Consider the following 57671-nt stretch of genomic DNA (forward strand, 5'->3'; position numbering starts at 1 on the left):
CGCCGCGCAGCGGGCCGTCGGCCGTCTGCTGTTCGGCAACCGGGGTGACCCGGCCGCCGCGCTGTCCCTGCTCGGCCAGCGCCTGGAGTCGTCGGCCGACCCGACGCGGCTGCTCGACCGCGCGGCCGAGACGGTGGCGCACACGCTGCGGCTGCCCGCGGTCGCCGTGCTCGCCGCCGACGGCACGCCGGTGTGCGCCGAGGGCGGCGTCCCCGGCGACGGCGTACGGCTGCCGCTCGTGGTGGGCGGGCGTGTGGAGGGGGAGCTGCGCGCGGCTCCCCGTTCGCCGGGCGAAGCCCTGTCGGCGGCCGACCTGGCCGTGCTCGACGATCTCGCCCGCCAGCTCGCCGTCGCCCTCGCCGCCGTGCGGCTCGCCAGGGAGGTGCAGACGTCGCGGGAGCGGCTGGTCATCGCCAGGGAGGAGGAACGGCGCAGGCTCCGCCGTGACCTCCACGACGGTCTCGGTCCCGGCCTGGCCGCCATCGGCGTACGGCTCGACGTGATCGAGGCCACCGCCGCGGGCGTGTCGCCGGCCGTGCGGTCGTCGCTGTCGGAGGTCGGGCAGCTCGTCCAGGGCCTCGTCGGCGACGTGCGGAGGATCGTCCACGACCTGCGCCCGCCGGCGCTGGACGAGCTCGGGCTGGCCGCGGCCCTTGAGGACCTGGCCCTGGACACGGGGGAGACCGCGGAGGGCGGCCCCGCGGTCACGGTCCGGGTGCCGGAGCCGCTGCCCGAACTGCCCGCCGCCGTCGAGGTGGCGGCCTACCGCATCGCCCAGGAGGCGCTGGCCAACGCGCTGCGCCACGCGGGGGCCCGGAGCATCGAGATCGTCGTCCGGATCGAACGGGACGGGCTGGTCCTGCGGGTCCGCGACGACGGCCGGGGGCTGCCCGAGCCGCTCGTCGAGGGCGTGGGATCGGGCAGCATGAGGGAGCGTGCCGCCGAGCTCGGCGGCGTGTTGCGCAGGACGTCCGCCTCCGGGGCGGGCACGACGGTGGAGGCGGTGCTGCCGCTGTGACGGAGACCGAGCCGGTGCGGGTGTTGCTGGTGGACGATCACCCGCTGCTGCGGCACGGCCTGCGGGCGCTGCTCGAACAGGTCGGCGGGGCCGAGGTGGTGGGCGAGGCGGGAGACGGGGAGGAGGCCGTCGCCCTCGCCCTGTCGCTGCGGCCCGACGTGGTCGTGATGGACCTGGTGATGCCGGGCACCTCGGGCCTCGATGCCACCCGCCGGCTGGTCGACCGCGATCCCGGCCTCGGCGTGCTCGTGCTGACGATGAGCGAGGACGACGCGTCGGTGTTCGCCGCCCTGCGCGCGGGCGCGCGCGGCTACGTGCTCAAGGGCACGGGCGGGGCGGAGTTCATCGCCGCCGTGCATGCGGTCGCCAGGGGCGAGGCCGTGTACGGCCCCGCCGTGGCCCGGCGCATCCGCAGGTTCCTGGCGTCGGGCCCGGACGTCACGCCGTTCCCCGAGCTGACCGCCAGGGAGCGGGAGATCCTCGACCTGCTCGCGTCCGGCAAGTCGAACGCGGAGATCGCCCGCGCCCTGTTCCTCAGCCAGAAGACCGTGAAGAACCACCTGACGTCCGTCTTCGCCAAGCTCCAGGTGGCCGACCGGGCGCAGGCCGTCGTACGTGCCCGCAGGGCCGGTCTCGGCGAGTGAGCCCGCGCCGGCGCGCACGGACGCCCCGGCTCAGTGCTCGGCGAGAACGATCACGGCGTCGTCCGGGGCGAACGCCACGGTACGCGACCGGTCGGGGTTGAGCACGATGCCGTAGTGGGGCGGCTCGCCGACGTTCGCCGCCAGGCGGTAGCCGATCGCGGTCTCGCCGCGCCGCAGGGCCGACTCCACGATCGTGCGGAAGGCGACGGGCACGCCGGTGGTCACGTAGTCCCGCACGGGCCGCGGGTAGACCTCCGAGCCCGCGGAGTCGAACAGCTGCCCGAAGACCTCGGCGAGGTGCGGATTCTCGGCGAGTTGCGCGAGCAGCAGGCCGATCACCGTGTCGCTGATCACGATGTCGTCGGCCTCGGTGACCTCGGCGAGCGAGCGGTTGTTCTCGTCGTGCATCTCGCTCACGATCGAGTACTTCTCGCCGAGGGTCGCCTGCATGTCGCGGAGCTGCAGCAGCGTCATCAGCGTGCGGGTGTCGGCGTGATGCGGGTCGTGCCGGTCGTCGGAGAGCACGATGACGTGCTGGTAGACGCCGACGCCGAGGGACTCCAGGGCGTACCTGTCGGTGGCGTCGCACTCCTTGACGTTCACCGTGAGGTTGGCGAGGCCCGCCAGACCGGCCCTGGCGCCGGGATGGTCGCTCGCGACGTCGAGCACCGAGCCGGGGGTCACGTAGCCGTCCAGGTAGCGGATGATCCGTGCGGCGCGGCCGTTCCAGCCGAGCATCAGCGTCCGCTCCGCGGCCCTCTCCGGGGCGCGAGGAGGCACGATGTGCCGTTCGTCGGCGGGCGCGGTGCCGTTCGCCAGGCGGATGAGCGAGTCGTCCTGGGCGAGCACGACGAGCTCGTCGGAGGTCCCGATCGCCGTGTGCCGCGGCGGGTTCAGCGCCACGCCGGCGGACGTGCGCAGGCCGAGGACGGTCGCGGTCGCGTACGCGTCGAGGGCCTGCGCGTACGACCGGCCGGCGAGGGAGGGGTCGCGGCGCAGGTAGATCTCGCCGCCGTCGAAGTTCAGCAGGTCCATGCAGACGACGGACATGCCGGACTGGCGGGACGACTGCACGATCAGCCGGGCGGCGATGTCGTCGCTGTCGACCAGGTGGACGCCCGGCCCGCCGGCCAGCCGGGCGGCGGCCATGTTGCGCGAGGAGGCGATGGCGGCGACCACGGGAGGGTGGTCGCCGGCCCGCTTCGCCAGCGCGAGCAGGGTCTTGATGACGTGCGCGTCCGGGTCGTCCTTCTCGGGGGACAGCACCACGATCGTGCGCGCCGTGTTAAGGCTCAGCAGGTCGAGGTCGGTCGGCTCGGTGGGCCGGCCGGTGCGGCAGACCAGCCGCGTCCTGCCGGTGTCGCCCACCCGCGCCCGGATGGCGTCCTCCATGGCCGGCTTGTCCTTGTCGGCCAGGATCGCGATGACCGAGCCGTGCTGGCTGGAGTGCGCCTTCACCAGCTCGGAGACGATCGTGTAGAGCTGCTCGGACCAGCCGAGGATGACGGTGTGGCCGCTCTCGATGACGCGCGAGCGGCCCTTGCGCAGCTCCTCGATCTTGCCGCGCAGGCCGGCGGAGAGCACGCCCACGAGGATGCTGACGATGAAGATGCCCCCCAGGGACGCACCCAGCATGATGGCGAGGAAGGGCGCCGTCCCGGCGTCCCCGGCGATCTTCCCCGGGCTCAGCGCGTGCATGAGCGCGAGCCACAGCACGCCCGGCCAGCCGTGGTACTTGAGCGCCTCGTCGGGGGTCAGCCACATCGTCAGCGCGCCGACCACCACGATGAGCCCCAGCGACACCATGGCCAGCCAGCCGATCAGGGCGGCCGTGCCCCTGGCCATCGTGTTGTCGAACCAGTAGCTCAGGCGCTCCTTGACCGTGGGTTTTGACACCGGCTCCCCCGTCTTTGATAGGCAAACGCCAGACATAGTAGAAGCGACTAGGCTTCACCGTGTGACGGATCTGATACTCGCCTCCGCTTCGCCCGCCCGCCTCGGCGTGCTGCGGGCGGCCGGGCTCGATCCGAAAGTGATCGTCAGCGGGGTCGACGAGGACGCGATCACGGCCGGGACGCCCGAGGAGCTGTGCCTGAAACTGGCCGTGGCCAAGGCGGACGCGGTCGCCGGGACGCTCGGCGACGGCATCGTGATCGGCTGCGACTCGGTGCTCGAACTCGACGGCGTCGCGTACGGCAAGCCGGGGACGCCCGAGGAGGCGGTGCGCCGCTGGCACATGATGCGGGGCAGGACCGGCCGGCTGCTGACCGGGCACAGCGTGGTCGACGTGGCCGGGGGCCGCGGGGTGTCCGAGGTGGCGGCGACCGTGGTGCGGTTCGGCACGCCGTCCGACGAGGAGATCGAGACGTACGTCGCCAGCGGGGAGCCGCTGCGCGTGGCGGGGGCGTTCACGCTCGACGGCCTGGGCGGCTGGTTCGTGGAGGGCATCGAGGGCGACCACGGCAACGTGCTCGGCATCTCGCTGCCCCTGCTTCGCCGCCTTTTCGCCGATCTGGACGTGCCGGTGACGACCTTGTGGCGCTAGCCTGCCCGCCATGAGTGGCATCGGGCGGCCCGCCGGACGGCGCGGCGTCGGCGGTTTCGCCGAGGGAATCGGGTTCTGCTTCCGGGGTCTCGGGTGGGTCGCCCGGCATCCCCGCTGGTGGTTGTTCGGGTTGATCCCGGCTCTGATCGCGTTGGTGCTCTACGCCCTGGCGCTGGTCTGGCTGGGCACGCACGCCACCGACGTGGCGGCCTGGGCGACGCCCTTCGCGGACGACTGGGGCTGGCGCGACACGTTCCGCACGCTGGTCGGCGTGATGATCTTCGTGGTGGGTCTCGCGCTCGCCGTGCTGACGTTCACCGCCGTCACGCTCGTCATCGGCGACCCGTTCTACGAGAAGCTGTCGGAGAAGGTCGAGGAGGATTGCGGCGGTCTTCCCGGCGGCGACCAGCCCTTCTGGTCGTCCCTGTTCCGGTCGATCCGCGACAGTCTCGTCACGCTCTGGTACGTCCTGCTGTTCACGGTGCCGTTGTTCGTGCTCGGTTTCGTGCCGGTCGTCGGGCAGACCGTGGTGCCCGTGGTGGGGGCGTTAGTCTCCGGGTTCTTCCTCACGGTCGAGCTGACCGCCCTGGCGATGGAACGGCGGGGCCTGCGGCGCAAGGAGCGCTTCGCCCTGCTCAGGTCGAACATGTCCGCCACGCTCGGGTTCGGCGTGCCGCTCTTCCTCGCGTTCATGGTGCCGCTCGTCAGCGTCGTCGCGATGCCCGGCGCGGTCGCCGGCGCCGCCATGCTCGTCCGCATGCGTATGGCGCCGGCGGCCGTACCGGAAGGTCAGGCCAAGGACACGAGACCGGCGTAGCCGGCGTTCCACATGTCCTCGACCCCGTCGGGCAGCAGCAGGACGCGGTCGGGGCGCAGGGCGTCCACGGCGGCCTCGTCGTGGGTGACCATCACGACGGTGCCCTGGTAGGAGGCGACCGCGGCCAGCACCTCGTCCCGCGACGCCGGGTCGAGATTGTTGGTCGGCTCGTCGAGCAGCAGGACGTTGGCCCGCGAGCTGACCAGGGTGGCCAGCGCCAGGCGGGTCTTCTCGCCGCCCGACAGCACACCGGCGGGCTTGGCCGCGTCGTCCCCGCCGAACAGGAACGAGCCGAGGATGCGGCGCGCCTCGCCGTCGCCCAGGTGCGGCGCGGCGGCGGCGAGATTCTGGGCGACGGTGCGCGCCGGGTCGAGCGTGTCGTGCTCCTGCGCGAAGTAGCCCAGGCGCAGACCGGGCCCGTGCACCACGCGGCCCGAGTCGGGGCGTTCCCGCCCGGCGAGGATCCGCAGCAGGGTGGTCTTGCCCGCGCCGTTGAGACCGAGGACGACGAGCCGGCTGCCCCGGTCCACCGCCAGGTCGACACCGGCGAGCACCCGCAGGTCGCCGTACGCCTTGGTGAGGCTGATCGCGCCCAGCGGGGTACGGCCGCAGGGGGCGGGCTCGGGCAGCCGGATGCGGGCGACCTTCTCGGCGCGGCGGGCCGGCGCCGCCTCGGCCAGCATGCGGTCGGCCCGCCGCGCCATCTCCTTGGCCCGCGCGGCCGTCGACTTGCCGGCGCGCATCCTGTCGGCCTGCGCGTGCAGCGCGGCGGCCTTGCGCTCGGCGACCGCCCGCTGCCGGGCGCGCCCGCGCTCGGCGGCGTCGCGGTCGGCCAGATAGGTGCGCCAGCCGGTGTTGTGCACCTCCAGCGCGGCCCGGCCGGGGTCGAGATGCCAGATCCTGTTCACGGTGTCGTCCAGGAGTCCGGTGTCGTGGCTGATCAGGACCAGCCCGCCGGTGCGGCCGGCGAGGAACGACCGCAGCCAGGCGACCGAGTCGGCGTCGAGGTGGTTGGTGGGCTCGTCGAGCAGCAGCGTGCCGTGCCCGGCGAACAGGATGCGGGCGAGTTCGACCCGGCGGCGCTGCCCGCCGGACAGGGTGCCGACCGGCTGGGTCATGACCCGTTCGGGCAGGCCGAGCCCGGCGGCGATGCGGGCGGCCTCGGCCTGCGCGGCGTACCCGCCGCGGGCCTCGAACTCCGCCTCGGCCCGGACGTACCGCCGCATCGCCTGCTCTCGCAGGGCGGGGTCGGCCATGGCCGCTTCTGCGGACCGCAGCGCGCGCTCGGCCTCGTCGAGGCCCCGGGCCGACAGGATGCGGGCGGCGACGGTGAGGGACGGATCGGCCGCCGCGGGATCCTGCGGGAGATAGCCGACCGGGCCGGTGCGGGTGACGGTGCCCGCGGCCGGTCGCAGTTCGCCGGCCAGGGTCTTCAGCAGGGTGGTCTTGCCCGCGCCGTTGCGGCCGACCAGGCCGACGCGGTCGCCGGGAGAGACGTGGGCGGTGACGTCGGACAGCAGGAGACGGGCGCCGACGCGCACGTCGACACCGCGAAGGGTGATCATAGGATGACGCTCCGGAGAAGCTCAAGGACACACGGGTGGCGTGAAAGCGGGTGTCCGAGCTAGGAGATCCGGGGCAGAGACATGGTGCCGAGTGTAGGCCGGGCGCTCTGTCCGGTGCCAACGGTTTTCCGGCTGCCCGGTTTTCCGGCTGCCGGGCTGCCGGGCAGCCGGGCAGCCCGGTCGTCCGGTTGTCCACAGGAGGACGGCTGTCCCCAGAACGCGCTTCGGTCCTCCTGGGGGCGCGGTCGTCCGGCGAGGCTTGCGGCCATGACGATTCCGAAGCTCGTGCTCTCCTCGCCGGCGGACATTCTCGCCGCCGTGCCCTATCTCGTCGGGTTCCATCCCGCCGACAGCCTCGTCGTGACCGGCTTCGCCGGTTCCGAGGTGCGGCTGACGACGCGCTGGGACCTGCCGGCCGCCGCCGAGGACCTCGACCGGCTGGTCTCGCTGCTGCGCCGCGAGGCGGTGACGGCCGTGTTCGTCATCGGATACGGCCCCGGCGCCACGGTGACCCCTGCCGTCGACACGGTGACGCGGCTGCTGCGTGCCGAGGGCATCGGGGTGACCGAGAGTCTCCGGGCCGAAGGCGGGCGCTACTGGTCCTACTCCTGCGGCAGCGCGACCTGCTGTCCCGCGGAGGGCACGCCGTACGACACCGAGCGCAGCCGTGTCACCGCGGAGGCCGTGATGCACGGGCTGGTCGCCCTGCCCGACCGGGGCAGCCTGCGGCGATCGGTCCAGCGGTGCGGTGGTGTGGTGATGCGGGAGGCCACCCTCCGCGTGATGGCCGATCTGCGGGCGTTGCCGGAGCCCGGGGAACCCGCCGCGGACGAACTGGCGGCGCGGTTCGTGGCCGAAGGGCTGGCACGGGTGCGCACCGCCCTCGGCCTGTACGACTCCGGGGGCCGGCTGGACGACGACGGCGCCGCCCGGCTGGGGCTCGACCTCGCCGTGGTCAGGGTGCGGGACGAGGCGTGGGCGTTGGTCGACGACCGTGACGCGCACATCGCGTTGTGGCGCGACCTCACCCGCCGCCTGGAACCGGGCCACGCCGCGCCCGCGGCCTCACTGCTGGCGGCCGCCGCGTGGCATCGGGGGGAGTGCGCACTCGCCGGGATGGCGCTGGAGCGGGCGCTCGCCGCCGACCCCGGCTACTCGATGGCGCTCCTGCTCCGGCAGGCCCTGACGTACATGATGTCTCCCGCCATGCTCCGCGACCGCATGCCGACGCCGGAGGAACTCGACGACGAGATGGGCCGTCCCCGGGCGATCTGGCTCGCGCCGCTGCGCGCACTGCTGGCCCGGGATTTGCCCGGGCCGGCACCGGCGGCGGTGCGGCGCGGCCGTCAGACCGGGTCGCCGTCCTGAGCCCGGCGGCGCTCGTTGTAGGCACGCATCCGGGCGGGGTAACCGGTGAGCTGCACGTCGTAGACCGGGAGAGCGAGGTCCCTGGCGACCTTCGCGATCACCGTGGGAGACCCGACACGGCGACGGGTCCACTCCCCGTCGTGCGCGACGGCCACCGCGGTGGTGTCGGTCGCGAAGGTCTCGGGCTCGACGTAGAACTCGACGCCGCGCCGCGTCTTGGCGAACTCGATGAGGGTCTCGATGTCGGCGTCGGTCGCCTCGCGGTCGAACTTGGCCACGCGGGCGCCCCGTCGCCGCCGGAGCCCATAGCGATCTCGCCATCTCATAGTGCTTGTATACATCGCCGGGGATCACGATGACGTTAAGGGAACGGTCTCGGGGCGATGTCGGGGATGTCCCTGATGCCGCCGGGCACGTAACCGGCACAAGATGGAGGCAGACTCGAAGAGAGCCGAGCAGCCGACGTGACGGAAGGCGATGAGTGATGCCCACGGCAGTGACACCACCCTGGCAGGGCCGTGCCCCCATGCCACATCCTCAGTTGCGCGTCACCAACCAGGATCGGGAACAGGTGGTCGAGCACGTCAAGGCGGCCTACGCCGAGGGCAGGCTCGACAAGCACGAGATGGACGAGCGCCTGCATCTGGCGATGACCGCGCGCACGCACGCCGACCTCGTGCCCATCATGAACGACCTGTACGGGACCCGACCGGCCTACGTCCCCCGGCCGCCGTCGTACCGCGCGGCCGCGGCCCCTGACGGGGGAGACCGGGTCGGGGCGGCGGCCTCGCACGTGTTCGGGCTGCTGGGGTTGTTCATCATCGGCCCGCTGCTGATGATGGTGACCGCGGGACGGACGTCCCCCTACGTCAGGAGGCACGCGGTGGAGTCGCTGAACTTCCACCTCACCGTGCTGGGGGCGACCGTGCTGCTGCCGCTCACCGTCGTCGGGCTCGTCCTGGTGCCGGTCGTCTGGGTCGTCGGACTGGCCCTGTGCGTCGTCGGCGGGGTGTCGGCACTCGCCGGCACCGAGTTCCGCTACCCGCTGACCATCCGTCTCGTGAAGTGACGTCCGGAGCGGGGCGTCCGGTCAGGGCATGAGCGCGCGGACCGCGGTCACGGTGTCGGCCTCCTCGGGCCGCTTGTCGGGCCGGTAGCGCAGCACCCGCGCGAACCGCAGCGCCATGCCGCCGGGGTAGCGGCTCGACCGCTGCACGCCGTCGAAGGCGATCTCCACGACCAGCGCGGGCCTGAGCGTGACGACGTAGTCGTCCGCCGGCCCCTCCGCCAGTCGCAGGAACTGCTCGGTCTGCCAGGTCAGCAGCTCGTCGGTGAGGCCCTTGAACGTCTTGCCGAGCATCACGAAGCCGCCGGTCTCCGGGTCAAAGGCGCCGAGATGCAGGTTGGACAGCCAGCCTCGGCGCCGCCCGCTGCCCCACTCGGCGGCCAGCACGACCAGGTCGAGCGTGTGCCGCGGTTTGACCTTGATCCAGCCCGCCCCCCGCCGGCCGGCGGCGTACGGCGTGCGCAGCGACTTCACCACGACGCCCTCGTGGCCCCGCCGCACGGCGTCGCCGAAGAACGCCTCGGCCTCGTCGGCGTCGGCGGTGACGAGCCGAGGCGTGATCAGCCCGGCCGGGACCGCGGCCTCCAGCGCGGCGTGCCGCTCCTCGTCGGGCAGGTCGAGCAGGTCGGCGCCGCCCACGCGCAGGGCGTCGAAGAAGAAGACGGTCAGTGGCACGGTCGCGCGCAGCGACGCCACGTCGGTCCTGCTGGCCACCCGGCCCGAGGTGACCTGGAACGGCTCGGGGCGGCCGTCCGGGCGCAGGGCGATGACCTCGCCGTCGAGCACGAGATCGGTCCCGGGCAGGCCGAGCACGGCCTCCACCAGTTCGGGGACCTGGGCGGTGATGTCGTCGAGCGTGCGGGTGAAGACGGCGACCCGGTCGCCCGACCGGTGGGCCTGGACCCGCACGCCGTCGAGCTTCCACTCCACCGCGGCAGGGACGCCGGCCTTCTCCAGAGCGGCGGTCACGCTGGGCGCGCTCTGCGCGAGCATCGGCGCCACCGCACGCCCGACCTCCAGATGGAACGCCTTCAGCTCCGCGACGCCGCCGCGCAGCGCTGCCGCGCCGACGGCGGGCAGCGAGCCGCGCAGGGTCAGGGCCCGGCGCACCTCGGCCGCGGGCACGTTCGCGGCCATGGCGATCGCCTCGATCATCACGCCGTTGAGCGCTCCCTGGCGCAGCTCGCCCGTCAGCAGCCGGTGCATGAACGACTGCTCCTGGCGGGTGAGGGCGCCGAACAGCTCGCCCAGCAGCTCACGCCGCGCGGCCTGCGAACCGGCGCCGGACCGGGACTTGATGCGTTCGAGCAGCTCGTCGACCCGGGTCAGGGTCGCCGTGGCGACCTGACGCGGCTCGGGGAGGTCGGACAGGCTCCGCCACCCCACCCCGATCTGCCGCTGCGGCAGCTCACCCGACAGGTACGCGATGGCGATCCCGGCCTCGTCCGCTCCCACCCTGCCGAGCAGCTCGGCGAGATGCCTGATCTTGGCGAGCCGCGCCGAGTCCGCGGCGACGGCCGCGGAGGTCCTGGCAAGGTCGATCAGCAACACACCGTAATCCTGCCTCACCGCAGCGGCAGATGCCCAGGCCGGGGGTCGGGCATCAGCTGTAGTGACGCGCGCTCGGCCACAGCTCGCGCCACGGGCGGACGGGATCGCGGCAGACCGTGATCGGCACGCCCTGCTCCTCGCCCGGCATTCCGCTCAGCCTGCCCGCCGGGACGCAGCGGGTGAAGACGGTGGCGAGGTCGGCGGGCGGGTAGCCGACGGACACGACCACCCGGGTCCCCTCCGGCGGCGGCCCCCACCACCACAGCTCGTTGTGGCCGCTGTACACCGGGGGCAATCCGAACTCACCCGCCCAGCGGCGCAGCGCGCCGGCCTCGCCGTAGTTGGCCGCGAGCAGCACCGCTCCGGCGCGCTCGGCGGCGGGCAGGCCGTCCACCACCCGGGCCGTCTGCGCCGCCACGTCGCGCATGCCCACCGACTCGCGGGCCACCTCGTTCACGGCGGCCACCGGCGTTCCCCCGAGCGACGCGGCCGGGACGACCGGCAGCGCCAGCACCACCGCGACCACGGCGCCGACCGCCAGTGCCGCGGTCAGCGCCGTCCGCCATCGCCACCCCGCCGCCGTGACGCACCCGGCCGCGAACAGGTAGAGCAGGAACGCGCCGGTGTAGTCGGGGCGGCCGCCCGAAATCAGGATCAGCGCGCAGGCCACGGGATAGGCGATGGCGAGCGAGCGGACCCGCCGGTTCCGCCACAGGCGCAGCCACCCGGCCGCGCACACCACCGCCTGCACGGGCCCGAGCAGCACGATCTGAAGGGGGACGAAGGACGCGCGGTTGTCCGCGCCCTCGTCGATCCGCAACGCCTCGGCCATCTGGAACTGCGGCCAGTCGTGCGTGGCCTGGTAGACCAGGTTGGGCGAGGCGATGGCCAGGGCCAGGAGGGCGCCCGCCCACAGCCGCCTGTCCCGCAGCACCTCGCGCGGACCGGCCACGAGGATGCCCAGGCCGACGCCGCCCAGCAGCACCACGATCAGATCGCGGTTGTACGCCGCGATCCCGCACAGTGCTCCCGTCCAGAGCCAGTAACGCCCGTCCCCCCTGAGCAGCACCCGCAGCAGGCACAGCGTGACCGCGCTCCACAGCACGAGGTCGGGGGTGAGGGTCAGCAGCGCGTGCCCGGCCACGAGAGGCAGCACGGAGGTCGCGGTCCCGGCCGCGGCGAGGATCTGGGCCGCGCGGCCGCCGCCCAGCTCGCGGGCGGCCAGCGCGACGAGCACGACCAGAGCCCCGGTGCACAGGGCGGGGACGATCCGCAGCGCGACGACCGTGTCCCCGAAGAGCGTCGTGGACAACCGGGCGATCATCGGCGTCAGCGGCGGAGTGTCGAAGTATCCGAGCCGCGGCCGTTCACCCAGCATGCGGAAGTACAGCTCGTCGCGGTGGTACCCGTACCACGGGCTCACCGCGAGGAGCACGGCCACGGTCACGGCCGCGATCCCGGCCACGGCCCGGGGCGGCGCGGCGAGCGGGCCGCCCGCCCGGACACCTCTGCCGGCCGCCGGTGTGCCGGCGATCGCCTGCCCGTCCGCGGTCACGCCGGCCTCCCGGAAGCCGGCGTTCGCATGGGGCCGCCTCTGGAGCCGTGCTTCGGGAGGGCATCGTCCACGCGGCCATCATCCTCGAAGCGCTCCGGCTCGCCTACCCCCGGACAGGCGCCTTCCGGTGTCGGGTCAGCCGACGCCGAGCAGGTCGACGACGAAGATGAGCGTCTCGCCGGGCTTGATGAGGGCGCCCGCGCCGCGGTTGCCGTACCCGAGGTGCGGGGGGATCGTCAGGCGGCGCCGCCCGCCGACCTTCATGCCGGCCACGCCGCGGTCCCAGCCGGCGATGACCCGGCCGCCGCCGAGCGGGAACTGGAACGGCTGGCCGCGGTTCCAGGAGGCGTCGAACTCCTCACCCGTGGAGAACGCCACCCCGACGTAGTGGACGGTCACGTTCTGCCCGGGCTTGGCCTCCGGCCCGTCCCCCTCGACGAGGTCGACGATCTCCAGGTCCGCGGGCGGCGCGCCCTCGGGGAAGTCGATTTCGGGCTTCTCCAGTGCCACGTGGGCCTCCTGTTCTTCCAGTGCCGGAAGTTCCGACCGGCTGACGACTCTACCGGTGACGGCCGACACGACGACGCCTTCCCCACACGGCGTGGGGAAGGCGTCGCGGCTTGCGTGGACGACGGGAGAGGGTTACCGGCGAAGGCCCCTGGACGCGCCCGCCCGGTCGTCGGCGCGCTCCTCCTCGGCGCGCTCCTCCTCGGCCGGCGCCTCCTGAGGCGCGGTGTCGCCCGTGGTGACCGGAGACGTGGTGGCCGGAGACGCGGTGACCGGCGACGTGGTGGCCGGCGACGTGGTGACGGGCCCGGCCGACGGCGGACGCTGGACGACGACGGTGTCGGCCGGCTGCACGCCGCCCTGCAGCAGCGCCTGGGCCTGGTCGAGCATGGGGGAGGCCACCAGCACGTCGTAGCGTCCGGCGACGATCGAGCTTCTGGACGAGAAGTCGCGCGTGCCGCCGGTGAAGGCGTGGCTCGTGAAGCCGAAGGCGGCGCCGGCGATGGCGCCCCAGAGGATCGACCACAGCACCAGCCCGATGAACGAGGTCGTGGTCGAGGTGAACAGCCCGAGGAACAGGCCGACGACGAGTCCGAACACCGCACCGGTGATCAGGCCCGACAGCGCGGCCCTGCCGTTGGTGAGCCGCCCGGTGACCGTCTCCTCCAGGCGCAGGTCGCTGCCGACGATCGCGGTGTTCTCCACCGGGAATCCGGCGTCGGACAGGGTGTCGACGGCTCGCTGCGCCGCCGTGTAGTTGTCGTAACTGACCAGCAGTCGTCTGTCGACCGCCGGACTGACCGGCCCTCCGGCCGGGGAGTACTGCATGATCGCCTCCGCGGGGTAGTGCGGTCGGTACACGAACGCACTACCCCGACAGAGCCCGATATTCCTGTGCGGAATAGAAGGAGTCACCAACTCTGGTGGAGCGGCATGCCCTCGCTGTACCCGGAGGCGCTCTGCACGCCGACCACGGCCCGCTCGTGGAACTCCTCCAGCGTCGTGGCGCCCGCGTACGTGCAGGAGGAACGCAGACCGGCCACGATGGCGTCGATCTGGTCCTCCACACTGGGCCGCGCCGGGTCGAGGTACATCCGCGACGTCGAGATGCCCTCCTCGAACAGCGCCTTGCGGGCCCTCTCGAACGGCGAGTCCTCGGCGGTGCGCAGCCGTACGGCGCGGGCCGAGGCCATGCCGAAGTTCTCCTTGTACTTCCGCCCGTCGGGGGCGGTGCGGGTGTCGCCGGGCGACTCGTACGTGCCGGCGAACCAGGAGCCGATCATGACGTTGGAGGCTCCCGCGGCGAGCGCGAGCGCGACGTCGCGGGGGTGGCGCACGCCGCCGTCGGCCCACACGTGCCGGCCGAGGCGGCGGGCCTCGGCCGCGCACTCCAGCACGGCGGAGAACTGCGGCCGTCCCACGCCGGTCATCATCCGGGTCGTGCACATCGCGCCCGGGCCCACGCCGACCTTCACGATGTCGGCGCCGGCGTCGACGAGGTCGCGTACGCCCTCCGCGGTGACGACGTTGCCGGCCGCGACCGGCACGGAGGGATCGAGCGCGCGTACGGCCCGCAGCGCCGAGATCATCTTCTCCTGGTGGCCGTGCGCCGTGTCGACCACGAGCACGTCGACGCCGGCGTCGAGCAGCTCCTTGGACTTGGCGGCCACGTCGCCGTTCACCCCGACCGCCGCCGCGACGCGCAGCCGGCCGTGCGGGTCGAGGGCGGGCTGGTAGAGGGTGGAACGCAGCGCCCCGGTGCGGGTGAGGATGCCGACCAGGCGGCCGTCCTCGTCCACCACGGGCGCCAGCCGGTGGCGGCCCTCGTGCAGCGCGTCGAACGCGGCCTGCGGGTCGACGCCGCGCGGCAGCGTCTGCGGTGAGGCGGTCATGACCTGGGAGAGCTGCGTGAACATGTCGACGCCGTGGCAGTCGGCCTCGGTCACCACGCCGACCGGGCGGTTCTCCCAGTCCACGACGATGACCGCGCCGTGCGCGCGCTTGGGCAGCAGGGTGAGCGCCTCGCCCACCGTGTCGTGGGCCGTGAGCGTGATGGCCGTGTCGTGGACGAGGTCGCGGCTCTTCACCCAGTCGATGACGTCGGCCACCACGTCGATCGGGATGTCCTGGGGGATGACGGCGATGCCGCCGCGCCTGGCGACGGTCTCGGCCATGCGGCGGCCCGCGACGGCCGTCATGTTGGCGACGACGACGGGGATCGTGGTGCCGGTGCCGTCGCCGGTGGACAGGTCCACCGCGAGGCGCGACCCGACGGAGGAACGGGACGGCACCATGAACACATCGCTGTACGTGAGATCGTAGGGCGGCGTCACATCATTGAGGAATCGCACGTTTGTCCAGCCTACGTTGTGAGCGGGTCATACCCGGCATTCCCGGCCGCCGCCGGACCAGACCCGGACACGGGATACATTGACCTCGCCTGAAAGGAGAGCTTGTGATCATCGTTGACCGTCCGGAGACGCTCGTCGTCGGCTTCGCCGTGCGGACGACCAACGCGGCGGAGGCGGACCCGGCCCGCGCCCAGTTGCCGGGCCTGTGGGCCCGCGCCGGTGCGCCCGGCGCCTTCGCGCACGTGCCCGGCCGGGTCGACGAGAACCTGTACGCGGTCCTGACGGACTACGAGAGCGACCACAACGGCGCCTACACCCAGATCGTCGGCGTGGCCGTGCGCACGGCCGCGCGGCTGCCCGAGGGCATGGTCGCCGTACGGGTGCCCGGCGTGCCCGCGCTGCTGTTCGAGGCGCGAGGGCCGATGCCGGGGGCGCTCGTCGAGGCCTGGCAGCAGGTGTGGAAGCACTCGGAGTCGGGCCTCACCCCGGCCCGCGCCTTCACCACCGACCTGGAGATCCACCATCCCGGGGGCGTCGACCTCTTCGTGGCCACGCTGCCGTCGTTCGGGGATCCGACCGGGCCCATTCCGCCGGTTCAGGCCACGCCCGCCTGACCGCCGGTCCGGTCGTCGTCCAGGCCGTCGTCGTGGTCGTCGTGGTCGTCGTCGTGGTCGTCGTCCGGCGGCGGGTCGGGCAGCCGCCACCCGGCGACCAGCAGCGGCAGCAGGATGTGCGTCCACAACAGGGCGAAGACGCCGAGGAAGACGGCCGCGCCGGGGATCTGGGCCTTCTCGCCCGCGTCCCAGGTCGCGACCACGACGAACACCGCCAGGCCGCCCAGGACGAGCCGCATCACCCTGTTCGCGTACGTGTGGGCCCGGAACCTTTCGCCGACCTGCCGTTCGTCGAGACGGCTCTCCGGCAGCGAGGCGAGCCCGCGGGTGGCGCTGTTGAGGGCGGTCACGACCGGGATGTAGATCGCCAGCATGACGACCAGCAGCACGAGGTTGACCCGGACGGCGGTGTCACTCGGGGCGATCGCCCACGACACCGCCGCGTCCGCCCACAGCAGCAGCACGCTGGCGGCGCCCGCCACGACGAGCAGGCGACGCCGCCGCCGGGTGCGGTGCAGCGCGGGAAGGTGTTCCTGCTCCATCGCCCGGGCGATGTGGTGGTCCCAGCGGTCGCGCAGGCTCATGACGCGCTCCCCAGCCTGGGAAACGGCTTGAGGGAGAAGACGACCTCCACCGGCACCTCGAAGAACTCGGCGATCCGCAGGGCCAGGTGGAGGCTGGGGCTGTACTCGCCGCGCTCCAGGTAGCCCACCGTCTGGTAGTGCACCCCGAGCGCGGCGGCCAGGTCCCGGCGCGAGACGCCGCGATCGGCCCTCAGCACCGCGATGCGGTTGAACACCGGCTCCTCGGCCACGTCTCACCTCCGTCGGGCCCACGGGACCGCTCATCTTCCGCGGACCCGGCGCAGCAACCAGGGGGCTAGAACCATACCGCCGACCGCCCACGCGCCCAGCACGGTGGCCGCCTGGCCCAGCCGCCACGCGTGCGCGACCTCGGTCGCGAGGACCGAGTCGGGCAGGAGCGCCGCGCGCAGCCCGAGCGCCTGCCAGTAGAGCGGGAACACCTCGGCGATGCGGCGCACCAGGTCGGGCAGCGTGTCCAGCGGCAGCATCACCCCGGAGACGACCATCAGGAGCATCGCCGGCAGGGCGAGCATGGCGCCCGCCTTCGGGCCGGGCAGCACGCTGCCGATGACCGCGCCCACCGGCACGACGGCCAGCGTGCCGAGCACGACGACCCAGGCGAGGGTGAACCAGCGCGCGGGCGTCGCAGGCGCCGGGACCCCGGCGAGCGGGATCGCGAACGCCAGGACCAGGGTGATGTTGACGAGGATCGTCAGCAGCACCGTGGTGGCGCGGCCGACCAGGTAGACCCGGATGCCCCGGGGCAGCGTGCGCGCCCGCAGCAGCGTCCCCTCCTCCCGGTCCGCGGCGATCAGCATGGGCAGCGCCGTCAGCCCGGTCGTGAAGATCGCGAACGCGATGAAGCCCGGCGTCATGAACGTCCCCACGGTGACGGTCGTGCCCTCGACCGGTGTGTCGCCGATCCAGAGGATGAGCAGCCCGTAGGTGACGACGCTCCCCGCGACGGCGTTGAACAGCTCCTTGCGGTCGCTCCACTGGTTGAGCTGCTCGATCCAGCCTCGCCGCAGTCCCAGCATCGTCGCGTTCATCGGGTCCTCGCCTCCTCGATGAGGTCCAGGTAGCTCTCCTCCAGCGTCGGCCGCCGGATCTCCAGCCCGGGGACCGGGCCGCCGTACCGCTGATGCAGTTCCCAGGCCACCCCGGACGGGTCGGCGGTCTCCAGTTCGCCCTCCGCCCAGCGCACCCGCGACGGCGCCTGCACGGCTCGCGCGAGCTCGGTCGGGCTGCCGCAGGTGAGCACCCGCCCGGCCACCAGCACGGCGATCCGCCCGGACAGCCGTTCGGCCTCGGCCAGGTCGTGGGTGGTGAGCAGCACGGTCAGCCCCTCCTCGACCGCCAGCCGCTCGATCAGCAGGTGGAACTCGCGCCGGGCCTCGGGATCGAACCCGGTCGTCGGCTCGTCCAGGAACAGCACCTCCGGCCGCCCGACGATGCCGAGCGCCACGTCGAGCCGCCGCCGCCGGCCCCCGGACAGCACGGCGGCCCGGACGCCCGCCGACTCGGTGAGGCCGAGCACGGCCAGCAGGTCGTCGACGTCGCGGGGGTCGTCGTAGTGCGCGGCGACGTGGCGAAGCAGGTCGCCTACCCGCCAGCGCGGGTGGTCGCGCCACGACTGGAGCACCACCCCGAGCCGCGCCCGCCAGGCGTCGCCGGCCCGCGCCGGGTTCTCCCCGAGCACGCTCACCTCGCCGGTCCAGCCGGTCCTGAACCCCTCCAGGATCTCGACGAGGGTGGTCTTGCCGGCGCCGTTGGGCCCGAGGAGCGTGAACACCTCGCCGCGCCGCAGGTCCAGGTCGACCCCCTCCAGCACCCGGACGGGCCCGTACGCCATGCGTAGCCCGCGTACGCGGATGACGACGTCGTCCATGCATCCTCCTATGCAGCAGCCTTGCTCTCGAATGTAGTAGGTGTACTACATTCGACACAAGAGCTGCTGCATCAGAGGGCGTATGGGTGATCGCTCAGGGCGTCCAGAGAGGCTCGGGGATCTCGAAGCCGACCGGCTCGCCCCAGCGGTTGCGGTAGGCGACCTCGTGGGCGGGCCGGCGCGGGGCCACCCCCCAGCGGCCGGTCGGGTAGCCGAAGGTGACCATGCACGCCACCTGCCAGCCCTTGCCCTCGGGCACGCCGAGGATCCGCATCGTCTCCGCGCCGTGGAACAGCCCCAGCACGGACGTCAGCGCGCTGCCCACGCCGAAGGCCCGGGCGGCGAGCTGGGCGCTCCAGACCGAGGGGTAGATGGAGCCGCCGCCGGGGTCGTTGCGGGTGAAGGCGAACATGAGCAGGGGATAGGACTCGAAGTTGTCGGCCAGATGCTGGGCCGAGCGCAGCACGTTGAGCGTGCCGGTGTCGCCGGTCGCCTCGGCCCGCTCGCGCATCGGCTTGTAGTGCCCCTCGAACAGCCTGCCGAGCGCGTCCCGGTACAACGGCCCCAGCTGGGACTTGACCTCCGGGTCGTCCACCAGCAGGAACCGCCAGCCCTGGGTGTTGCCGGCGCTGGGGGCGCGGACCGCGGCGTCCAGGATGCGTTCCTGGACCTCCGCGGGGATCGGGTCGGGCTTGACCCGCCGCATGGCGCGGGTCGTGTAGAGGGCTTCGAAAACGTCCATGTGCGGGGGGACTCCTCGTTCTGTCGGCAGGGTGAAGCAGGGACGGTCAGGCCAGCACGCCGGCGGCGCGCAGGGCCTTCGCCTCGTCGTCGGGCAGGCCCCAGGAGCTCAGGTCCCGCAGCCGGGTGGCGGGGGACAGGTCGCCGCGCGGCGCGCCGAGCAGCCGGGGCGCGGGCGCCGCCTGCGGCAGCCCGCCGACCTCCACGAACGTGCCGCGCGCCCGGTTGTGCGGGTGCCGGGCGGCCTCGCGCGGGTCGAGCACCGGGGACACGCAGGCGTCGGAGCCGTCGAAGACCGCCTCCCACTCGGCCCGCGTACGCGACCCGAACGCCTCCGTCAGCCGCTCCCTGATGGCCGGCCAGTTCGCCCGGTCGTCGCGGTCGGGCATGTCGTCGATGCCCATCCGGGCGAGCATCTCCGCCCAGAACTGCGGCTCCAGCGCGCCCACGGCGAGGAAACCGCCGTCGGCCGTCTCGTAGGTGTCGTACATGGGGGCGCCGGTGTCGAGGAGGTTGGTGCCGCGCGGACCCCAGTGGCCGCCGTGCACCGCGCCGTAGAACATCGACAGCAGCAGCGCCGCGCCGTCGACCATCGCCGCGTCCACCACCCGGCCCCGGCCGGTGCGCTCCCGCTCCAGCAGGGCCAGCAGCACGCCGTAGGCCAGCATGAGCCCGCCGCCGGCGAAGTCGCCCAGGATGTTGATCGGCGGAGTGGGCTTGCCGCCCTCGCGACCCAGCATCGACAGGGCCCCCGCGATCGCGATGTAGTCGATGTCGTGCCCGGCCGTGGAGGCGAGCGGGCCGTCCTGGCCCCAGCCGGTCATCCGGCCGTAGACCAGCCGCTCGTTCACCGCGTGGAGGTCGGCGGGCCCGATCCCGAGCCGTTCGGCGACGCCGGGCCGGAACACCTCGATCACCACGTCGGCCCGCTCGGCCAGCCGCCTGAACGCGGCGACGCCCTCGGGCGACTTCAGGTCGAGGCCGATCGTGCGCTTGCCGCGGTCCATCACGTCGCGGCGCGGGGTGTCGCTCACGGCCTTCACGCGGTCGATCCGCAGCACCTCGGCGCCGTGGTCGGCGAGCATCATCCCGGCGAACGGCCCGGGCGCGAGACCGGCCAGCTCCAGCACGCGGACGCCCGCCAGCGGTCCCCGCGACTCGTCCATCCGAACCCTCCTCAACGCGGCATCACTCAACGCGACAGTAGAACATGTTTCTGGAGACGTGCGAGACTGCGCCCGTGACGTGGAATGTTCTCGCGCTGCCGCCGCTCCCCGAGGACGCGGTGCGCGGCCTGCTCGCCGACCTCGACGGGCGCGCCGAGGTGCGCGTCCCCGCCCGCCACGACCGCGAATCGCTGCTGGAGGCCCTGCCGGACGCCGAGATCGTCGTCGGCGACTGGAGCGGCGCCCTGGCGCTCGACGCGCGGGCCGTACGGCTGGCGCCGCGCCTGGCGTTCGTGCAGCAGCCGTCCGTCGGCGTGGACGGGCACGACCTGGACGCGCTGGCCCGGGCCGGGGTGCCCCTCGCGAACACCGCCGGGGTGAACGCCGCCGCGGTCGCCGAATGGTGCCTGGCCGCCGCGCTGGCGCTGCTGCGCCATCTCGCGGACGGCGACAGGGACATGCGGGCGGGGGAGTGGCCGCAGTTCGCCTACCAGCGCCGCGAGCTCGCCGGATGCCGCGTGGGCGTGGCCGGCTTCGGACCGATCGGCGCGGCCTGCGCCCGCCTGTTCGGCGCGCTCGGCTGCCGGGTCTCCTACTGGTCGCGCACGCCAAAGCCCGAGTCGTACGGCGCGGCCTACCTGGACCTCGACGCGCTGGCCGCGGGCAGCGACGTGCTGGTCCTGGCCGTGCCGCTCGCGCCGGAGACCCGCGGGCTGATCGACGCCGCCAGGATCGGGCGCATGCCCAGGGGGTCGGTGCTGGTCAACGCGGCCCGCGGCGGGGTGGTGGACCAGGCGGCGCTGCTGGCCGCGCTGGAGTCCGGCCACCTCGCCGGCGCGGCGCTCGACGTGTACGACAGCGAGCCCCCGCCGCCGGACGACCCGCTGCGCTCCTGCCCGCGGGTCCTGCTGTCGCCGCACGCGGCCGGGGTCACGCCCGAGGCGACGACGCGGCTGATCCGGTGCGTGCTGGACAATCTCGCCGCGGCGATGGAGGGCCGTCCCGTCGTCAACGTGGTCAACGGCGCCGACCCGCTCGTCCGCCGGCGTCCGCCCACGTCCTGACGGTTTCCACAGTTACACCAGGGGCGGCGGAGGCGATGAAAAGAGGCGAGATACGATCTACGCCGGTGGGCCGTCGTGAGAACAACCGGATAGTTTTCGCGGGCGTAACGTGTCTACTCTGGTCTGCGTTCCCCTCCGGGGATAGCGTGCCAAGAAGGCGATCTCTACGATCCATGGGGGTGGTGTCATGCCAGAGCGCACGGCCAGTATGACCGCCCATAGCAAGGCCGTCGAGCAGATCAGGGACTCCTACGCCGCCATTCCCGCGGACGCGGCTCCCCGGCTGGCCAAGGCGACGACGAACCTGTTCCGCTTCCGTACGCCGGCGAAGACGGCATCGCTGTCCGCCCGCGATCTGGACCAGGTCATCCAGGTGGACCCGGCGACCATGACGGCCGAGGTCCAGGGCATGACCACGTACGAGAACCTCGTGGACGCGACGCTGCCGTACGGGCTCATGCCGTACGTCGTGCCGCAGCTCAAGACGATCACGCTGGGCGGCGCGGTCACCGGCCTCGGCATCGAGTCGACGAGCTTCAAGGACGGCCTGCCGCACGAGTCGGTCGAGGAACTGGAGATCCTCACCGGCGACGGGCGGATCGTGGTGGCCCGGGCCGACAACGAGCACGCGGACCTGTTCCGGGCGTTTCCCAACTCCTACGGCACGCTCGGCTACGCCCTGCGGATCCGCATCAAGCTGGCCCGGGTGAAGCCGTACGTCAAGCTGACGCACATCCGCTTCAGCGACGCCGACAAGTGCATGCTCGCTATGCAGGAGATCTGCGAGAGCCGCGAGCACGACGGCGAGCAGGTCGACTTCGTCGACGGCACGTTCTTCGGCCCGGACGAGCTGTACATCACGGTGGGCTCGTTCTCCGACCGGGCGCCCTACACGTCCGACTACACCGGCATGCGGATCTACTACCAGTCGATCCGCAGCCGCGTGCGCGACTGGCTGACCGTGCGCGACTACCTGTGGCGCTGGGACACCGACTGGTTCTGGTGCTCGCGCGCCTTCGGCGTGCAGCAGCCGCTGGTCCGCTCGCTCCTGCCGCGCCGCTACCTGCGCTCGGACGTCTACCGCAAGCTCGTCGGCCTCGACCAGAGGTACGGCGTGACCGCCCGCGTCGACCGCTGGCGGAACAATCCGGTGCACGAGTCGGTGATCCAGGACGTCGAGGTGCCGGTCGAGCGCGGCGCCGAGTTCCTGGAGGTCTTCCACGACAGGGTCGGCATGACCCCGGTGTGGATGTGCCCGCTCAAGGCGACCGGCCAGTGGTCGCTCTACCCCCTGGAGCCCGGCCGTCTGTACGTGAACTTCGGCTTCTGGGGCATGGTGCCGCTGCCGCGCGGTCAGTACGACGGGTACCACAACCGGCTGATCGAGCGGGCGGTGCACTCGCTCGACGGCCACAAGTCGCTGTACTCCACCTCTTTCTACGAGCGTGAGGAGTTCTGGCGGCTCTACAACGGTGACGCCTACTGGCCGGTCAAACGCGCCTACGACCCGGGCGGCCGGCTTCTTGACCTCTATGACAAGTGCGTCAGGGGCAGGTAGGCGTCGAAACGTCGGGAGAGGTGCAATGACTCTTGCGGAGATCTTTGAGAAGATCGTCGGTCCTGACGCAGGCGTCGAATTCGTCGCCTACGACGGCAGCAAGGCCGGATCTTCGGGCGCGGACGTCCGCATCGAGGTGAAGTCGCCGGCGGCGGTGGCCTACCTCGCGCAGGCGCCGGGGGAACTCGGCCTCGCCCGCGCGTACATCTCCGGGCACATCGATGTGCACGGTGACATGTACACCCTGCTCGACCGGATGTGGTCGCTGACGCTCAACGACCTGCCGCTGAGCGAGAAGATCGCCGCGGTCCGCTCGCTCGGGATCAAGCCGCTGCTGATGCGCGTTCCGCCGCCGCCGCAGGAGGCGCGGCAGAGCACCCTGGCCAAGCTGGGCAGCAGGCACGCCAAGCAGCGCGACGCCGAGGTGATCCATCACCACTACGACGTCTCCAACCGCTTCTACGAGTGGGTGCTCGGCCCCTCCATGGCGTACACGTGCGCGGTCTTCCCCCGGCCGGACGCGACGCTGGAGGAGGCGCAGTACACGAAGTTCGACCTGGTCGCCAAGAAGCTCGACCTCAAGCCCGGCATGCGCCTGCTCGACGTGGGCTGCGGCTGGGGCGGCATGGTCATGCACGCGGCCAAGGAGTACGGCGTCAAGGGCCTCGGCGTCACACTGTCGCGCCAGCAGGCCGAGTGGGCGCAGAAGGCCATCGCGGAGGCCGGGCTGTCGGAGCTCGCCGAGGTCCGTCACATGGACTACCGCGACGTCGCCGAAACCGGTTTCGACCGGGTCAGCTCGATCGGCCTCACCGAGCACATCGGCAAGGACAACCTGCCGTCCTACTTCTCCTTCCTGTACGGCAAGCTCAAGCCGGGCGGGCGCCTGCTCAACCACTGCATCACCCGTCCGACCAGCACGGAGAAGACCCTGAACAAGGGCGGCTTCATCAACCGCTACGTCTTCCCGGACGGCGAGCTGGAGTCGGTGGGCCACCTCATCCGCCAGATGGAGGACACCGGGTTCGAGGTCCGCCACGAGGAGAACCTGCGCGAGCACTACGCGCTGACGCTGCGCGAATGGTGCAAGAACCTCGACGCCCACTGGGACGAGGCGGTCGAGGAGGTCGGCCAGGGCACCGCCCGGGTCTGGCGCCTCTACATGGCCGGCTGCGTCGTCGGGTTCGAGCGCAACAAGGTGCAGCTGCACCAGGTGCTCGGCGTCCGGCTCGACGAGGGACGGTCGCACGTCGCGCTGCGCCCGTCCCTCGACTGGCCGTAGAGCACTACCGCAGCTCGCGCTTGAGGATCTTGCCGGTGGCGGTCATCGGCAGGGACTCGCGGAACTCCACGATCCGCGGGTACTTGTAGGCCGCCATCGTCTCCTTGCACCAGGCCACCAGTTCCTCCTCGGTGGTCGTGGCGCCGGGCTTGCGGATCACGTATGCCTTGATCTCCTCGCCGTGGGAGTCGTGGGGCACCCCGACGACCGCGGCGAGCGAGACGGCCGGGTGGGTCATGAGGACCTCCTCGATCTCCCGGGGGTACACGTTGAACCCACCTCGGATGATCATGTCCTTGGCCCGGTCGACGATGAAGTAGTAGCCGTCCTCGTCGCGGCGGGCCACGTCGCCGGTGCGGAACCAGCCGTCCTTCATCACCTCGGCCGTCGCCTCGGGCCGGTTGTAGTAGCCCTTCATGATGTTGTGCCCGCGGATGGCGATCTCGCCGACGTCGTCGGCCGTGTTCCAGCCGGCGTCGACCAGCTTCATCTCCACGCCCCAGACCGGGGTGCCGATCGAGCCGGCTTTGGCGGGCCTGCCGGGCTGGTTGAACGACGCCACCGGCGAGGTCTCCGACAGGCCGTAGCCCTCCAGGATGTCCACGCCGAACGCCGCGTTGAAGTCCTTGAGCACCTCCACCGGCAGCGCGGCGCCGCCGGAGACCGCCGTGACCAGCGACGACGGCACCTCGGCCGCCTCGGTCTGCACGGCGGTGAGCATCGCCCAGTACATCGTCGGCACTCCGGCGAACAGCGTGACCTCCTCCCGCTTCATCAGCGCGAGGGCCTCGGCCGGCTCGAAGCGCGGCATCAGCACGAGCGTGCCGCGGCGCCGGAAGCCGGCGTTCAGCAACACGGTCTGGCCGAAGGAGTGGAAGAGCGGCAGCGTGACGAGATAGGTGTTCCGGGGCTGCCGGGGGAACATCTCGTCGCTGACGACGGCGTTCATGACCATGTTCTGGTGGGTGAGCTCGGCGCCCTTCGGCTGGCCGGTGGTGCCGCTGGTGTAGAGGATCACCGCCGTGTCCTCGGCGGAGGTCTGCACGGTCTCGAACTCGCCGGACACCCCGTCGAGAGCGGCCCAGAGCGTCTCGCCCAGCTCGGACTCGGTCGCGAACGGCGTGGCCGGCAGGACGAAGAAGTGCTCGGTGACCTCGGTCTCGGCGAAACCGGCCCGGCCCCGCTCGCCCAGCGGCAGCTCCGGCGAGCCCTCGAAGCAGAAGAAGGCCTTGGCGTCGGAGTCGTTCAGGTGATAGGCGATCTCCCTGCTCTGCAGCAGCACGTTCAGCGGGACGACGGTCGCGCCCGCCTTGAGGATCCCGAAGTAGACGAACGGGAAGTACGGCAGGTTGGGACAGGCCAGCGCCACCTTGTCGCCCCTGCCGATGCCGCGCGAGACGAGCAGGTTGGCGACCTGGTTGGCGATGGTGTTCACGAGTGAGTACGGCAGGCGGAGGTCTCCGAAGACGACCGCTGTGGCGTCGGGGGTGTCTCGTGCGGTGTCGTCCAGCACGACGGCCAGGTTGAGCATCTGCCGCTCCCTCTTCTGTCGGACCCTCGGTCCATACCAACCGGTAGGTACCTCAGCGTAACGGCTCGGAGGGGCGTATTTCGGGGGGCCGGTTACTCGGATCGCTCCGGCCCTCAATGGGCGTACTCGTCGCGGCGCCGCAGCATGGCCGCCAGCATCAGCGGGAACATCGCGACGTGGGCCGCGACCATCAGGGCCATGCCGTCGATCAGGCCCAGCCACAGCAGCGGGAACAGCGGCACGACCGGGGCGAACATCGCGCCGCACATCTCCAGAGTCGGGGCCCAGGCATGGCCGCGCACGCGCATCCAGACCGCCATGCCGGCCGACATGTCGAACGCCATCAGCAGATAGGCGATCTCGGGATCGCGTGCGTACGAGGGATCGATCCCCAGGGCGGACCACAGCAGGCCGAGCGCGACCATCCCGGCGAACATGGCGACGACCATCTCGAGGTAGTGGAGGGCGAATCGGCCCCATCGCCGCGCGGCGTGCCTTTCGGGCGTCGTGTGCGTCATGGCCCCAACTGTCCGGGCGGCTCCGGGACGCGCCAAGGAGAGAGACGGGGACAGGTCCGAAATCTTGGGCTCCCGGTCCGTCCGGCCTACAGTCGTGTCATGACCCAGCGGCGCATGGTCGTGGTCGGATACCACGCGGCGGAGCTCGTCGACATCGCCTGCGTGACGTCGACGCTGATCATGGCGAACGCCCACGGCGCGTCCCCGTGCTACGACGTGTGCCTGGCCACCCCGTCGGGCCTGCCCGTCACCTGCGGCAGCGGTCTGACGCTGCAGGGGCAGCAGGCGCTCGAACGCCTCACCGGGCCGCTGGACACGCTCCTCGTCTCGGGCGGGATCGGGCACGAGGACGCGGCCGCCAACCGGGTGATCGTCAGCCATGTGCGGCGGCTGGCACGGGAGAGCCGCCGCGTCGCGTCGGTGTGCACGGGCGCGGCGGTGCTGGCCGCCGCCGGTCTGCTCGACGGGCGGCGCGCCACCACGCACTGGCAGTTCGCGCACACGCTCGCCGCGCGCCACCCGGAGGTCGCCGTCGACGCCCGTCCGATCTTCATCCGCGACGGCAACGTCACCACGGCCGCCGGCGTCACCAGCGCGCTGGACGTCACCCTCGCCTTCATCGAGGAGGACAACGGCCCGGCCCTCGCCAGGCAGGTGGCCCGCAACCTGGTGACCTACCTGCAACGACCCGGCAACCAGGCGCAGATGAGCATGTTCACCGAGGGCCCGCCGCCCGGCGACGGCCTGGTCAAGCGCGTCGTCGACCACGTCACCGGCCACCCGGACGCGGACCTGTCCACCACCGCTCTGGCGGCCGGCGCGGGCGTGAGCGAGCGCCATCTGACCCGGTTGTTCCTCAAGCACACGGGGCAGACGCCGGGCCGGTTCGTCCGCCGGGCCCGCGCCGAGGCCGCCGCCCATCTGCTCGCGTCCACCTCGCTGCCGATGGGCGCCGTCGCGGCCCGCTGCGGCTTCGGGACGGCCGAGGCCCTCCGCCAGGCGTTCGTCGACCTGTACGGCATCCCGCCCTCGCGCTACCGCCTGACCCAGGCCACCGCGCTGCCGTCCTCCTTCGGCGACGATCCGCCTTCCCGGCCCGATCAGGCCCCTGTGGCTGGGCCGGGGAGTGTGGCAGACTGACGACCGAATATGGTTCTAGTCACTCGGAAGGGGCCGGCCTCTCCATGACGACACAGCCGACGGAGCCCGCGGCGCCCGCGCCCATCACCTCGGCCGCGGACATCGACCTGAACGACTGGAACTTCTGGGGCCGCCCCGACGCGGAGCGGGAACACGCGTTCCGGCTGCTGCGTGACCTGGACAAGCCCGCCTTCTTCCCCGAGCCGGAGTTCGGCTTCGCGGCCGCCACCGGGCCGGGCTACCACGCGCTCGTCCGGCACGCCGACATTTTGGAGGCCAGCCGCAACCCGGAGGTCTTCTGCTCGGGCGACGGCGGGGCCACCAACATCCCGGACCTGCCGGCGGAGTTCGCCGAGTACTTCGGCTCGATGATCAACATGGACGACCCGCGCCACGCGCGGCTGCGGCGGATCGTCTCACGTGCCTTCACGCCGAGGATGATCAAGCAGTTCGAGTCCGACGTGGACGCCGCCGCCACGCGCATCGTCGACGAGTTGCTGGAGACCGGCCCCGGCTGCGACTTCGTCACCGAGGTGGCCGCGAAGCTGCCGTTGAAGATCATCTGCGACATGATGGGCATCCCGGAGAAGGACTACCGGTTCGTCTTCGACCGCTCGAACATCGTCCTCGGCGCCACCGACCCCGAGTATGTCAGCGACCGCGAGGACATCGCCCACGCGCTGCTCACCGCGGGGATGGAGCTGCAGCAGCTCGTCCAGGACCTGGCCGCGCTGCGGATGAAGACGCCCACCGACGACCTCACCTCGTCCCTGGTCAACGCCAACATCGACGGGGAGCGGCTGACCGCCCAGGAGCTCGGCTCGTTCTTCATCCTGCTCGTCGTGGCCGGCAACGAGACCACCCGCAACGCCATCTCGCACGGCATGCGCCTGCTCACCCTCAACCCCGATCAGCGGCGGCTGTGGCTGGAGGACTTCGAGGGCCGGGCGCCGCGCGCGATCGAGGAGATCGTCCGGCTGGCCGCGCCGGTCAACTACATGCGCCGCAAGGTCACCCGCGACCACGAGATGAACGGCAACCTCTACCGCGAGGGCGAGAAGGTCCTGCTGTACTACTGGGCCGCCAACCGCGACGAGCGGGTGTTCGACGACCCCCTGCGCTTCGACATCCGCCGCGACCCCAACCCGCACGTCGGCTTCGGCGGCCCGGGTCCCCACTTCTGTCTCGGCGCGCATCTGGCCCGCCGCGAGATCACCGTGATGTTCCGCGAGCTGATGCGGCGGATCCCCCAGATCGAGACGGGCGAGCCGGAGCGCCTGTTGTCCAGCTTCATCAACGGCATCAAGCACATGACCTGCGACTTCTGACCGAGGCGGTGCTCGCATGGCCACCGTGGACACCGTACGCGGCCCCGTCGACGTGGACGACCTCGGCGAGACGCTGATGCACGAGCACGTCTTCGTGCTGGCGACCGAGCACATGGACAACTACGGCCGGGGTGCGTGGTGGGACGAGGAGGCCCGGGTCGCCGACGCGATCGCCACGCTCCGGTCGCTGGTGGCCAAGGGGGTCACGACGATCGTCGACCCCACCGTCTGGGGACTGGGCCGCTACATCCCCCGGGTGCGGCGGATCGCCGCCGAGGTGCCGGGACTCAACATCATCGTGGCCACCGGCCTGTACATGTTCGAGAGCGTGCCGCACCAGTACGAGATGCGCGGGCCGGGCCTCATCATGGACATGCCCGAGCCGATGGTGGACGACTTCGTCCGGGACATCACCGAGGGGATCGCCGACACCGGGGTGAAGGCTGCCTTCCTCAAGTGCGTGGTCGAGCAGCAGGGGCTCACCCCCGGCGTCGAGCGGATCTGCCGGGCCGTGGCGCGGACCCATCTGCGCACCGGCGCGCCCATCACCGTGCACACCAACGCCGCGGCCCGTAGCGGCCTCGCCGCGCTCGGCCTCTTCGTCGCGGAGGGCGTGGACCCGCGGGCGATCGTGATCGGCCACGCCGGGGACTCCAACGACCTCGACTACCTCATGCGCCTGGCCGACACCGGCGCGATCCTGGGCATGGACCGCTTCGGCCTGGACCTCTACAACCCCACGGCCGCGCGCGTGGAGACGATCGCGGCGCTGTGCGAACGCGGCTACGCCGACCGCATGGTGCTGAGCCACGACGCGGCGTGCTTCATGGACTACTTCGGCGGGGCGTGGGACCAGGTCATGCAGGTCACGCCGAACTGGCGGTACGACCACATCCACGACGACGTGCTGCCGGCCCTGCGCGAGCGCGGGGTGGGCGACCACCAGATCCGGCAGATGCTGGTGGACACCCCCCGCCGCTACTTCAGCCGATCGGCTTGATCGACCGGAAGACCGTGTTGACGTCGGGGAGCAGGTCGTCCTTCAGCTGCGGCACGGCCATGTAGACGATCGTGGGCAGGTCGGCGCCGGTGTTCACGGCCGCGATCACGACCGTGGTGGTCGCGCCGTCGGCGGTCACCTTGTACGCGGCCGTCAGGCCGGTGAGGCCGTTGCGGGCCAGACGCTGCTGGGCGACCTTGGTGACCTTGTTGTCCTTGGGGAACTGGGTCTGCCGCGCCCGGAACATCACCGCGCTCACGACCGGGCCCAGGTTGTCGGGCGTCGTGTACTTCACGGCGAGGGACTGGGCCAACTGGCCCGACATGACCAGGGCGAACTCCCGCTTGCCCTTGGTGGTCATGCCTGCGGGCACGTACTGCCTGCTGGTGAAGCCGTACGTCGCCTTGATCTGAGCCGGGTCGGCGTCCGCCTGCCAGGGGCCGCCGAGCCGGGGCAGCGTGATCCGGGCGGCGGTGTCGGTGACCACGCCGTTCACGGGGGAGGCCGTGCCCTTGTAGACGGGCAGCCGCGGGACCTGCGCCTGCGGCTTGGCCGTGGCGGCGGATTTGGCGGGGGCGGGCTTGGCGGACGTCGCCGCCTCGGCCGTGTCGCCGGAGCTGAGCGGCCCGGCGGCGAAGGCCCACACGAGCACCCCGACGAGCGCGGCGACGACCGAGGCCACCAGTGCGTACAGCCAGACCGGCCGGCCGGGCTCCTCTTCCTCGTACTCGTCGATGGCCCGGTAGTTCTCCCCGAACACCGTGTTCCACAGCTCCTGCTGCCGGTGCGCGGGAGGCGTCTTCGGCCCGCTGATCTGTCCCGCCGTCACGAACGGCCGGTACGGATCCTCCGGCTGCGGCGGGGGCGGAGGCGCAGTGGAGACGGGCGCCGTGGAGACGGGCGGGGCGGACTCGGCGAACGCGCGGACCGAGGGAGTGAAGGGCGTGGAGGGCTGGGGGCGGTCCTGACCGCCCGGGAACGTCACCCCGTGGGGGCCCGCCTGACCCCGGTCGTGACCGTGACCGTTGCCGTGACCGTGGTTCTGACCGGGGCTCTGAAGGTGGTTCTGGTCGTGGCTCTGTGCGGGGCCCGGCAAGCCGTACGCGGGCGCGGGGCCGCCGAAGGTCGCGGGGCCGCCGGGCTGGGCGGGGTTGCCGAAGGCCGCGGGGCCGCCGGGCTGGGCGGGGTTGCCGAAGGCCGCGGGTGCGCCGGGCTGCGGGTGCCCGCCGGGCTGCGGATGCGCGCCGGCCTGCGGGTGGCCTGCGAAGGACTCGGGGCCGCCGAAGGAGGGAGCGGGCCGGGGCGCGTCGGGCTCACCGAAGGCGGGGACGGGCTGCCGGGGAGTCGCGCCGGGAAGCGAGCCAGCCATGGTCGCGGTGGCGTCCGGGGACTGCTGCGGCGCCCCCTCGACGAAGGACCGGACGGTGGGGGTGAAGGAGGAGGGCGGAGGCATCTCGGGCCACGCCGGCGGGATCTCCGGCCAGGCCGGTTCCCGCTGGTGTTCGCTGCGGTCCGTGGGCACGGTACCTCCCGAGATCATGCCCGAATTGGGGGTGCCTGGCATGATCTCATGCGCGCCGGGGGCTGCCGCAGCGAAACCGCGGAATGCCTCGCGGAACTGCTCACCCGTGGGGTCGGTGGGCGGGTCCTGCATCGGCAAATCCGCGGGCGGATATGAGTTGGCCACGGCAGCACAGTAAGGGAATGGACATAAGAGCCCACAACGGAACTATCACCATCGGATATCACACTTTGACAGACGAGGTCAGCGAGCGAGCGCCGCGACCGACGAGATTCGCCCGGACGGAGGCGAAGGCCGCAGCGAGGGGCACACGAGCGATCGGCGACTCACTTGCGGTCTGCGCTACGCTTGACACGCGTGCCGCACCCTGCTGCGCAGGCAGCCGCCTCACACCGGGCGTGTGAGAGCGCGGGCCGCCCTCCCCTCCCGGGTCGGACAGTCGCGTCAGACGGTCGGGTCGGAGAGGGCCGGAGCGGTAAGGGGAGTGCGACGGGGTTCCGCCCCGGGCGCGCCTTCATCTGTGTGTGATTCCAGCCGCCTGGCGAGGAGTGGAAGTGGACGAGCCGGTGTACGACCCGCAGGCGCTGCAGGCCAAGTGGCTGCCGCGGTGGGAGGAGCTGAACCCCTTCGCGGCGGTCGAGGACCTCGCGGACACCAGGCCGCGCAAGTACATGCTCGACATGTTCCCCTACCCCTCCGGCGACCTCCACATGGGGCACGGCGAGGTCTTCGCGATCGGCGACGTCGTCGCGCGTTACTGGTTCCAGAAGGGCTACAACGTCCTGCACCCGATCGGGTGGGACTCCTTCGGCCTGCCCGCGGAGAACGCGGCCATCAAGCGCAACGCGCACCCCGCCGAGTGGACGTACACCAACATCGACACCCAGGCGAACTCGTTCAAACGGTACGCCATCTCCTTCGACTGGTCGCGGCGCCTGCACACCAGCGACCCGGAGTACTTCCACTGGAACCAGTGGCTGTTCACCCGCTTCTACGAGCGGGGCCTGGCCTACCGCAAGGGCGGCCTGGTCAACTGGTGCCCGCAGGACCAGACCGTGCTCGCCAACGAGCAGGTCGTGGCGGGCAAGTGCGAGCGCTGCGGCGCCGACGTCGTCCGCCGCGAGCTGACGCAGTGGTACTTCAAGATCACTGACTACGCCGACCGGCTGCTCGACGACATGGCGCAGCTGGAGGGCGGCTGGCCGGATCGCGTGCTGACGATGCAGCGCAACTGGATCGGCCGCTCCACCGGTGCGGACGTCCGGTTCCGCATCGAGGGCCGGGACGAGCCCGTCACCGTCTACACCACGCGTCCCGACACCCTGTACGGCGCGACGTTCTTCGTGGTGGCCGCCGACGCCCCGCTGGCCGAAGAGATCGTCGCCGCCGACCGGCGTGAGGCGCTGGCCGCCTACCGCGCCGAGGTCGCCAAGCTCTCCGACATCGAGCGGCTGTCCACGGAGAAGGAGAAGACCGGCGTCTTCCTCGGCGTGTACGCGATCAACCCGGTCAACGGGGAGCGCATCCCGGTCTGGGCGGCCGACTACGTGCTGTCCGACTACGGTCATGGCGCGATCATGGCGGTGCCCGCGCACGACCAGCGCGACCTTGACTTCGCCCTGAAGTTCGGCCTGCCGGTGCAGGTCGTCGTGCACACCGGCCTGGCCGACCCCGGCGAGACCGGCGTCGCCACCGCGGGCGAGGGCACCCTGGTCAACTCGGGTCCGCTTGACGGGCTGGCGAAGGCCGAGGCCATCCAGAAGATCATCGAGGTCCTGGAGGAGCGCGGCACCGGCAAGGCCGCGGTGAACTACCGGCTGCGCGACTGGCTGCTGTCGCGGCAGCGGTTCTGGGGCACCCCGATCCCGATCATCCACTGCCTGGACTGCGGCGAGGTCCCGGTGCCGGACGACCAGCTCCCGGTCACGCTGCCCGACCTGCGCGGCGCCGACCTGCAGCCCAAGGGCGTCTCGCCGCTGGCGAGCGCCGCCGACTGGGTCAACGTCGAATGTCCCAAGTGCGGCGGCCCCGCGCAGCGGGACACCGACACCATGGACACCTTCGTCGACTCGTCGTGGTACTTCCTGCGCTACCTCGGCCCGCACTACGAGGACGGGCCGTTCGACGTCGAGAAGGCCCGCATGTGGGGGCCGATCGACCAGTACGTCGGCGGCGTCGAGCACGCCGTGCTCCACCTGCTCTACTCCCGGTTCTTCACCAAGGTCCTGTACGACATGGGCATGGTCGGCTTCACCGAGCCTTTCCTGCGCCTGCTCAACCAGGGCCAGGTGATCAACCAGGGCAAGGCGATGTCGAAGACGCTGGGCAACGGCGTGGACCTCGGCCAGCAGATCGACGCGTACGGCGTGGACGCCGTCCGGCTGACCATGGTCTTCGCCGGGCCGCCGGAGGACGACATCGACTGGGCCGACGTCTCGCCGGCCGCGTCGCAGAAGTTCCTCGCCCGCGCGTTCCGCGTGATGGCCGAGGCCGGTGCGGCGTCCGCCCCGGGGATCGACCTCTCCGGCGGCGACGTCGAGCTGCGCAAGGTCACCCACCGGACCATCGACGAGGTGACCAAGCTCGTCGAGGGTTACCGGTTCAACGTCGCGGTGGCCCGCATGATGGAGCTGACCACGGCCGCCCGCCGGGCGATCGACGGCGGGCCCGGCGCGGCCGACCCCGCCGTCCGTGAGGCCGCCGAGACCCTGGCGATCATGCTGTCGCTGGTCGCGCCGTACGTCGCGGAGGAGGGCTGGGAGCGGCTCGGGCACGCGCCGTCGGTCGCGAAGGCCGGCTGGCCCGAGGCCGACCCGGCGCTGCTGGTCCAGGAGTCGGTCACGGCCGTGGTCCAGGTGGCGGGCAAGGTCCGCGACCGGCTGGAGGTCTCCCCGGACATCACCGAGGCCGACCTGCAGGCGCTGGCCCTGGCGTCGGACAAGGTCCGGCCCTACCTGGACGGCGAGCCGCGCAAGGTGATCGTGCGGGCGCCGAAGCTCGTCAACATCGTCCCGTAACGGGTGACCCCGGCTCCGTCGTACCGTGAACGAACCTGTCCGGTACGGCGGAGCCGTCGCCATTCGGCATAGGGTGCGCATGTGGCGAATGGTGCGTATCTGAGATTCCCCCATCTGAACGGCGACCTCCTCACCTTCGTGGCGGACGACGACGTCTGGCTGGCGCCCACGGGCGGCGGCAGGGCGTGGCGGTTCACGGCCGACCGGGTGCCGGTCTCCCATCCCCGGTTCTCCTCCGACGGCACGCGCATCGCGTGGACGAGCACCCGCGAGGGCGACCCCGAGGTGTTCGCCGCCGAATTGGACGGCGGGGAGGGCGAGCGGCTCACGCACTGGGGCAACGCCATGACGGGTGTGCGCGGCTGGACCGAGGACGGGAACGTGCTGGCCGTCACCGCCGCGGGCCAGGGCTCGCGCTCCCGGCAGTGGGCCTGCGCGGTCCCGCTGGACGGCGGGCCGGTGACGGCTCTGCCGTACGGCAGGGTCAGCGAGGCCGCGGTCAGCGGACGCAGGGTGGCGACCGTCTCGGCGGTGTGGCGCGAGCCGTCGCAGTGGAAGCGTTACCGCGGCGGCACCGCGGCCAAGATCTGGGTGGACGCCACGGGCGACGGCGAGTTCAGCCGTCTGTTCGCCGGCAACCCCGCACAGCACTGGTCGGTCATGTGGGTGGGCGAGCGCCTGGCCTTCCTCGCCGACACCGACGGCGACGGCAACCTGTACTCCTGCCTGCCGGACGGCTCGGACCTGCGGCAGCACACGACGCACCGCGGCTTCTACGCGCGTCATGCCGCGACGGACGGCTCCCGCGTCGTCTACAGCCTCGCCGGCGACCTGTGGCTGCTGGAGAGCCTGGACGCCGAGCCGTACAAGCTGGACGTCACCCTGAGCGGGCCGCGTCCGGCCAGGGCCAGGCGGCCGGCGCCGAACAGGGTCGGCGATTTCGCGCCGGACCGCACCGGGCGGGCCAGCGTGGTGGAGATCCGCGGCACCGCCCACTGGCTGACCCACCGCGACGGCCCCGCGGGCGTGCTGCGCGCGGAGCCCGGCGTCCGGGTACGGCTGCCGCGGCCCCTCGACGACGCGGGCCGGGCCGTCTGGGTGTCGGACGCCTCCGGCGAGGACGCGCTGGAGATCGGCGCGACCGGCGGTGAGATCCGCACCCTGGCCGCCGGGGAACTCGGCCGGGTGCTCGACCTGGCCGCCGCGCCGGACGGCAAGCACGTCGCGGTCGCCACGCACGACGGGCGGCTCCTGATGGTGGACGTCGACTTCGGCGACGTCCGCGAGCTGGACCGCACCGCCCACGGCGACGTGCAGCACCTGACCTTCTCGCCGGACTCGGCCTGGCTCGCTTGGGCGCACGCCTACCAGCCCGGGCGCTCGCACCTGAAGCTCGGCCGCGTGGACGGCAGCACCGCGATCGAGGTGACGCCGCCGCGGTTCAACGACTACAGCCCATCCTTCACCAAGGACGGCAAGTATCTGGCCTTCCTGTCGGACCGCACGTTCAACCCGGTCTACGACAGTCACGTCTTCGACCTGTCCTTCCCCGCCGGCTGCCGGCCGTACCTGGTACCGCTCAAGGCCACCACGCCCTCGCCGTTCGACCCCTCGCCGGCGGGCCGCGGCTTCAACGGCGAGGACGACGCCGGACCGGACGGCCGGCGCGCCCGGAACGCCCAGCACGCCAAGGACGACGGCGAGCCCGCCCCGCCGCCGGTGACCGAGGTGGACGCCGACGGGCTGGCGGCGCGGATCGTGCCCGTGCCGGTGCCCGCCGCCACCTACTCCACCCTGCGTGCCGCCAAGGACGGCCTGCTGTGGCTGCGCCATCCTCTGACCGGGCAGCTCGGCGACGGCACCGAGCACGGGGAGCCGGTCCTGGAACGCTACGACCTGGTCAAGCGCAGGCTCGTCGAGCTCGACGGGGAGTTCGGGACCTTCGAGGTCAGCGGCGACGGCACGCGCCTGGTGGCCACCGGCGGGAACGGCCTGCGGACCCGTGCCACCGGAGAGGACGACGAGGTCGTCACCATCGACCTGGACCGGGTGGTGGTGACCGTCGACCCGGTCGCCGAGTGGCGGCAGGCGTACGACGAGGCCGGGCGGCTCATGCGCGACCACTACTGGCGCGCGGACATGAACGGTGTGGACTGGCCGGGCACGCTCGACCGCTACGCGCCCCTCGTGGAGCGGCTGGGCGCCTACTCCGAACTCATCGACCTGCTCTGGGAGGTGCAGGGCGAGCTGGCCACCTCCCACGCCTACGCGCGGCCGGCCGGCGGCGCCCGCGATCCCCGGCGCCGCCAGGGCCTGCTCGGCGCCGACCTGACCCGGGACGAGAACGGGGTGTGGCGGATCAGCCGCGTTCTGCCGGGGGAGTCCTCCGACCACGAGGCCCGCTCGCCGCTGCTCGCGCCCGGCGTCGCCGTCCGGGAGGGCGACGCGATCGTGGCCGTCGGCGGGCGCCCGGTCGACCCGGTCCGCGGGCCGCTGGCACTGCTGTCCGGTACGGCGGAGCGGCCGGTGGAGCTGACCGTCCAGCCCGCCTCCGGCGGCGAGACCCGCCGGGTCGTCGTCACGCCCCTCGCCGACGAGACGCGGCTGCGCTATCACGACTGGGTGGCCGGACGGCGGGCGTTCGTGCGTGAGGCGTCGGGCGGACGGCTCGGCTACCTGCACGTGCCGGACATGATGTCGGCCGGGTGGGCGCAGTTCCACCGGGATCTGCGTACCGAGATGGGCTTCGACGGGCTCGTCGTGGACGTGCGTGACAACGGCGGCGGGCACGTGTCCGAGCTGGTGCTGGAGAAGCTGCAGCGGCGGGTGACCGGATGGTCGCTGGCCCGGGGGTACGAGCCGGCGCGCTACCCGGAGGACGCGCCCCGCGGGGCCGTCGTGGCCGTCACCGACGAGTACGCCGGGTCGGACGGGGACATCGTCAGTGCCGGGATCAAGAATCGCGGCATCGGGCCGCTCGTGGGCACGCGGACCTGGGGCGGTGTGATCGGCATCGACTCGCGGTACTCGCTCGTGGACGGGACCGTCGTCACGCAGCCGCGGTACTCGTTCTGGCTGGAGGGCGAGGGGTGGGGCGTCGAGAACCACGGCGTCGACCCGGACGTCGAGGTCGTGATGACCCCGCAGGACCTGGTCGCCGGGCGGGACCCGCAGCTGGCGCGGGCGGTGGAGCTGGCCCTGGCGGCACTGGAGGAGCGGCCTCCGGCGACTCCGCCGGAGATGCCGCCGCTGCGGTGACCCCCTGGGGACGTTGACGATCGGCCGACCTACCGGACAAAATTACGCCCGAGCCACAAACTAGTCATAGAGAAGTAGGCGTGCGGTCAGGGCATGCCGCGACCACCACCGCTCCGGCGGTGGTCTGGGGTGCGCGCCTGACCGTATGGCTCACCGTCGGCGTGCGCCCCGCGTGGGAGGCACGTCTTGTACAGACGCATCATCGGCGGGCTGGCGACCGCCGCCGCGATGGCGGCGACCGTTCTCGTCGTCACCGGTACGCCGGCGAACGCCGCCGGCACGGGCACCGGCTACCTGCACACCAGCGGAAACAAGATCGTCGACAGCACCGGCGCCACGGTCCGGCTGACCGGCATCAACTGGTTCGGCATGGAGACCGACAACAAGACCTTCCACGGTCTGTGGGCGAACAACCCGTGGAAGAGCCAGATCGATCTCATGGCGAACCTGGGCTACAACACCCTGCGGGTGCCGTTCTCCGACGACGCGCTCAAGCCGGGCGCGCAGGCGACGAGCGTCAACACCGCCTCCAACCCCGACCTGATCGGCCTGTCGCCGCTGCAGATCCTCGACAAGGTCGTGGACTACGCGGGCCAGAAGGGTATGCGCATCATCCTCGACCGGCACCGGCCGACCAGCGCGGGCCAGACCGCCCTGTGGTACACCTCCGGCGTCCCCGAGTCGACCTGGATCAGCAACTGGAAGTCGCTGGCCCAGCACTACGCCGGCAACCCCACCGTCATCGGGGCGGACCTGCACAACGAGCCGCACGCGGACGGCACCAACCCGAACGCGACCGGCTCCTGCTGGGGCTGCGGCGACCAGTCGCGTGACTGGCGCCTGGCGGCCGAGCGGGCGGGCAACGCGATCCTGTCCGTGCAGCCCAACTGGCTGATCTTCGTGGAGGGCGTGAGCTGCCCGAGCGGCGGCCTGTCCAACATCTGGGACAACGACCCCAGCAACGACGAGGACTGCGGCTGGTGGGGCGGCAACCTCACCAAGGCCGGCCAGTTCCCCGTACGGCTCAACGTGGCCAACCGGCTCGTCTACTCGCCGCACGAGTACGCCACGTCGGTCTTCCACCAGAACTGGTTCGACGACCCGAACTACCCGGCCAACATGCCGGCCATCTGGGACAAGTACTGGGGCTACCTGTACAAGCAGAACATCGCCCCGATCATGGTCGGCGAGTTCGGCACCACGCTGGCCAGCAACATCGACAAGGTCTGGCTCCAGGAGCTCATGAAGTACATGGGCACCGGAGTGAACGGCATGTCCTTCACCTACTGGTCGTGGAACCCCAACTCGGGTGACACGGGCGGCATCCTGAAGGACGACTGGGCCACGGTCGACCAGGCCAAGCAGAGCATCATCTCGCCGTACCTCATCCCGCCGGTGGGCGGCAACCCGCCGGTGTCGCCCTCGCCGCAGGTCTCGCCGAGCGTGTCGCCGCCGGTGTCCCCCTCGGTGTCGCCGCCGGTGTCCCCGTCGGCGTCACCGTCGTCCGGGGGTGGCAAGACCTGCACCGCCACGTACAAGGTCGCCAACCAGTACCCCGGCGGCTTCCAGGGCGATGTCACCGTGAAGGCCGGCAACTCGGCCATCTCGGGCTGGACCGTGAAGTGGGCCTTCCCGAACGGCCAGAGCATCAGCCAGCTCTGGAACGGCACGCTCAGCGCCAGCGGCGCCAACGTCACCGTGACGAACCTGTCCTACAACGGCGCGCTCGGGGCCGGGGCCTCGACCACGTTCGGCTTCAACGGCAGCTGGTCCGGCAGCAACGGCGTTCCGTCCTCGGTGAGCTGCACGGCGAGCTGAGCGGGCGCCTCACGCCAGCGCGGCGGCGATCCTGGACAGGATCTCCTCCAGGATCGCCGCCGACGTCGCGAAGTTGAGGCGGGCGAAGGTGTCGCCGCCTCCGTAGTTCGGGCCCGGGTTGAGCTTGACCCGGGCCTCCCGCTCGAGGAAGTGCGCCGCGCCGGGCACGCCGAAGTCGAGCCACGCGAGATAGGTGGCCTCGGGCATGCGGTACCCGACCGACGGGAGCCGCTCGGCGATGCGCCTGCGGTTGCGGTCGAGAATCGCCAGCACCTCCTCCAGCCACGCGTCGCCGTGCCGCCAGGCGGCCACCGTGGCCTCCACGCCGAGGACACTGGGCGCCCCGTAGATGTGGGCGGGCTGACGGCCGAGCGCGTCCCTGGCGTCCTTCGCGCCGATGTGGGCCACCGAGCAGTGCAGGCCGCCCATGTTGAAGGCCTTGCTTGCGGAGGTCAGCGTGACGGTGCGCTCGGGAAGGATCGTGGCGAACGGGATGTGCCGGGCCGGGGCGTACGTCAGGTCCGCGTGGATCTCGTCGGCGATCACCAGCGTGCCGTGCCGGTCGGCGTACGCGGCGACCGCCTCGAGCTCCTCACGGGTGAACGAGCGGCCCGACGGGTTCTGCGGGTTGACCAGCAGGAGCACCCGGACGGGCTCGCCGGGGACCTCGAACCTGCCGTCGGCCGTGAGCGGCATGGGCACCAGGCGGCGGTTCATCCCGGTGATCGTGCCGAGGAAGGGGTCGTAGGCCGGCACGTGCAGCGCCACGGCGTCGCCGGGGTCGGTCATGACGTGCAGCAGCACCTGGAGGGCCTGGTTGAGGTCCGTGTAGGACCGCACGTGGGCCGGATCCGCTCGCCAGCCGTACCGCGCCTCCATGCGCTCGGCGAACGCCTCCGCCAGGGGCCCGGCGGTCGGCTCGTCCAGCCAGGCGGGATAGCCGAGATCCGTGGCGGCGCGTCTCGCGATGGCCTCCGTGACCGCGTCGGGCACGGGGAAGTCCATGTCGGCGACCCAGGCGGGGATGACGCCGGACGCGGCGTGGGCCCATTTGATTCCGTCACGGCGGCGGGCCGCATCCAACGACAGCGAGTCGAGATTCACCCGACTCACCCTAATTGCGAATTAGTGACCAGCGGAAAGGGGTGGTCGTCGCGCCCCGCGGCACGTCGTGCCGCGGGGCGCCGACGCCGTCACAGCTTGCGCAGGACGGCCGTGACCTTGCCGAGCACGGTCGCCTCGTCACCGGGGATCGGCTCGTAGTTGGGGTTGTGGGGCACCAGCCACACGTGCCCGTCCTTGCGCTTGAAGGTCTTCACGGTGGCCTCGCCGTCGATCATGGCGGCCACGATGTCGCCGTTGTCGGCGACCGGCTGCTGCCGCACCACGACCCAGTCGCCGTCGGCGATGGCGGCCTCGATCATCGAGTCGCCGGAGACCTGGAGCAGGAACAGGGTGCCCTCGCCCACGAGCTGCTTGGGCAGGGCGAACACGTCCTCGATGCTCTGCTCGGCGAGGATGGGACCACCGGCGGCGATGCGGCCGACCAGCGGCACGTAGGCGGCCGTCGGACGGCTGAACCCGGCCTCCTCCTCCGTGGTGGCGTCCGGATCCACCCACAGCACCGGCTCTCCGGGCAGCCGGACCTCCAGGGCGCGGGGGCGGTGCGGGTCGCGCCGGAGGTAACCCTTACGCTGGAGCGCCGTGAGCTGGTGCGACACGCTGGAGGTGCTCGTCAGCTGGACTGCCTCCCCGATCTCCCGCATGGACGGCGGATAGCCGCGCTGCTGGACCGAGTCGCGGATCACCTCGAGGATCTTCCGCTGCCTGGGGGTGAGGCCAAGCGAGTCGCGCCTGCGAACCGCGAGGTCGCTGACGCCATCCGCTTGCTCACTTCGGTCACCCACGATGCCACCTCTCAATCCGTGTTCCTCATGTCGCACAGAGCGACCGTACCGCGATTCAAGATCACCGTCAAACAATTGTTCGATATCCAGCGAAATCGCCGATCTCGCCGTTCCCCTCATCGTACGGGAGTTCGATCGATCCCGTGTTCGATTTACCCGATCTTCCAGGGCCGATGTACGTCCAGGTCAGAGGCCATGCGGAAATCGGCGAGGAAAGGCGCCGTAAAGGGCCTATTCCGCGACCGGCGGGGCAGGTGAGGCGGCCGTGACCGGAGGCGCGACACGCGCGCCGAACAGGCACTTCCCCTCCCAAGGCCGGTTCGACTTGCGTTCAAGGTCGGGCACTTCTACGGTTGGACCACAACATCTAGTAGTCACACCGGTGTAAGTTCACCACACCTTGTGTTCGGGATGGGCGTTCAGGGAGGCGATGGAGTGCACTGTCCGTTCTGTCGCAACCCGGACACGCGGGTCGTGGACAGCCGCGCCGCCGAGGACGGGGCAGCGATCCGTCGCCGGCGCACCTGCCCAGAATGCGGGCGCAGGTTCACCACCCAGGAGACGGTGCTGCTGATGGTGAGCAAGCGCAGCGGGGTCACCGAGCCGTTCTCCCGGGAGAAGGTCGTCGCCGGCGTGCGGCGGGCCTGCCAGGGACGCCCGGTCAGCGAGGACTCCCTCGCTCAGCTCGGGCAGCGGGTCGAGGAGAGCATCCGGGGCACCGGCGCGGCCGAGATCGCCTCCCACGAGGTGGGTCTGGCCATCCTCGGTCCGCTCCGCGACCTCGACGAGGTGGCCTACCTGCGCTTCGCGTCGGTCTACCGCAGCTTCGAGACGCTGGCGGACTTCGAGGCGGAGATCGAGCGGCTCCGTGCGGCCCACGGCCCGGGGGGCGAGAAGTAGGCGCCTTCCGGGGGACCGGGACGAGGCGGACGGCGGCGCGCGACGGCGCGGCGCGACGATGTGGTTGTAACGAGCGTGGTCCGGAGAAGGGGCTCCATCGGGCCCTGGGAGGGGGAAGTCATGACGGAGACCGTGAGCGGCACCGTATCGGGTACGGGGGGCCGGGGGGGCAAGCGCCCGCGCAAGGGCCTGAAGATGAAGCGCGTCTTCACCACCCCGGGCGTCCACCCGTACGACGAGGTCCGCTGGGAGCGGCGCGACGTCGTGATGACGAACTGGCGGGACGGCTCGGTCAACTTCGAGCAGCACGGCGTCGAGTTCCCCGACTTCTGGTCGGTCAACGCGGCCAACATCGTCACCACCAAGTACTTCCGCGGGGCGGTGGGCACCCCGCAGCGTGAGTCGAGCCTCAAGCAGCTCGTCGACCGGGTGGTGGGCGTCTACACCAGGACCGGCCTGGAGAACGGCTACTTCGCCTCCGACGAGGACGCCGAGATCTTCGACCACGAGCTCAAGCACGCGCTGATCCACCAAGTCTTCAGCTTCAACTCGCCGGTGTGGTTCAACGTCGGCACCCGCTCGCCCCAGCAGGTGAGCGCCTGCTTCATCCTGGCCGTGGACGACACGATGGAGTCGATCCTCGACTGGTACAAGGAAGAGGGCGTCATCTTCAAGGGCGGCTCGGGCTCCGGGGTCAACCTCTCCCGCATCCGCTCGTCCAAGGAGCTGCTGTCCAGCGGCGGCACGGCCAGCGGCCCGGTCTCCTTCATGCGCGGCGCCGACGCCTCCGCCGGCACCATCAAGTCGGGCGGCGCCACCCGCAGGGCGGCCAAGATGGTCGTCCTCGACGTGGACCACCCCGACATCGAGGAGTTCATCGAGACCAAGGCGCGCGAGGAGGACAAGATCCGCGCGCTGCGCGACGCCGGGTTCGACATGGACCTCGGCGGCAAGGACATCGTGTCCGTCCAGTACCAGAACGCCAACAACTCGGTGCGTGTCTCCGACGAGTTCATGCGGTCCGTCGAGGCCGGCGGGCAGTTCGGCCTGCGGGCCCGGCTGACCGGCGAGGTCATCGAGGAGGTCGAGGCCCGCTCGCTGTTCCGCAAGATGGCCCAGGCCGCCTGGGAGTGCGCCGACCCCGGCGTGCAGTACGACGACACGATCAACGACTGGCACACCTGCCCCGAGACCGGGCGCATCACGGCCAGCAACCCCTGCTCGGAGTACGTCCACCTGGACAACTCCTCGTGCAACCTCGCGTCGATCAACCTGCTGAAGTTCCTGCGCGACGACGACAGCTTCGACGTCGCGAACTTCGTCAAGGTCACCGAGCTGATCATCACCGCGATGGACATCTCGATCACCTTCGCCGACTTCCCGACGCAGAAGATCGCAGAGACCACCCGGGCGTACCGCCAGCTCGGCATCGGCTACGCCAACCTGGGCGCGCTGCTGATGGCGACCGGCCACGCGTACGACTCCGACGGCGGCCGGGCCATCGCGGCCGGGATCACCTCGCTGATGACCGCCGTGTCCTACCGCCGCTCGGCCGAGATGGCCGGGATCGTCGGCCCGTACGACGGCTACCAGCGCAACGCCGAGCCGCACAAGCGGGTCATGCGCAAGCACGCCGCGGCCAACGACGACCTGCGCACGCTCGAGGACATGGACAAGGCCCTGCACGCCGAGGCCACCCGGCAGTGGCAGGAGTGCCTGCGGCTCGGCGAGAAGAACGGCTACCGCAACGCCCAGGCGTCGCTGCTCGCCCCGACCGGCACCATCGGCCTGATGATGGACTGCGACACCACCGGCATCGAGCCCGACCTAGCGCTGGTCAAGTTCAAGAAGCTCGTCGGCGGCGGCTCGATGCAGATCGTCAACCAGACGATCCCGCGGGCGCTGCGCCGGCTCGGCTACCTCGAGGAGCAGGTCGAGGCCATCGTCGAGTACATCGCCGAGCACGGCCACGTCGTGGACGCCCCCGGCCTGCGGCCCGAGCACTACGAGGTGTTCGACTGCGCGATGGGCGAGCGGGCCATCGCCCCGATGGGCCACGTCCGCATGATGGCGGCCGTCCAGCCGTTCCTGTCCGGTGCGATCTCCAAGACCGTGAACCTGCCCGAGTCGGCCACCGTGGACGACATCGAGCAGGTCTACCTGCAGGGCTGGAAGCTCGGCCTCAAGGCCCTGGCCGTCTACCGCGACAACTGCAAGGTCGGGCAGCCGCTGTCGGTCGCCAAGAAGACCCCGGAGGAGGCCTCCCAGGAGACCGCGGAGAAGGAGCCGGTCGTCCAGGTCGTCGAGGTCGCGAGGCCGACCCGGCGGCGGATGCCGAACCAGCGGCCCAGCATCACCACCCGCTTCACGGTCGGCGGCGCCAAGGGCTACATGACCGCGTCGTCCTACCCCGACGACGGGCTGGGCGAGGTCTTCCTCAAGATGTCCAAGCAGGGCTCCACCCTCGCGGGCGTGATGGACGCGTTCTCCGTGGCGATCTCGATCGGCCTCCAGTACGGCGTGCCGCTGGACACGTACGTGCAGAAGTTCGTCAACATGCGGTTCGAGCCGGCCGGGATGACCGACGACCCCGACGTCCGGATGGCGCAGTCCGTGATGGACTACATCTTCCGGAGGCTCGCGCTCGACTACCTGCCGTACGAGGACCGGGCGGCCCTGGGCATCTTCTCCGCCTCCGAGCGGGCCGCGCAGCAGCGCGGGGAGGACCCGGCCGCGCTCCAGGACGTCGACACCGCCGCCCTGGCGCAGTCCGCGCCCATCGAGAACGGCCAGCCGGCGTCGATCGAGGCCAAGCCCGCCGAGGGGCCGTCCGCCGGGCAGCCCGCGCCGGTCGCGGTGCCCGAGCCGCGCCGGGCCGGCGCCTCGCTGGAGAGCCATCAGGGCCGTACGGCCGACGCGCCGCTGTGCATGACCTGCGGCACCAAGATGCGGCCCGCGGGCAGCTGCTACGTCTGCGAGGGTTGCGGCAGCACCAGCGGTTGCAGCTGACGAAGTGATGTTCCAGGTGGAACAGGCGTGACAGCGCCGAAGCAGTGAACAGGGAACCGGGCCACGGCCCGGTTCCCTGTGGCGCTGCTGCCGCCTCCACGGCGAGGCCGTCTCCACCCCCCGGCCACGGAGTCAGAAGTCGGTCACCTCGAAGACCGGCTGGGCACGAGCCTGCCGCCGAGCTATCGGCAGTTCCTCCTGTTCGCCGAAGGCTGGGGCGACGAGGAATTCGGCTATCTGCCTGCCGCGAAAGTCGGCTGGCTCCGTGACCTCGAGCCCGGAGCCGGCCTGGTTTCCTCGCGCCGTGGCTGCCGGGCGCCCTTCGTTACCGGTCCTTCTGGGACCTGGCGAAGGCTCAGTAGCGTTGTCGACACCTTCGCGCGCGACCCCGCGAGCGAAAGGGGACCGGCGAGTGGCCGGCCCCCTCGTGTTTCCTCAGACCGTCGCGGCCGCGCGGTCCAGGTGCTCGGTGATGACGGCGGTGAACGCGGCGGGGTCCTCGAACGGCAGACCGTGACCGCCGGGGACGGTCACGAGCTCGGCGTGCGGGATGAGCCGGGCGAGCTCACGCTGGTGGTGCGGCGGCACGATGCGGTCGCCGGCGCTGGAGACGATCAGCGTCGGGGCGGTCACACGCGGCAGCAGCTCCGTGATGTCGACCGCGATGTCGGCACGCGCCTGCCGGGCGAACCCCTCCTCCGCGCCGTCGAGGGAGGCGGTGAAGGCGGCGGCGGCCTGCTCGAAGTCCTCCGCCGAGCGGGCGCGCAGCGTGGCGTCGCCCATCGCGGTGACCTGGAGCAGCCGGGCGAGCAGTGCCCTGTCGGTACGCACCAGGCGGATCCACAGGTCCATCTGGAAGGCCATCCACGGGTCGGTCCTGGCCCATCCGGCATGCGCGGTCAGCGACAGCACCCTGTCCGGCCGGGTGCCGGCCGCCGCCAGCGCCACGACGGCGCCGAGCGAATGGCCGACCAGGTGGAACCGCTCCAGGCCGGCGTGTGTGGCCGCACCGAGCACCTGGGCGACCAGGTCCTCCACGTGGATCGGGCCGCCCTCGTCGACCGTGGCGCCCGAGCCCGACAGGTCGGGGGCGACCACGGTGAAGCGGCCGGCGACGGCCTCGATGAGGGGAGCCCAGTTGGTCTCGCCGGTGGCGCCGGTTCCGTGCACCAGCACGAGGCCGGGTCCGGTTCCGGTGACGAGGTAGCCGACGGTGCTGGAGCCGACGGTGACGACGGGCATGATCGTTCCTTTCAGGAGGTGATCCGCGCGGGTTCGCGCACGGACATCAGGAGGCCGACGGCGAGCGCGCCGGCCAGGGACAACAGGGTCAGCAGCCACAGGGCGGTGTGCAGCGCGTCCGCGTAGCCGGCGCTCGCGAGGCGGGCGAACTCCAGCCGCCCCGCTCCCGCCGGAACGGCGCCTGCGATGTCGCCCTGGAGCAGGCGCGATGTCGCCAGGGCCGCCCGCGCCTCGCCGTACCGGCCGGTCAGGCTCGCCCGGGTGAGCGTGGACAGCACCGCGCCGAGCACGGCGATGGCGACGACCTCGCCGGTGATCCGGGCCGTGTTGAACAGCCCGGCCGCCATTCCGGCCCGCGCGGGCTCGACGGAGGAGACGGCCGCGCCGTCGACCACGGCCAGCGACAGGCCGAACCCCGCCCCGATCAGCACCAGCGGCGCGGCGAGCCGCACCGGGCCCGCCCCGGCGGGGACGGTGGCCAGCAACGCGGTCCCCGCGGCGACGAGCAGCAGCGTGGCCACGAGCAGGACGCGGTGCGGCAGGCGGCGTGCGAGGACGCCGGTGACGGGCGGCATGACCAGCGTCGGCCCGGTCAGCAGCATCAGCGTCAGCCCCGCCTGCCCGGCCGAGTAGCCGGAGGTGGCCATGAGGTACGGCGGGAGCGCGATCGTCAGCGCGACGAAGCCGAAGGCCAGCAGGAACGGCATGGACGTGATCGCCGCGAACCGGGGACGGGTCAGCAGCGACAGGTCCACCAGCGGCGCGGGATGGCGCCGCTCGGCCATGGCGAAGGCCGCGGCCAGGATCGCGCAGGCCGCGAAGGCGGCCGCCACGGCGGGGTGCGTCCAGCCGAGCGCGGGGCCCTCGATCACGCCGAAGGTGAAGGCGGCGAGTGCGAGGGTGAAGGCCGCCGCGCCGCCCCAGTCCATGGGTCCGCCGGGGACCGTCCGCGACTCCTCCAGCACCACGCTCAGCGGCAGGACCGGGAGCAGCGTCACCGCCGCGGCCGCGAACAGTCCGCGCCAGCCGACTGCGCCGACCAGCGTTCCCGCGATCAACGGACCGAAGGCCAGTCCCAGGCCGAGCGTCGTGCCGAACCAGGCGAACGCCCTGGTCCTGCCGGGGCCCGCCGGGTAGGCGTGCGCGAGCAGGGCGGTGCCGCCGGTGGAGGCCGCGGCGGCGCCCACCCCCGCCAGCGCCCTCGCGGCGACCAGGACGCCGACGTCCGGGGCGGTGGCGGCCAGGAGCATCGACGCCGCGAAGACGCCGGTGCCGAGGGCGAACATCCTGCGCCGGCCGACCCGGTCGGCCAGCGCCCCGGTGCTCGCCATGAACGCGGCGAAGGTGAGGAAGAAGGCGTTGACCACCCACTGTGTGGCGTCCAGTCCGGTGCGCAGATCCGCGCCGATGTCGCCGAGCGCCACGGCGGTGCCCGTGGCGGTCACCGGGACGAGCAGCACGGCGGCGCAGATCACGGCGAGGGAGGACGCCCGGCGGGGCGGACCGGAGTATCGCGGGGACATCACTACCATCCGAAGATTGATAACCATAAAAACCCTGATGGTCATCAGAGCATGGATGAATAGGGGAAAGGCTGTCAAACCGGTGATACGGTCCGCATGTCAGAACCCTGGTGGACGGGGGAGGGTGGATGGGAGCCGAGGAGAGGATCGCCGACGCGGTGGCGTGGCGGCCGGGCAACGCCATCAAGCGCGCCGAGCAGGCGCTGATCGCGGAGAAGACCCGAGTGCTGCGGCCGTTCGAGCTGACCGTCCCGCAGTACGCGGCGATGTACGCGCTGTCGCTCGCCCCCGGCATCTCGGGGGCGAAGCTCGCGCGATACTGCTCGGTGACCCCGCAGAGCATGACGACCGTGCTCAAGACGCTGGAGTCGCGCGGGCTGGTGGAGCGGCGTCCCTCCAGCGATCACGCCCAGGTGCTCGTGACCCGTCTCACGCGCGCCGGGCAGGCGTTGCTGCGCAAGGCCGACGCCGCGGCCGTGGCGGTGGAGCGCCGGCTCGTGGACGCCTTCACGCCCGACGAGGCCGACCGGCTGCGGGACCTGCTCGAACGTGCCGTCGTCATCCTGGAGGACAGGCCGCCAGACGGATGAGACCGGGGGAATGAGACCGGGGGCGGGCGTGTTGCCGCAGCCATGGTCATCGGATTCATCGGCAGCGGGAAGATCGGCGGCACCCTCGCGAAGCTGGCGGTCGACGCCGGGCACTCGGTGGTGCTGAGCAACTCCCGTGGGCCGCAGACGCTCTCCGAACTCGTCGCCGGGCTGGGCCCGGACGCACGCGCCGCGACCGCGGCCGAGGCCGCGGAGGCGGGGGACATCGTGGTCGTCACGATCCCCTTCGGGCGGTACCGCGAGGTGCCGGTCGAGCCGCTGGACGGCAAAGTCGTGATCGACACGAACAACTACTACTTCGAGCGGGACGGTCACTTCCCCGAGCTGGACGCGGGGGAGACCACCGACAGTGAGCTGCTCGCGGCGCACCTGCCGGGGTCGCGGGTCGTGAAGGCGTTCAACGCCATCAACTACGTCCATCTCGCCGAGCAAGGGCAGGCCGCCGGCACGGAGAACCGGCGGGCGCTGCCCATCGCGGGCGACGACGCCGAGGCCAAGAAGGCGGTCGCCGAACTGATCGACTCCTTCGGCTTCGACGTGGTCGACGCCGGGCCGCTGGCGGAGGGACGGCGGTTCCAGCGGGACAAGCCCGCCTACGGTCCGCGGCTCAACGCCGCCGAGCTGCGCGACGCCCTGAGCCGCGGCTGACGCCGGACGGCGGCCCGGCGTGCGGCCGGGCCGCCGGTCGCCCGTTCAGTCGGTCTCGAAGGCGATCCGGTCGGTGAGCCAGCGGTAGAACTTGATCGAGAACCTGACCCAGTGGGCCACCATCGTGGTCAGGTGCTCCCTGGTCACGCCGGCCCCGATGTAGACCTGCGAGTCGCCGACGAGGCGGATGTCGCCGTTGTCCTGGGTGAACGTGTACACCTTCGGCCACATCGTGTCGGCGTTCCACTCGTTGAGCGCCGTGAGCAGCATCGGCTTGTCGTCCACCGAGTGCGGCCTGTCGTAGAAGGTGCGTACGGTGAAGAGATCTCCTTCCCTGCCGAACAGGAAGAAGATCGTGAGATGGGCGGTGGAGATCGCCAGATCGCCCTCGGCGTCTATGGTGTGCTCGATGTCCAGCTCGTCGAGGATCTCCTCGAGGAGATCCCGGTCGGGCTGTACGACCGCTGGGGAAGGCGTCACGGTCCCATCCTGCCGCATCGGCTCGGTCCCGCAGTGGGGGATGGGACAAGGGAGACTGCCGAGGAGTCCGGCGAGCACAGAGCCCGGTTGTTCGGGCTCGCCGTCCGGCCGCTCGGCTTCGCGGTGAAGCGTCATGAGGTCGAGGCGCAGTGCTTGTGGTAGCCGTGCTTACCACTCTGTGATTGATGGGGCACGTGGGGTGACCATACGATCACGACATGAGCATCCCCACCGAACCCATCGGCAGCATCCCCCGTCCCGCGACGCTGCTGACCGCCCTGGCCGACCATGCCGCGGGGCGGGTCGAGGATGACGAACTCGCCGCGCGGCAGGAGGAGGCGACCGCCGACACCATCCGCAGGCTGCAGCGGCTCGGTTGCCCGGTCTTGGTCGACGGTGAGCAGGCCAAGCCGAGCTTCGCCACCTACCCGGTCGCCGGGCTCGGCACGCTCGCGCCGGACGGTGCGGTCATCCCGTTCGCCGACGGGCACACGCGTCAGCTGCCGCGGCTCACCGAAGGGCCGTTCCGCTACGCGACCCACGCCGACGCGTACCTGCGGACGGCCCGTCGGCACACGGACCTGCCGGTCAAGCAGGCCGTCGTCGCGCCCTCCGCACTGAGCCTGCTGTACCCGGCAGAGGGGGTCGACGGCTATCCCCGCGAAGTCTTCCTCGACGACCTGGTCGACGAGGCCGAGGCGGACATCCGCAGGTGCCTCGAGGCGGGAGCCCACATGGTGCAGCTGGACTTCACCGAGGGTCGTCTGTCGCTCAAGCTCGACCCCTCGGGCGGCCTGCTGGACGCCTTCGTCGCCCTGAACAACCGGGTGCTCGAGCGCTTCACCGCGGCCGAGCGCGCCCGGATCGGCGTGCACACCTGCCCCGGCGGCGACCTGGACTCCACACACAGCGCCGACGTCGATTACGCCCTGCTGCTCCCCACGTTCTTCCGGCTCCGGGCGGGCAGCTTCTACGTCCAGCTCGCGAGCGAGCCCGACCGGGAGCGGGTGCTCCGCGTCATCGCGGAAACGCTCCCGGCCGAGGCACGGATCTTCGTGGGAGTGATCGACCCGATCGATCCCGTGGTGGAGGCAGCCGAGCAGGTGCGCGACCGCGTTCTGGAGGCGGCCCGGCACCTGCCGCCCGAGCGGCTCGGCACCTGTGACGACTGCGGTTTCGCGCCGTTCGCCGACGACGCCTCGACGTCGCGGGAGACGGCGTTCGCCAAGATCACCGCGCGGCTGGAGGGCACCAGGCTCGCCGAACAGGCGCTCGGGCTGTAAGCGCTACCAGGAGGCCGTCGGGAACCATCCGTAGCCGAACATCGCGGGCAGCCGTACGTCCCAGTAGAGGAACGTGAAGGCGCCGACGACCAGGAAGGTCACGGCGGTGACCGCCGCGATCCGCGCGGGCGACGCCGTGAGCCACTGCGTGAAACGGCCCCTGGTCGCGTAGAGGAGCACCACGAAGAGCACGGCCATCAAGGTGATGTTGCCGAGGGACTGCAGGACGAAGACGGCGGCGCCGTAGAACGGGTTGCGCGTCGCCGCGGCGTACTCGAACAGCTTGTGGAACAGCGGGAACGGGCGGCCGACGAGGAACCCGCCGATCAGCGCGCCGACGACGACGAGCCGGGCGTGCGGGAACCGGCCGGACAGGCGGGTGAACGGATCGGGCACGACGCGCAGGGCCGCCAGGCCGAGGTAGACGAAAGCCAGGCCGATCAGCCCGAAGACCACGGACGCCTGGATCAGCCGGGGCGGCAGACCGGAGTCCGTCTGCACGGCGGACAGCTGAGGAAGCCGGTCGCCGAGCAGCGCCCCGACCGCGCCGTACACCGCGGAGACGACGACCATGCCGAGCGCGAGCCTGCTGAGCGGGCGCAGCACGGCCCCGAGTCTGCGGCTGTGCGCGTCCGGAGAGCCGGCCATCGGTGCGATCGCGCCGAACACGGCGATGTTGCACGCGGTGAACGTCCCGGCCAGGCCCGAGACGAACGCGAAGACGGTGCCCGCGGCGAGACCGCCGATGGCCGTCTCCTTGGCGTCGTAGCCGAGCAGGGTGTTGGCGACGTTGTCGCCGATCACGCTGTCCACGAACCGGAACGACCAGAGGGCGGCGATGAGCGCGCCGGCCAGCACGCTGAGGACGATGATCAGGCCGCGGCGCCGGGGCACGCCGTCGGAGCGCGAGAGGGACGGGGAGGTGGGAAGCGGCAGGGTCCGAGCCATGGAACACCCTTCTCCGGACGAGGACGTGACGGGGGAGGTGCGATCGGGAGCTGCGGAGGGAAGGTCAGGACCGCCCGGCGGCGGCCTGCATCTCGGCGAAGAGCGCCAGGTAGCCGTTGGCGACGATCCGCTCGGCCCGGGCGGCGTACGACTCGGGGTCGTCGGGCGCGATCGTGGCCAGGCCGTCGACGTACCGGTTGAACATGCAGAAGGCGGCGGCGATGAGCACGGTGTCGTGGATCTCCGTGTCGGTCGCGTCCTCGGCGCGCGCCGCGGCGATCTGCTCCTCGCTCACTTCCCTGCCGCCGCGCTGCACGGAGGCCGCGATGCGCAGCAGGGCCCGCATCTTGGGCGTGACCGGTGCGGAGTCGAGGTCGGCGCGCACCTGCTCGACCAGCGTCATCCCCTCGGGCAACTGGGCGGCGGCGTACGCGGCGTGCGAGGAGAAGCAGTAACGGCACTCGTTGAGCGACGACACGTACGCCGCGATCAACTCGCGCTCGCCCCGGGAGAGAGTGTTGTCGCCGCGCAGCAGCACCTCGGCGAGCGCGTTCAGCGGCTGGGCGGTCTCGGGGCGGAAGGCGAACAGGCCGCGGATCCCCGGCGCGTCGGATCCGAGGGCGATGTGGGGCATGGACGCTCCCTTGCTGGCGGGGGAAGGGGGACGGGCGTCTCCCCAAGCAGCGTCGGCGAGAAAGATCGTCCGGTCAACCTCCGTTGTGCTCACCCTGCCGACGAGCGGCCGTGAGATCCTCGCCGCGGCCGCCGTCCGTCGCGGCGACGGTCAGTACGGCAGGCCGGTGCGGGCCAGGATGTGCGGCGGGACGGGGTGGGCGGCGGCGTGCGGATCGGTCACGGGGGCCTGCCACGACAGGGTGAGCGGCAGAACGCCCGCCCACACGCCGTGCGGGTCGTCCGCGTCGTCCGGGTGGCCTTCGCGCACCTTGACCGACGCCTCGTCGAGGGGGGCCGCGAGGATGGTCGTCGCGGCCAGTTCCTTGCGGTTCGGCTGCCGGGCGTGGTCCCACTGGCCCGGAGCGACGTGCTCGGTCAGGCACCGCAGGGCGGCGAGCTTCTCGTCGTCCTCCAGCACGCGCGGCACGCCGTAGATCATCGCGCTGCGGTAGTTGACGCCGTGCTCGAAGACCGACCGGGCCAGCACGAGGCCGTCGACATGGGTGATCGTCACGCAGATCGTCGTGCCCCGGGTGAGGCTGCGGCTGGCCACCGAGCCGTGCACGTACAGCTGGGCGTCGTCGAAGCCGTAGACCGTCGGCACCACCATGGGGTCGCCGTCCACGACGACGCCGAGGTGGCAGACGAACCCGGCCCGGAGCACCTCGAACAGCGCCTCCCGCTCGGTGCGGCCCTGTTCCCGCAAACGACGGTGCCGGGTCCGCTCCGTCGCGGACAATTCACTCATGAGGCGACATCCAACCAGAAAACGGCCCGCCCGACGGAGACGCCGGGCGGGCCGTGGGATCGCTGTGACGGACCGGATCAGGCGGCCGACGTCGGTCCGGACGTCCTCGGGAACCGGATGACATTCCCGCCCGTGTAGGCCCGGAGGTCGACGATCTTCCTGTCCCCTCTGTCCCTCCTGGGCCTGCGGCGCAGCGCGGTCCTGATGTCCCTGACCTTGGCGAGCGACGGCACCACCGTGACCATGTTCATTACCCCCCGACCGTGATGGTTCCGTGACCTTGTCGGAATAGATATCGGAGACTCGGTAAAACCGGCGTAAAGCCTCCGCTGTCACGCGGGTCTCAGTAGGGAAGCAGCCGGCCGGAGGGGGTGCGCAGGTCGAGATCGGCGGCGGGACGGCGGATGCGGAGCGGCTTGCGGATCCTGGTGCGTCTCATGGCCTCCTCCTTCCGTGACGTAGGAAGACTATTCGTCCCGCCTGCCATCGTCTTCCGGTTTTCGGGGACAGACCGGTCAGACCATCGTGCCGGGGACCTTCCGGCTGATCACGGAGAGCCGGTTCCAGGCGTTGATCTGCGCGATCGCCACCACCAGCGCGGCCAGCTGCTCCTCGGAGTAGTGCTCGGCCGCCTCCTGCCAGACCTCGTCCGGCACCGGGTCGGGCCGGTCGGCGAGCCGGGTCGCGGCCTCGGTCAGCGCGAGCGCGGCCCGCTCGGCGTCGGTGTAGTACGGCGCCTCGCGCCACGCGGCCACCGACCACAGCCGCTCGTCGCTCTCCCCGGCCTTCTTCGCGTCCCGGCAGTGCATGTCCACGCAGAAGGCGCAGCCGTTGATCTGGCTCGCCCGGATCTTCATCAGTTCCAGGGTCGCGGGCGGCACGGCGCACTCGTGCAGGAAGCGCTCCACCCCGAGCATGGCCCGGTACGCCTCGGGAGCCAGCCTCTGGACATCGATCCTCGCGGTCATCGTGATCTCCTCGTCTCGTCGGCCCGCGTCACGCGGGCGAGCTTGTCCGGGTTGAGGACCATGTCGACGGCGGTGACCCGGCCGTGCGCGACGGTGAGCCCGATCACCGTCACCAGCCGGTCGTCCCGGTAGCGCAGCAGCCCCGGCCCGCCGTTGACGGTGGCCGGGACCAGTACGTGCCCGCACCGGTGGATGCCGATCAGCAGCCTGGCCACCTTGGCGGCGCCGAGGATCGGCCGCCGCGCCGCGGTCACGAGACCGCCGCCGTCGCTGCGCAGCACGACGCCGGGGTCGAGCAGCGCGAGCAGCGCGTCGATGTCGTCGCCCAGGCAGGCCCGGGCGAAGGCGTCCACCACCCGCCGGTGCTTGGAGGGGTCCACGTCGAACCGGGGCGCGCGGGACGCGACGTGCGCCCGTGCCCGTGCGGCGAGCTGCCGGCAGGCGGCCGGGCTGCGCCCGACCGCCGCGCCCACCTCGGCGAACGTCAGGCCGAACACGTCGTGCAGCACGAAGGCGGTCCGCTCGGCCGGGCTGAGCGACTCCAGCACGACGAGCATGGCCATGCTCATCGATTCGTCCAGAGTCACCCGCTCGGCGGGGTCGGGCCCCATCAGGACGGGCTCGGGCAGCCACGGCCCCACGTACTCCTCCCTGCGACGCCGCGCCGAGCGCAGCACGTCGAGGGCGAGCCGGGAGACCGTGACCACCAGCCACCCGGTCACGTCCCTGATCTCGTCGCCGGCCGCGGCCTTGGCGGTCCGCAGCCGCAGCCAGGCGTCCTGCACCACGTCCTCGGCCTCGTCCAGGCTGCCGAGCAGGCCGTACGCGACGCCGAGCAGCCGGGGCCGCAGCGCCTGGAACTCGGCGTCCAGGCCGGTCCCCGCGCTTTCATGGTCGTTCACACCCTGAGGACGGGACACCTCCTCAGTGTGTGACATCCCTCCGCGGCGGCTGCGCTCGCGGGGCGTCCTGAGCCGGCGCCGGGGAACCTCCGGAGGCGCGCAGGCCGAACGCGACGACCACCGCGCCGAGCACCGCCGCCGCCACCGGGACGGCCAGCGCGGTCCGCAGCGCGTCCGATCCCGGTCCGGCCGCGACGCTGACGGCGGTGACGGCCGACAGCCCGAGCGCGGTGCCGAACTGCATCGCCGTGTAGAGCAGGCCGCCCGCCAGGCCGTGCTCGTCCTCGTCGACGCCCTCCGTCGCGGCCATGGTCAGCGGGCCGTACGCCAGAGAGAAGGACAGGCCGAGCAGGAGCAGCGCCGGGAGCATGGCGGCGTAGGTCCAGTCCATCCCCACGGGCAGGAAGAGCGCGTACGCGACCGCCGCGAGCACGATGCCGCCGAACAGCACCCGCGTGTTGCCGAAGCGGTTCACCAGGCGCGGCGTCAGCGTCGGCGCGAGCACCGTGTCGATGCCGATCACCAGCATCGCCAGGCCGGTCTGCATCGTGTTCCAGCCACGCCAATCCTGGAGGTACAGGGTGATCAGGAACTGGAACCCCGCGAACGCGAACAGGAACAACAGCGCCGCCGCGTTCACCCGCACGAGCGGCGCGGTGCGCAGGATGCCCAGCCGCACCAGGGGCGACGACGACCGCCGCTCGATCGCGGCGAACACCCCCAGCAGCACCAGCCCCGCCGCGATCGCGCCGGCGGTCAGGCCGGGGCCGTCGCCGGGGTGTTCCAACCGGACCACCCCGTACGCCAGCAGCAACATGGCTCCCGTGACGGCGAACGCCCCCGCCAGGTCGAATCCGCCCGAGGGGCGCTCGCCGCCCGTGTCACGGACGAGGACCAGCGCGGCCGCCAGGATCAGCGCGGACAGGATGACCGGCGCGAAGAACACCCACCGCCAGCCGAACGCGGTGAGCACGCCGCCGGCGACCAGGCCGAGCGAGAACCCGCCCGCCGCCGTGCCCGCGTACACGCCGAGCGCCTTGGTGCGCAGCGGTCCCTCGGGGAAGTTGGAGGTGACCAGCGCCAACCCGGCGGGCGCCATGAACGCGGACGCGACCCCCGTGACGAACCGTGCGGCCAGCAGCATCCAGCCCTGAGTGGCGAACCCGCCGAGCCCGGAGAAGACCAGGAAGACGGCCAGCCACAGCAGGAACATCCGCCGGTGCCCCAGCAGGTCGGCGGCGCGCCCACCGAGCAGCATGAACCCGCCGTAGCCGAGCACGTAGGCGCTGACGACGCCGCTGAGCATCCCGGTGGACAGGCCCAGATCGGCCCGGATCGACGGCAGCGCCACGTTCAGCATCGCCACGTCGATCCCCTCCAGGAAGATCGCGCCGCACAACACCATCAGCACGCCCCATGCGCGTCCCGTCATGCGGGCGGTCATGCGGGCCGGCTGCCGGGCGGCGATTCCGCCCACGGAATTGGACATCGGAGTCCGGCTCCATCTCGTCGGGGAACCGGCCCCGGAGCGGTTCCCCGAGTGCCTGCCGGTTCCCTCATGTAACCGACTGCATCCTCAGGCACTATCGGTGACTGTGGAAGACGGCACTCCTCAGTCCCTCGGTTACTGCGCGAATACCGGCGTCGACGACGACGTCCTCCAATGGGACCAGCGCGCGGACTGCGAGGTGCGGCAGATCCTCGACCGCATCGCCGACAAGTGGTCGCTCCTGGTGATCGCGCTGCTCGACAAGCGGAGCCTGCGCTTCACCGAGCTGCGCCGCGCGATCGACGGGGTCAGCCAGCGGATGCTGGCCCGCACGCTGCGGCACCTGGAGCGGGACGGACTGGTCAGCCGGACGGTGTACCCGACGGTCCCTCCGCGTGTGGACTACGCGCTGACGCCGATGGGCGCGACTCTGCACGCCACCATCCGTGCCCTGGTCGTCTGGACCGAGGAGCACCAGAACGCCATCGCCGCGGCGCGCGCCGCCTACGACCGGCGCGTGGCCGCCGAGCAGGAGGCCGCCGAGCGCGAAGAGGCCGAACGCCTGGCCGTCGCGCGCGCGGTCCTGCCGATCAGGGGCTGACCGTCGGTACGGGTGCCCGGACGAGCGCGAGCGTGCGCCGGCCCGGTACGCGACCTACTAGGCAGATTCCCGCACGACGAGGCGGGTGGGCAGGATCACCGGGTCCACCGGGCCGCCGCCGTCGATGAGCGTGAGCAGGAGCCGTACGGTCTCCTGCGCGACCTCGGCGAGCGGCTGGCGGACGGTGGTCAGCGGCGGATGCGTGGTGGCGGCCACCGACGAGTCGTCGAAGCCTCCCACGGCCACGTCGTCGGGCACCCGGCGCCCGGCCGCGCGCAGCGTGGACAGCGCGCCGGCCGCCATGAGGTCGGAGGCCACGAAGACGGCGTCGAGGTCGGGCGTGCGTTCCAGCAGCCGCGCCATCGCGCTCTCGCCGCTGAGCTGGGTCCAGTCGCCGTGCTCGATGAGCCTCCTGGACGCCTTCCTGCCGAGCACGTCGGCGAAGCCCTCCAGACGCTGGATGCCGCCGGGGGTGTCCATCGGGCCGGTGATCGTGGCGATCCTCCTGCGGCCCTGCTCGACCAGGTAGCGGGTCATCTGCCGGGCGCCCTCGCGGTCGTCGGCCGCCGCGTAGGGGATCGTGGTCTCCCGTCCGATGACCGCGCCCTGCGCCACGGCGGGGACCTTCGTCTCCACCAGGGCGTCCACGAGCGTGTCGCCGGCGTGCGTGGACATCAGGAACACGCCGTCGGCGTGGCCGCCGCGCACATAGCGGAGCACC

At 71.8% G+C, this 57671-nt stretch carries 52 protein-coding genes (1 of these 52 running past the window's edge); 22 read left to right on the plus strand and 30 right to left on the minus strand.

What is annotated here, in order from left to right; all coding sequences use genetic code 11:
• Together AB0J39_RS02615 and AB0J39_RS02620 are read left to right on the plus strand one after the other, a co-directional pair.
• On the plus strand, positions 1–1018 hold a 1018-nt coding region (locus AB0J39_RS02615; RefSeq protein ID WP_363461058.1), incomplete at its 5' end, for a sensor histidine kinase.
• A complete protein-coding gene (locus AB0J39_RS02620) occupies positions 1015–1662 on the plus strand; it encodes a response regulator transcription factor (RefSeq protein ID WP_363461060.1) in 648 nt (215 codons plus the stop codon). The genes AB0J39_RS02615 and AB0J39_RS02620, both read left to right, overlap by 4 nt.
• A gap of 30 nt (positions 1663–1692) precedes the next feature.
• Here AB0J39_RS02620 and AB0J39_RS02625 read toward each other — a convergent pair whose 3' ends face one another.
• Positions 1693–3558 carry a potassium transporter TrkA gene (locus tag AB0J39_RS02625; RefSeq protein ID WP_363461062.1) on the minus strand — a complete coding sequence of 622 codons (1866 nt, stop codon included), beginning with the start codon at positions 3556–3558 and terminating at the stop codon, positions 1693–1695.
• 61 nt (positions 3559–3619) lie between these two features.
• Here AB0J39_RS02625 and AB0J39_RS02630 point away from each other — a divergent pair, with 61 nt between their 5' ends.
• Both AB0J39_RS02630 and AB0J39_RS02635 read left to right on the plus strand, forming a co-directional pair.
• Positions 3620–4207 (plus strand): Maf family protein, encoded by a 588-nt coding sequence (locus AB0J39_RS02630; RefSeq protein ID WP_363461064.1) that lies wholly within the window; start codon positions 3620–3622, stop codon positions 4205–4207.
• A 10-nt stretch (positions 4208–4217) separates the two neighbouring features.
• Positions 4218–5024, plus strand: coding sequence for an EI24 domain-containing protein (locus tag AB0J39_RS02635; protein WP_363461066.1), 807 nt, complete (start codon positions 4218–4220; stop codon positions 5022–5024).
• Here the strand turns inward: AB0J39_RS02635 and AB0J39_RS02640 are convergent.
• Entirely contained in the window at positions 4997–6589 is a 1593-nt protein-coding gene (locus tag AB0J39_RS02640; RefSeq protein WP_363461068.1) for an ABC-F family ATP-binding cassette domain-containing protein, read from the minus strand. The genes AB0J39_RS02635 and AB0J39_RS02640 overlap by 28 nt on opposite strands.
• Before the next feature lie 267 nt (positions 6590–6856).
• On the opposite strand from AB0J39_RS02640, the gene AB0J39_RS02645 reads away from it, so the two are divergent.
• A complete protein-coding gene (locus tag AB0J39_RS02645; RefSeq protein WP_363461070.1) occupies positions 6857–7957 on the plus strand; it encodes a DUF4192 domain-containing protein in 1101 nt (366 codons plus the stop codon).
• On the opposite strand, the gene AB0J39_RS02650 is transcribed toward AB0J39_RS02645, so the two are convergent.
• Positions 7936–8283 carry a hypothetical protein gene (locus AB0J39_RS02650; protein ID WP_363461072.1) on the minus strand — a complete coding sequence of 116 codons (348 nt, stop codon included), beginning with the start codon at positions 8281–8283 and terminating at the stop codon, positions 7936–7938. The two genes, AB0J39_RS02645 and AB0J39_RS02650, sit on opposite strands and share 22 nt — an antisense overlap.
• Positions 8284–8483: 200 nt before the next feature.
• On the opposite strand from AB0J39_RS02650, the gene AB0J39_RS02655 reads away from it, so the two are divergent.
• Entirely contained in the window at positions 8484–9026 is a 543-nt protein-coding gene (locus tag AB0J39_RS02655; protein ID WP_363461074.1) for a DUF1707 and DUF4870 domain-containing protein, read from the plus strand.
• Positions 9027–9047: 21 nt separating this feature from the next.
• Here AB0J39_RS02655 and AB0J39_RS02660 read toward each other — a convergent pair whose 3' ends face one another.
• The 5 genes from AB0J39_RS02660 to AB0J39_RS02680 all read right to left on the minus strand — a co-directional run bounded on the left by AB0J39_RS02660 (position 9048) and on the right by AB0J39_RS02680 (position 14987).
• Positions 9048–10574 (minus strand): ATP-dependent DNA ligase, encoded by a 1527-nt coding sequence (locus tag AB0J39_RS02660; RefSeq protein ID WP_363461076.1) that lies wholly within the window; start codon positions 10572–10574, stop codon positions 9048–9050.
• A gap of 52 nt (positions 10575–10626) precedes the next feature.
• Complete coding sequence (locus AB0J39_RS02665) at positions 10627–12129, minus strand: glycosyltransferase family 39 protein (protein ID WP_363461078.1); 1503 nt, start codon at positions 12127–12129, stop codon at positions 10627–10629.
• Positions 12130–12264: 135 nt separating this feature from the next.
• Positions 12265–12639: an FKBP-type peptidyl-prolyl cis-trans isomerase gene (locus AB0J39_RS02670; protein WP_079316111.1), complete on the minus strand. Its 375-nt coding sequence runs from the start codon at positions 12637–12639 to the stop codon at positions 12265–12267.
• Positions 12640–12771: 132 nt separating this feature from the next.
• Positions 12772–13464: a general stress protein gene (locus AB0J39_RS02675; RefSeq protein ID WP_363461080.1), complete on the minus strand. Its 693-nt coding sequence runs from the start codon at positions 13462–13464 to the stop codon at positions 12772–12774.
• A gap of 83 nt (positions 13465–13547) precedes the next feature.
• On the minus strand, positions 13548–14987 hold the full coding sequence (locus AB0J39_RS02680; RefSeq protein ID WP_363461082.1) for a GuaB1 family IMP dehydrogenase-related protein: 1440 nt from the start codon (positions 14985–14987) through the stop codon (positions 13548–13550).
• A 104-nt stretch (positions 14988–15091) separates the two neighbouring features.
• Here AB0J39_RS02680 and AB0J39_RS02685 point away from each other — a divergent pair, with 104 nt between their 5' ends.
• Complete coding sequence (locus AB0J39_RS02685; protein ID WP_363461084.1) at positions 15092–15601, plus strand: effector binding domain-containing protein; 510 nt, start codon at positions 15092–15094, stop codon at positions 15599–15601.
• Here the strand turns inward: AB0J39_RS02685 and AB0J39_RS02690 are convergent.
• From AB0J39_RS02690 to AB0J39_RS02715, 6 genes are all read right to left on the minus strand, one after another.
• Positions 15583–16185 (minus strand): hypothetical protein, encoded by a 603-nt coding sequence (locus AB0J39_RS02690; protein WP_363461086.1) that lies wholly within the window; start codon positions 16183–16185, stop codon positions 15583–15585. The genes AB0J39_RS02685 and AB0J39_RS02690 overlap by 19 nt on opposite strands.
• Entirely contained in the window at positions 16182–16415 is a 234-nt protein-coding gene (locus AB0J39_RS02695; protein WP_183544114.1) for a helix-turn-helix transcriptional regulator, read from the minus strand. Before AB0J39_RS02695 ends, AB0J39_RS02690 begins: the two co-directional genes overlap by 4 nt.
• A 30-nt stretch (positions 16416–16445) precedes the next feature.
• Positions 16446–17234 (minus strand): ABC transporter permease, encoded by a 789-nt coding sequence (locus AB0J39_RS02700; protein WP_363461089.1) that lies wholly within the window; start codon positions 17232–17234, stop codon positions 16446–16448.
• Positions 17231–18073: an ABC transporter ATP-binding protein gene (locus AB0J39_RS02705; RefSeq protein ID WP_363461091.1), complete on the minus strand. Its 843-nt coding sequence runs from the start codon at positions 18071–18073 to the stop codon at positions 17231–17233. Before AB0J39_RS02705 ends, AB0J39_RS02700 begins: the two co-directional genes overlap by 4 nt.
• 94 nt (positions 18074–18167) lie before the next feature.
• Entirely contained in the window at positions 18168–18815 is a 648-nt protein-coding gene (locus tag AB0J39_RS02710; RefSeq protein WP_363461093.1) for a nitroreductase family protein, read from the minus strand.
• 46 nt (positions 18816–18861) lie between these two features.
• Positions 18862–19980: a CaiB/BaiF CoA-transferase family protein gene (locus AB0J39_RS02715; protein WP_363461095.1), complete on the minus strand. Its 1119-nt coding sequence runs from the start codon at positions 19978–19980 to the stop codon at positions 18862–18864.
• A gap of 74 nt (positions 19981–20054) precedes the next feature.
• On the opposite strand from AB0J39_RS02715, the gene AB0J39_RS02720 reads away from it, so the two are divergent.
• The 3 genes from AB0J39_RS02720 to AB0J39_RS02730 all read left to right on the plus strand — a co-directional run bounded on the left by AB0J39_RS02720 (position 20055) and on the right by AB0J39_RS02730 (position 23884).
• Positions 20055–21044, plus strand: coding sequence for an NAD(P)-dependent oxidoreductase (locus AB0J39_RS02720; RefSeq protein ID WP_363461097.1), 990 nt, complete (start codon positions 20055–20057; stop codon positions 21042–21044).
• Positions 21045–21231: 187 nt separating this feature from the next.
• Positions 21232–22602, plus strand: a complete 1371-nt coding sequence (locus AB0J39_RS02725; protein WP_363461099.1) for an FAD-binding oxidoreductase — start codon at positions 21232–21234, stop codon at positions 22600–22602.
• Positions 22603–22627: 25 nt separating this feature from the next.
• Positions 22628–23884, plus strand: coding sequence for a class I SAM-dependent methyltransferase (locus AB0J39_RS02730; protein ID WP_363461101.1), 1257 nt, complete (start codon positions 22628–22630; stop codon positions 23882–23884).
• A gap of 4 nt (positions 23885–23888) precedes the next feature.
• Here the strand turns inward: AB0J39_RS02730 and AB0J39_RS02735 are convergent, their stop codons facing one another.
• Together AB0J39_RS02735 and AB0J39_RS02740 are read right to left on the minus strand one after the other, a co-directional pair.
• Positions 23889–25415, minus strand: a complete 1527-nt coding sequence (locus AB0J39_RS02735) for a long-chain fatty acid--CoA ligase (protein ID WP_363461103.1) — start codon at positions 25413–25415, stop codon at positions 23889–23891.
• A 113-nt stretch (positions 25416–25528) separates the two neighbouring features.
• On the minus strand, positions 25529–25933 hold the full coding sequence (locus tag AB0J39_RS02740) for a hypothetical protein (RefSeq protein ID WP_363461105.1): 405 nt from the start codon (positions 25931–25933) through the stop codon (positions 25529–25531).
• Positions 25934–26032: 99 nt separating this feature from the next.
• On the opposite strand from AB0J39_RS02740, the gene AB0J39_RS02745 reads away from it, so the two are divergent.
• From AB0J39_RS02745 to AB0J39_RS02755, 3 genes are read left to right on the plus strand one after another with little or no spacing between them, the layout of a single operon-like run.
• On the plus strand, positions 26033–27073 hold the full coding sequence (locus tag AB0J39_RS02745) for a helix-turn-helix domain-containing protein (protein WP_363461107.1): 1041 nt from the start codon (positions 26033–26035) through the stop codon (positions 27071–27073).
• Between the two features lie 44 nt (positions 27074–27117).
• Positions 27118–28401, plus strand: coding sequence for a cytochrome P450 (locus AB0J39_RS02750; RefSeq protein WP_363461109.1), 1284 nt, complete (start codon positions 27118–27120; stop codon positions 28399–28401).
• Positions 28402–28417: 16 nt separating this feature from the next.
• Positions 28418–29401 carry a phosphotriesterase-related protein gene (locus AB0J39_RS02755; RefSeq protein WP_363461111.1) on the plus strand — a complete coding sequence of 328 codons (984 nt, stop codon included), beginning with the start codon at positions 28418–28420 and terminating at the stop codon, positions 29399–29401.
• On the opposite strand, the gene AB0J39_RS02760 is transcribed toward AB0J39_RS02755, so the two are convergent.
• The gene (locus AB0J39_RS02760; protein WP_363461113.1) at positions 29385–30923 is read right to left on the minus strand and encodes a hypothetical protein; all 1539 of its coding nucleotides are present in this window, start codon (positions 30921–30923) and stop codon (positions 29385–29387) included. The two genes, AB0J39_RS02755 and AB0J39_RS02760, sit on opposite strands and share 17 nt — an antisense overlap.
• Positions 30924–31477: 554 nt before the next feature.
• Between AB0J39_RS02760 and leuS the strand changes: the two genes are divergently transcribed.
• The 3 genes from leuS to AB0J39_RS02775 all read left to right on the plus strand — a co-directional run bounded on the left by leuS (position 31478) and on the right by AB0J39_RS02775 (position 39016).
• The gene (leuS, locus tag AB0J39_RS02765) at positions 31478–33940 is read left to right on the plus strand and encodes a leucine--tRNA ligase (RefSeq protein WP_363461115.1); all 2463 of its coding nucleotides are present in this window, start codon (positions 31478–31480) and stop codon (positions 33938–33940) included.
• Positions 33941–34021: 81 nt separating this feature from the next.
• Positions 34022–37198, plus strand: a complete 3177-nt coding sequence (locus tag AB0J39_RS02770) for a PDZ domain-containing protein (protein WP_363461117.1) — start codon at positions 34022–34024, stop codon at positions 37196–37198.
• Positions 37199–37384: 186 nt separating this feature from the next.
• Positions 37385–39016, plus strand: a complete 1632-nt coding sequence (locus AB0J39_RS02775; RefSeq protein ID WP_363461119.1) for a cellulase family glycosylhydrolase — start codon at positions 37385–37387, stop codon at positions 39014–39016.
• 9 nt (positions 39017–39025) lie between these two features.
• On the opposite strand, the gene AB0J39_RS02780 is transcribed toward AB0J39_RS02775, so the two are convergent.
• Both AB0J39_RS02780 and lexA read right to left on the minus strand, forming a co-directional pair.
• A complete protein-coding gene (locus AB0J39_RS02780) occupies positions 39026–40120 on the minus strand; it encodes an aminotransferase class I/II-fold pyridoxal phosphate-dependent enzyme (RefSeq protein WP_363461121.1) in 1095 nt (364 codons plus the stop codon).
• 89 nt (positions 40121–40209) lie between these two features.
• Positions 40210–40926 (minus strand): transcriptional repressor LexA, encoded by a 717-nt coding sequence (lexA, locus tag AB0J39_RS02785; protein WP_363461198.1) that lies wholly within the window; start codon positions 40924–40926, stop codon positions 40210–40212.
• 432 nt (positions 40927–41358) lie between these two features.
• On the opposite strand from lexA, the gene nrdR reads away from it, so the two are divergent.
• Both nrdR and AB0J39_RS02795 read left to right on the plus strand, forming a co-directional pair.
• On the plus strand, positions 41359–41823 hold the full coding sequence (gene nrdR, locus AB0J39_RS02790; protein ID WP_363461123.1) for a transcriptional regulator NrdR: 465 nt from the start codon (positions 41359–41361) through the stop codon (positions 41821–41823).
• Between the two features lie 120 nt (positions 41824–41943).
• Complete coding sequence (locus AB0J39_RS02795) at positions 41944–44832, plus strand: vitamin B12-dependent ribonucleotide reductase (RefSeq protein WP_363461125.1); 2889 nt, start codon at positions 41944–41946, stop codon at positions 44830–44832.
• 435 nt (positions 44833–45267) lie between these two features.
• Here AB0J39_RS02795 and AB0J39_RS02800 read toward each other — a convergent pair whose 3' ends face one another.
• Positions 45268–46074, minus strand: a complete 807-nt coding sequence (locus AB0J39_RS02800; RefSeq protein ID WP_363461127.1) for an alpha/beta hydrolase — start codon at positions 46072–46074, stop codon at positions 45268–45270.
• A gap of 11 nt (positions 46075–46085) precedes the next feature.
• Positions 46086–47597, minus strand: a complete 1512-nt coding sequence (locus tag AB0J39_RS02805; protein ID WP_363461129.1) for an MFS transporter — start codon at positions 47595–47597, stop codon at positions 46086–46088.
• Between the two features lie 128 nt (positions 47598–47725).
• Here AB0J39_RS02805 and AB0J39_RS02810 point away from each other — a divergent pair, with 128 nt between their 5' ends.
• Complete coding sequence (locus tag AB0J39_RS02810) at positions 47726–48187, plus strand: MarR family transcriptional regulator (protein ID WP_363461131.1); 462 nt, start codon at positions 47726–47728, stop codon at positions 48185–48187.
• A gap of 42 nt (positions 48188–48229) precedes the next feature.
• Positions 48230–48856 carry an NAD(P)-binding domain-containing protein gene (locus AB0J39_RS02815; RefSeq protein WP_363461133.1) on the plus strand — a complete coding sequence of 209 codons (627 nt, stop codon included), beginning with the start codon at positions 48230–48232 and terminating at the stop codon, positions 48854–48856.
• A 45-nt stretch (positions 48857–48901) separates the two neighbouring features.
• Here AB0J39_RS02815 and AB0J39_RS02820 read toward each other — a convergent pair whose 3' ends face one another.
• Positions 48902–49336: a YbjN domain-containing protein gene (locus AB0J39_RS02820; protein ID WP_363461135.1), complete on the minus strand. Its 435-nt coding sequence runs from the start codon at positions 49334–49336 to the stop codon at positions 48902–48904.
• 218 nt (positions 49337–49554) lie between these two features.
• Between AB0J39_RS02820 and AB0J39_RS02825 the strand changes: the two genes are divergently transcribed.
• A complete protein-coding gene (locus AB0J39_RS02825) occupies positions 49555–50619 on the plus strand; it encodes a cobalamin-independent methionine synthase II family protein (RefSeq protein ID WP_363461137.1) in 1065 nt (354 codons plus the stop codon).
• Positions 50620–50622: 3 nt separating this feature from the next.
• Here the strand turns inward: AB0J39_RS02825 and AB0J39_RS02830 are convergent, their stop codons facing one another.
• From AB0J39_RS02830 to AB0J39_RS02860, 7 genes are all read right to left on the minus strand, one after another.
• Positions 50623–51567, minus strand: coding sequence for a hypothetical protein (locus AB0J39_RS02830; protein WP_363461139.1), 945 nt, complete (start codon positions 51565–51567; stop codon positions 50623–50625).
• A gap of 64 nt (positions 51568–51631) precedes the next feature.
• The gene (locus AB0J39_RS02835) at positions 51632–52201 is read right to left on the minus strand and encodes a peroxidase-related enzyme (protein ID WP_363461141.1); all 570 of its coding nucleotides are present in this window, start codon (positions 52199–52201) and stop codon (positions 51632–51634) included.
• Positions 52202–52351: 150 nt separating this feature from the next.
• Positions 52352–52990 (minus strand): pyridoxamine 5'-phosphate oxidase family protein, encoded by a 639-nt coding sequence (locus AB0J39_RS02840; protein ID WP_363461143.1) that lies wholly within the window; start codon positions 52988–52990, stop codon positions 52352–52354.
• Between the two features lie 77 nt (positions 52991–53067).
• Positions 53068–53235 (minus strand): hypothetical protein, encoded by a 168-nt coding sequence (locus AB0J39_RS02845; protein WP_169984569.1) that lies wholly within the window; start codon positions 53233–53235, stop codon positions 53068–53070.
• A gap of 270 nt (positions 53236–53505) precedes the next feature.
• The gene (locus AB0J39_RS02850; RefSeq protein WP_363461145.1) at positions 53506–53958 is read right to left on the minus strand and encodes a carboxymuconolactone decarboxylase family protein; all 453 of its coding nucleotides are present in this window, start codon (positions 53956–53958) and stop codon (positions 53506–53508) included.
• Complete coding sequence (gene sigJ / locus AB0J39_RS02855) at positions 53955–54860, minus strand: RNA polymerase sigma factor SigJ (RefSeq protein ID WP_363461146.1); 906 nt, start codon at positions 54858–54860, stop codon at positions 53955–53957. The genes AB0J39_RS02850 and sigJ overlap by 4 nt, the downstream gene beginning before the upstream one ends.
• A gap of 22 nt (positions 54861–54882) precedes the next feature.
• Positions 54883–56349, minus strand: coding sequence for an MFS transporter (locus AB0J39_RS02860; RefSeq protein ID WP_363461148.1), 1467 nt, complete (start codon positions 56347–56349; stop codon positions 54883–54885).
• Positions 56350–56449: 100 nt separating this feature from the next.
• Between AB0J39_RS02860 and AB0J39_RS02865 the strand changes: the two genes are divergently transcribed.
• Positions 56450–56950: a helix-turn-helix domain-containing protein gene (locus tag AB0J39_RS02865; protein WP_363461150.1), complete on the plus strand. Its 501-nt coding sequence runs from the start codon at positions 56450–56452 to the stop codon at positions 56948–56950.
• A gap of 57 nt (positions 56951–57007) precedes the next feature.
• Here AB0J39_RS02865 and AB0J39_RS02870 read toward each other — a convergent pair whose 3' ends face one another.
• Positions 57008–57671, minus strand: the 3' portion of a protein-coding gene (locus AB0J39_RS02870; RefSeq protein ID WP_363461152.1) for a LacI family DNA-binding transcriptional regulator. The gene runs 338 nt beyond the window's last position; 664 of the gene's 1002 nt are visible here — the last part of the coding sequence; the start codon falls outside the window, past its right edge — the gene reads right to left on this strand; its stop codon occupies positions 57008–57010.

The sequence above is a fragment of the Microbispora sp. NPDC049633 genome, assembly GCF_040675265.1.
GTDB lineage: Bacteria > Actinomycetota > Actinomycetes > Streptosporangiales > Streptosporangiaceae > Microbispora > Microbispora maris.

Bases quoted from the DNA above. Each gene is read 5' to 3' on its own strand.
- AB0J39_RS02635 (WP_363461066.1), top strand. From the start codon at position 4,218: ATGAGTGGCATCGGGCGGCCCGCCGGACGGCGCGGCGTCGGCGGTTTC.
- AB0J39_RS02640 (WP_363461068.1), bottom strand. From the start codon at position 6,589: ATGATCACCCTTCGCGGTGTCGACGTGCGCGTCGGCGCCCGTCTCCTG.
- AB0J39_RS02645 (WP_363461070.1), top strand. From the start codon at position 6,857: ATGACGATTCCGAAGCTCGTGCTCTCCTCGCCGGCGGACATTCTCGCC.
- AB0J39_RS02650 (WP_363461072.1), bottom strand. From the start codon at position 8,283: ATGAGATGGCGAGATCGCTATGGGCTCCGGCGGCGACGGGGCGCCCGC.
- AB0J39_RS02655 (WP_363461074.1), top strand. From the start codon at position 8,484: ATGCCACATCCTCAGTTGCGCGTCACCAACCAGGATCGGGAACAGGTG.
- AB0J39_RS02675 (WP_363461080.1), bottom strand. From the start codon at position 13,464: ATGCAGTACTCCCCGGCCGGAGGGCCGGTCAGTCCGGCGGTCGACAGA.
- AB0J39_RS02690 (WP_363461086.1), bottom strand. From the start codon at position 16,185: ATGAGCCTGCGCGACCGCTGGGACCACCACATCGCCCGGGCGATGGAG.
- AB0J39_RS02700 (WP_363461089.1), bottom strand. From the start codon at position 17,234: ATGAACGCGACGATGCTGGGACTGCGGCGAGGCTGGATCGAGCAGCTC.
- AB0J39_RS02705 (WP_363461091.1), bottom strand. From the start codon at position 18,073: ATGGACGACGTCGTCATCCGCGTACGCGGGCTACGCATGGCGTACGGG.
- AB0J39_RS02710 (WP_363461093.1), bottom strand. From the start codon at position 18,815: ATGGACGTTTTCGAAGCCCTCTACACGACCCGCGCCATGCGGCGGGTC.
- AB0J39_RS02715 (WP_363461095.1), bottom strand. From the start codon at position 19,980: ATGGACGAGTCGCGGGGACCGCTGGCGGGCGTCCGCGTGCTGGAGCTG.
- AB0J39_RS02725 (WP_363461099.1), top strand. From the start codon at position 21,232: ATGCCAGAGCGCACGGCCAGTATGACCGCCCATAGCAAGGCCGTCGAG.
- AB0J39_RS02730 (WP_363461101.1), top strand. From the start codon at position 22,628: ATGACTCTTGCGGAGATCTTTGAGAAGATCGTCGGTCCTGACGCAGGC.
- AB0J39_RS02735 (WP_363461103.1), bottom strand. From the start codon at position 25,415: ATGCTCAACCTGGCCGTCGTGCTGGACGACACCGCACGAGACACCCCC.
- AB0J39_RS02740 (WP_363461105.1), bottom strand. From the start codon at position 25,933: ATGACGCACACGACGCCCGAAAGGCACGCCGCGCGGCGATGGGGCCGA.
- AB0J39_RS02745 (WP_363461107.1), top strand. From the start codon at position 26,033: ATGACCCAGCGGCGCATGGTCGTGGTCGGATACCACGCGGCGGAGCTC.
- AB0J39_RS02750 (WP_363461109.1), top strand. From the start codon at position 27,118: ATGACGACACAGCCGACGGAGCCCGCGGCGCCCGCGCCCATCACCTCG.
- AB0J39_RS02755 (WP_363461111.1), top strand. From the start codon at position 28,418: ATGGCCACCGTGGACACCGTACGCGGCCCCGTCGACGTGGACGACCTC.
- AB0J39_RS02795 (WP_363461125.1), top strand. From the start codon at position 41,944: ATGACGGAGACCGTGAGCGGCACCGTATCGGGTACGGGGGGCCGGGGG.
- AB0J39_RS02800 (WP_363461127.1), bottom strand. From the start codon at position 46,074: ATGCCCGTCGTCACCGTCGGCTCCAGCACCGTCGGCTACCTCGTCACC.
- AB0J39_RS02805 (WP_363461129.1), bottom strand. From the start codon at position 47,597: ATGTCCCCGCGATACTCCGGTCCGCCCCGCCGGGCGTCCTCCCTCGCC.
- AB0J39_RS02810 (WP_363461131.1), top strand. From the start codon at position 47,726: ATGGGAGCCGAGGAGAGGATCGCCGACGCGGTGGCGTGGCGGCCGGGC.
- AB0J39_RS02815 (WP_363461133.1), top strand. From the start codon at position 48,230: ATGGTCATCGGATTCATCGGCAGCGGGAAGATCGGCGGCACCCTCGCG.
- AB0J39_RS02825 (WP_363461137.1), top strand. From the start codon at position 49,555: ATGAGCATCCCCACCGAACCCATCGGCAGCATCCCCCGTCCCGCGACG.
- AB0J39_RS02830 (WP_363461139.1), bottom strand. From the start codon at position 51,567: ATGGCTCGGACCCTGCCGCTTCCCACCTCCCCGTCCCTCTCGCGCTCC.
- AB0J39_RS02835 (WP_363461141.1), bottom strand. From the start codon at position 52,201: ATGCCCCACATCGCCCTCGGATCCGACGCGCCGGGGATCCGCGGCCTG.
- AB0J39_RS02840 (WP_363461143.1), bottom strand. From the start codon at position 52,990: ATGAGTGAATTGTCCGCGACGGAGCGGACCCGGCACCGTCGTTTGCGG.
- AB0J39_RS02845 (WP_169984569.1), bottom strand. From the start codon at position 53,235: ATGGTCACGGTGGTGCCGTCGCTCGCCAAGGTCAGGGACATCAGGACC.
- AB0J39_RS02850 (WP_363461145.1), bottom strand. From the start codon at position 53,958: ATGACCGCGAGGATCGATGTCCAGAGGCTGGCTCCCGAGGCGTACCGG.
- AB0J39_RS02860 (WP_363461148.1), bottom strand. From the start codon at position 56,349: ATGTCCAATTCCGTGGGCGGAATCGCCGCCCGGCAGCCGGCCCGCATG.